The following is a 57,671-nucleotide window of genomic DNA, read 5'->3' as shown; positions in this document are numbered from 1 at the left end:
TCTACAGCCTCGCGCCCGACACGTTGCTGCTGCAACTGGCCCGGCTGATCGAGGGGACGGCGATCGTCCATATCTACACCGCTGGCCCCGCGCTGCTGATGGCGACGACGGACGGCAAGAAGCGCACCACGGCGATGACCCTCTGGGCGACCTATATGCCGGTCGGCACCGCCGTCGGTCTGACGATCGGCGGATGGTTCGCGGAAAGCGCCGACTGGCGCCTGACCTTCGCCTGCCACGGCGCGCTCTATCTGGGGGCGGGCCTGCTGGGGCTGCTTCAGCCGCGCATCGGCGCGCCGGGAGAAAAGCGCCCCGGCCTGGGCGCGCAGCTGCTCGACCTGCGCGGTGCCTATGCGAAGCCGGGGCTGCTGCTGCTCGGCCTCGCCTTCTTCCTGATGATCAGCATGGGGCTGGGCGCCAACGTCACCTTCCCGCGCTATCTTGCCCGCGCGCATGACATCAGCATCGCCGCCGCGTCGCAGATGGTGGCGGCGATGACGCTGGTGATGGTGCCCGGCGCCCTGTTCGTCGGCATCGTCCTCGCGCAGGGGATCGGGCGGCATCTGCTGTTCACCGGGCTGGCGGCGCTGGGCTTCGTGGTGGGCATGCTGTCCTTCTTCCCGCATCTCGATATCCCGGTCCGCTATGTCGTGCTGGGCGGCTGGTTCTTCGCGTCCGGAGCCGCGATCGCCGCGCTGCTCGCGACCTTGCCGGTGGTGGCGGAACCGCAGCGCCGGGGCGCGGCGACCGCGCTGATCAATCAGGCGGGCGCGCTCGCCACCTTCGTCAACCCGCCGATCTGGCTTACCTTCGCGGAAGGAAGCGACTGGACGCCGTTCGCGCTGCTGCTGGCTTTCGGATGGAGCATCGCGACGCTGTCGATCTGGCTGCTCATCACCATCGCCCGCGGCCGGGAAACCGCTCCGGCCGCCTGAAAGGGGGCAGGACGCCGGGGGGCCGGTTCCCGCTATGGGAGCCGGCCCTTTTTTGCGTCCGATCCCTATCGGCGGTGAAGATCGTTGAACAAAGGGGAGCACGCGGAGACGCGGAGACGCGGAGGGAAAGCCGCAGGTTCCCTGAAGCCGGGCCGCCTCGCCTCGGCCGCCGGAAAATGCTTCGCGCTGCTATCCGTGCCTTCGCGCCTCCGCGCGCCCGATTATCTGCTGAGCCGCTGGGCCTGACCGCCAAAAGCAGGCGCAAAAAAAGAGCGCAGCCACCGGCCGCGCTCCCCTTTTCCGATCGGGCGGAGCGAGGATCAGGCGTCGCGCCCGATGATTCCCGCCTCCTGCATGAAAGCCTTGACCTGACCGCCGAAGCCGTTGCGCTGGGCCACCATATGGTCGGTCTGGAGGCCGCGCGCGGCGCTGCCCAGATAGAACATCTCGTAGAGTTCCAGCCTGCTGCCCAGCGCCGACCCGGCGAAGTCCCACGCCATGCGCATCAGCCGCGCCCTGTCGCGGGCCTCCATGCCGTTCGCGCCGGGGAGGTATTTTTCCAGCATCGGGCCGATCGTGGGATTGTCGAAGGCGGCGAGGGAAGGGGTCGCCAGCAGGTTGTGCGATCCCAGCGCCTTGATGATCTGGTTCACCCGCGTCATCCAGCCCGGCATCACGCAGCGCAGCGAGGCGATGCTGCCGTTGCAGAAGAAGGCGCCGGACGTGCCCCAATGATGGGCCTCCGCCTCCGCCGCGACGATGGCGGAGCGGGTGAGCGACATATAGGTGTGGATCTCGCCCAGCATGGCGGCGACGTCGGGCCGGTTGTCGCTGTTGGTGACCCTGGCGATCTGGGTGCACAGGTCATAGGCGAATTCCAGCTTCACCATCGCGCGGATCGCCGTCTGCTGGATGGTGTTGCCCGGTGACACGCCCTGCGAGATATTGTTGTAGACGTTGAGGTCGCCGTCCACGAACAGGCGTTCATAGGGGACTTCCACATCGTCGAAGATGATGAACGCGTCCTGCTCGTCGAACCGGGAGGAGAAGGGCGCGTCCGCGACGTCGGCGGGGGTGCCGAAATGATCGCGGCAAAGGGTGATGACGCCCTTGGTGTTCATCGGCACGGAAAAGCAGAGCGCATATTGCTCGGCGCCCGACGGCACCGGGGCGGAAGGGTAGACATAAAGCTCGTCGGCGAAGGGCGCCAGCGTGCCCAGAACCTTGCCGCCGCGAACGATGACGCCGTTCTCGGTCCGCTTGACGACGCGCAAGGTAAGGTCGGCGTTCATGCCCGCAAGGTCGCCGGACCCCTTGTCGATATTGGCGTGGATGATCGTATGGGTCATCGACAGGTCGCCCTCCACCACCTCGCGATGGAAGCGGGTGAGGCGTTCATGATAGACGGGGTCGGTGCCCCGGTCCCAGATGTCCTTGCGCGCGACATGGCCCGACAGCACGACGTTCACATAATCCGGCGTGCGCCCCAGCAGGCCGTTGGAATAGCGGGCGAGGCGTTCCAGCCCGACATGGCGCCGCGTCAGATCCTCCTTGCTGCGGGGGACGATGAGGCTCGCGCTCATCTTCTCGCCGGGCTTTTCCGGGTCGTCGACAAGGCATTCGTCGGCAAATTGATGCTGCCAGTCGAAATAGCCCGCCATCCCCCGAAGCGAACCCTGAAAGGCCGGTTCGTCCAGCACCGAAACGGTGCGGTCGCCGAGCCAGACCTGCCGGTCGTCCCGCAGGCCCGATAGATAATCCTTTCCTGTGCGTGCCGCCATGAATAGCCTCTCCTCTTTCTTGTGTTGATCTGGATACTCATGTATCCATTTAAAATTGATAACACAAGACAGTTTTTTGGACGATGGAGAGCGATGCATGGTGAAGGAAGGAAGGGCGGTCCGCGCCGATCTGGAGGCAAGCCGGAACCGGTTTCTCGACGCGGCCGACCGGGTCTTCGTCCAGAACGGCTATGACCGCAGCACGATCCGCGAAATCACCGCCGAGGCGAAGACCAGCCTGGCGCGGCTCAATCGCCACTGGACGGGCAAGAAGCATCTTTTCTCCGAGGTTTTCGCCCGCCATTTCGGGCCGATCCATGCCGCGCAAAATGCCCGCTTCGATGTCATCGAAGCGTCCGGCGCGGACGGCCGCCTAGACCCGCGTGCGATTCTGGACGCATTTTTCATTCCCGCACTGCTGGCGCCCGAAGGACGAAACGGCCAGCATTTGAGCCACAGGGTCTATTGCCGCGCGCTGATCGATCCTTCCGCCGAGGCGATCGAACTGGTGGGGCCGTTGGTCGCGGATACCCGCGCGCGGTTGGTCCGGCTGTTGCGCGACGCGCTGCCCGAACTGGACGAGGAGGATTTCTTCCTGGCGCTTACGGCGGTGCTGGGAACCTATCTCTATTCGCAGGTCTATGGCGAGCGCCTCGCGACCGTCATGGGTCTGAATTACGGCGGGATCGACTGGACCCGCGCCGGGGGCGCCCTTTCCGCACTGCTGTCGGAGGGGCTGCGGCGCAGGGGCGGCGCGCTTGGCTGTTGACCTCGCCTTAAAAATAATGTCATCTGGTATTAAATTTCCGGCTTATGACAGGGGAGAGGAGAGGGGATGAACATATCCTTTGATTTCGGAGGAAAGACCGCGCTGGTGACCGGCGGCGCGTCGGGCATCGGCCATGCCACGGCGCTGGCGTTCGCGCGGGCGGGCGCGCAGGTGGCGGTGGCGGATATCGACGAGGCCGGTGGCCGACGCACCGTGGCGGATATTCGCGCCGCCGGCGGCATCGCGGATTTCTTCCCGGTCGACGTCGCCGACGAGGCCAGCGTCGGCACGATGGTCGCGGATGTCGTCGCGCGGTTCGGCGGGCTGGATTTCGCCCACAACAATGCGGGCATAGAAGGCGACAATGTGCCCGCGGCGGAGTGGTCGTCCGCCAACTGGCGCAGGATCATCGACGTCGATCTTTCCTCGGTCTTCTACTGCCTGAAGGCGGAGATACCCGTCATGCTGGCGCGGGGCGGGGGCGCGATCGTCAACACCGCCTCGGCGGCGGGCCTGATCGGCGGGTTCAATCTTTCGGTCTATCTGGCGGCCAAGCATGGCGTGGTCGGGCTGACCAAGGGCGCCGCGATGGATTATGCCAACAAGGGGATCCGCATCAACGCGCTGTGCCCCGGCCCGATCGACACGCCTTTCATCGGCCAGCTGCCCAAGCCGTTTCGCGATCGCCTGATCTTCGGCACGCCGATGGATCGCCTCGGGGCGGCGGAGGAGATGGCCAGCGCGGTGCTGTGGCTCTGCTCCGATGCCGCCTCCTATGTCACCGGCCATGCGCTGGCGGTGGACGGCGGGACGGTGCTGGGCGGCATCGGCACCCGTTTCGACGATCTGGCGGCCGTGCCGGTCTGATTTTCGGCGGCCGCCCTTTCCCGTGCCGCGCGGGGAAGGGCGGCTCTTCCCGCTTCCGTTTCGGGGAAGCCGCCATCCTGGCAACAAGCGGTTTTCGAGCAGGCTCATAGCCGTTATAGACCATGGCGATAATCAAGGGTGAGGTGTCATTGGGTACCAGAGATAAACCGTCGGCCGAAGCTGCAAGGGAAGGCATGCCCGAAATTTCCCTGAACCTGAAGCTTCATATCCAGTTGCTGAAGCTGACCACGCTGATTACCCAACCGATGCGGGATTGTGTGGCCAAGCCGCATGACCTGACCATCGAGGACATCAAGATCCTGATCTGCCTTATCGATCATGAGACGCTGACGGGCGCGGAAATCAGCGAGCTTGTCGCGATCAGCCCGATATCGGCCAGCCGGTCCATCGCCTCGATGATCGAAAAAGGATGGGTGAAGCTGAGGTTCGATCCGAACGACCGCCGCCGCAGGCCGGTCGTGCTGACGCCCAAGGGCCTTTCCGTCTACCGGTCGCTGATCCCGTCCATGGCGGGCGTCGCCGACCAGCTCTACGCCCCGTTTTCGGATCGCGAGAAGGATTTCCTGCATGCCGCCATCAAGGTGATCCTCGATAGCGGCATCATTCACGATAGCTGATGGGCCGCCGCCGCGCCTGCATGCTCCCGCAAATAATTTAACATAATCTTTGTTATCGGGTTATTGCGCGTATCGGCCGGACGAGGCGGTCGCCGCCCCCTCCTCCATCTCCTTTGTCCGGCGACATTGCTTCACCGATCGGCGGACGCCGGGTGATCTTGGTGAAGTGCCTGGTAGGTTGCGGGCGGCACTTGTCGACGGTGGTGCACTTAGCTATATAGTTGGCTAAGGAGATGCTCTATGGCCCAGTTTTCGGTTCACGATGCCAAAACCAACCTGTCCCGTCTGATAGCGGATGCGCTTGCAGGCGCCGACGTAGTGATCGCGCGCGGTTCTGTGCCGGTGGTGCGGCTTGTACCGGTGAAGCCGCAGGGCCGCCGTGTATTTGGGGCGCTGAAAGGCAAGATTGCTCTGGATGAGACCTTCAACGAGCCGCTGCCGGAGGATGAAGTGGGTGGATGGAATCTCGCTTGAAGTTGCTGCTGGATACACATGCGCTGATCTGGTGGCTTGCCGGCGACGAGGCGCTGAGCCTTCGGGCCCGCGAGGCTATGGCCGATGAAGCCAACAGCATTGCCGTGAGCGCGGCCTCGGCCATGGAGGTCGCCACGAAGTTCCGTATTGGCAAGTTGCCGAGGGCAGCACTGCTGGCGCGGGACTTTGAGACCATCGTTGCCGCGCAGGGGTTCAGTGAACTACCAATCAGCGTGACCCATGCCCGCCTCGCGGGCGAGATGAACATTGCCCATAAAGACCCGTTCGACCGCTTCCTGATTGCGCAGGCACAGGTCGAGGCTATGGTGCTGGTTTCCAACGAGGTCTTGTTTGACGGCTTCGCCGTTCAGCGCCTTTGGTAATTCCTGAAATCAGGCGTATGAACGAAAAGCTGGTCACATCCAGCCGATCTGGAGCCAGGAAGGTCAGCAATGTCGAAGCGTTTCGGGCGCGGGCAGGCGTACTGGGGCTGGGACTCAATTTGCCCACCAGATGACGGCGGCAACGATGAAGAGTGCGGACAGGAAGATATCTGCGCGCTTGTCGTAGCGGGTATGGATGCGTCGAAAGTCCTTGAGGCGTGTGGGTTCTTGCGCATCGGCATAGTCCAATCGCCGACAACGAGCGTATAGCACCGCAACTGCAGAGCCGGGCTTGGTTGCAGGAAGAAGGAGAACATGGGCGCATTGAAGGCGCTTGCACTGACCTGCTGGCTTAGGTCAGAAGCCGTGCGGTGAGGTACATGCCGGCCGCGAACACGCAATGGCCGACGACGCTCTTCAGCCGGGTCATATTGGGATTGGGCGTTCGCGATCCTGCCATTCCCATGCCCATGCCGGGCATCATCACGCAATAGGGCAGCATCAGCAGCGCGAGCGCGAGGATCAATGGCTCGGTGATGCCGGGTTTCTGAAGCCAGCCTGTACCCCATAGGGCAACGAGCAAAAGGCCATAAGCGATGCCGATGCCATAGTGAAAAGCCCAGCCCAATGCGTGTTCGCCGGACACGGGCTTCGCCTGACCGATGGCGGGCTGGATGAATTCGCCTTTCGGCATATGGCCGATCCAGCGACCGACCATCTTCCAGTTCGTCCCAGACACATCAAGGACGCGCTGAAGGAGGAAGGCGTATAGATCGAGAATGATCGTACCGCCAATGCCGACCAACGCGGCGTGCACAAGACTGTCCACCATGTCCATCACAGGCCTTTCTGCCCAAGCGAGAGAGAGTTCCCCATCCGCGTGGCGAGCATCAACCCGACTACGGCAAGGGCAAGCGGCGCGAACGAGACCAAAAGCACCATGTCCCAGCCATAGGCGGTCAACAGGCCGCCGGAGGAGAAGGAGCCGATAGCCATCGTCCCGAAGACGATGAAGTCGTTGAGCGCCTGCACCCGTGTCCTTTCTTCCGGGCGGTGGCATTCGAGCACCAGCGCGGACGCGCCTATGAAGCCGAAATTCCAGCCCACGCCCAGCAGGATCAGCGTCAGCCAGAAATGCACGACATCGATGCCCGCCAGCCCCACGGCCGCCGACAGGCCGGTCAGAACCAGTCCCACAGCCACCACCCGTCCGGCGCCGGAACGCGCGATCAGGCGTCCGGTAAAAAAGCTGGGCGCATACATGGCGATGACATGCCATTGCAGCCCTAGATTGGACGTCTCCTGGCTATGCCCGCACATCCGCATCGCGAGCGGCGCGGCGGTCATCAGGAAATTCATCAGCATATAGGATACCGCGCCGCACAGGACGGCAACTGCGAACAGCGGTTGCCGGACGATCCGGCCGAGCGGGCGCCCGCCCGCGATCTCGGCGGTGGTCGGCATCGGCAGTCTGATACCGGCAAGCACCGCCGCCGACAGGGTCGCCACCAGCGCTTGCACCAGAAAAGTGGCGGCGAACATATGCGGCGGCCATAAATGCATGGTGTAGGTGACAAGCTGAGGTCCGACCACGCCCGCCGCGACGCCGCCGGCCATGACGATGGAGAGCGCGCGGGACCGCCATTCCGGCTCGACGCAATCGGCGGCGGCGAAACGGAAGGACAGGACGACGGCGGCATAGGCGCCACCGAAGAAGGTCGCGAGGCAGAAAAGCCAGAACGATCCCAGCACGATGGCGAGCGCGGCGATCAGCCCGGCGAGAGCGCCGCCCGCCGTTCCGGCGAGGAAGGCCGCCCTGCGCCCATAATGTCGGGCAATAACGCCGGCGGGCAGGATGCAACCCGCCATGCCGACGACGAAGATGGAGATCGGCAGCGTTGCAAGCGCCTTGTCGGGTGCGAGGCTGTTGCCGATAATCGCGCCGGTTGCGTAGATCACCACCGCATTGGCCCCCGCCAGCGCCCGTGCGATGGCGAGGCGGATGATAGCGCCGCGCTGATCCCGCTTCAGGTCGGCCTTGACCGATGCCGCGGTCATGACGCCAGCTCCGCACGCCAGCGCGTATCGCGCGGCGACGGTCGCCGGTGAAGACGGCGATCGAGCAAGACCCGCGCTTTCTTCGTTTCATCGGCGCGCATAAGGGCAATGAGCAGCATATCCTCGACAATCTCGCGCTGCGCATTGCTGCCGCCGATCCGCGCAGCCTCCGCCGCCAGCGGTTCAAGGATTCGCGCGCAGGCGGAATAGTTCTCATTGGCAAAGGCCATTGCCGCCCGACAGATCGCGGGCACCACTGCTCCCGCGCTGAGCGTTCCGCTGGCACACATCTCGTCCAGCGTGGCGATGCGTTGGCCAAGCGCCGCGCTGTCGCCTGTCGCGGCTTCGAGCATCGCCATATGCGGATCGACGAAGGCGTGACCGGCTTTTGGGAACGCCCGTCGCGCATAGCTTGCGGCGTCCTGCCAGAGACAATCGGGAACACCATGGCCATAGGCCTGTATGCGCCACAGCAGCGACGCTGCATCGCTGACGATGTTGATCGGCATCCCCAGCGAAACCGACGGCTGCACCCGATCCGTATAGAGGACGAGCGCGCTGGCGGCGTCGCCACGCTCCAGCGCCGCAAGCGCGGCGTGCCAGGCAAGATGGCCATGGAGCACGCCGCTCCGGTCATAGTCCGGCAGCCAGTCCGCGATCAGCGCCCCGGCGCTCTCCCCCGCGCCGCCCTCGAACAGCGCATGCGCCAATCCGTGAACGCCATTGGCATTTTCGCGGCGCAACTCGATGGCGTGCTCCAGCATGGCGCGACCACGTGAGACCTCGCCATTTTCCGCAAGCGACCAGCCATGGTAGGTAAGGAACCACCAGTCGTCTTCGGGGAACGCCGCTTGATGCCGCGCGCACAGAGCGGCCTTCGCCTGATTATGATCGATCATGCCCGAAAAGGCGAACAGCCCGAAGGCGCCGAGAGGCAGGCCGAGGATGATCCGGTCGCGCGGCCACCGGTCGGCATGGGCCAGTGCTTCGGTGAGGGCTTCGCGTGATTGCCCGGCGATCGCGAGCCGCAGCACGGCGATATGGTTATTCTCGCGCGTGCTGCCATTCGCGGCGGCTTTTGCGGCCGCAACGGCGATCCGCGCTTCCGCTTCGCGCGGTTCGGCCCGCAGTGCATGCAGCCGCGCCCGCGCCGCATGGGCCAGTGCGAAATCGGGGTCGGCGGCAATCGCCGCATCCAATGCCTCTGCCGCGCCCGGCCAGGCGGACAGCATCATGTCCACGCCGTCACGATACAGCGCCGCGGCCTTCGCCGATACCGTCGAAAGCGGAAGGTCGTGACTGTCCAAATGCGCCATGGCGGCTCTTTTCCCAAATTCCCATATTGCGAACGATACGCCGCCGGTGCCTTTGCCGATCATAAGCGCTTCGTCTTTGTCCGTCTTTCGACTATAGGACAATCAATGTACAATATCGGCCATATATCGGACTGGCAGACCGTTGCGCCGCCACCGGACGCGAAACCGCCCGCGCCGATGACCATGCGCGCGCAGTCACTGCCGCCACGCAGCTATTTCCCGGAGCATGCGCATGAGTGGGGGCAACTGGTCTATGCGATTTCGGGCGTGCTCACCGTGGCCATCATGGGTCGTTCGTTCGTCATTTCGCCCGAACAGGCGGTGTGGCTTCCTACAGGGGTGCTCCATCGCGTCGGATCGTTGCTTGGCGCCGAGTTCCGCAGCCTGTGGATTGCGGCGGATGCGAGAGCCGAACTTCCCGGCGAACCTGTCGTCCATGCGGTCGGCCCGCTCCTCAAGGCCCTGATCGCAGAACTCGCCGCCCTGCCCGATGGAGAGGACGACAGCTATGTCGGCCGCATCACGCACCTGATCCTCGACCAGTTGCACCGCGCCACGCGTATTCCCGCCGCCTTGCCATGGCCGCGCGATGGAGCGCTGGTCCGGCTCTGTGCGGCTCTCTACGCCGACCCGGCCGACTCTCGCCCGGCCACGGAATGGGCGCGGGAGCTTGGCATGTCGTCCCGGACATTGACCCGCCGGTTCGAAACCGAGGTTGGCATGAGCCTGCGATCCTGGCGGCGCCGCATGCGCCTGTCCAAGGCGATCGAATTGCTCGGCGGCGGGACGGACGTGACCGGCGTGGCGCTGGAACTGGGCTATAGCTCGCCCTCCGCGTTCATCTATGCTTTCCGGACCGCGATGGATGTTACACCGCAAGCCTTTGCGGGTGGGAAGGTCGGCAGATCCTGATGACGATGGGCTGCCGACTGCGGGCTTGCTCTTCGGATGCCGTCAAACGGGAACAGGCCCGCCCCGATGGAGCGGACCTGTCCGAAGCGACGATGCCGTCTTGATTAGAAGCGCACGGTCACGCTCGTTCTTGCGCCGTAGGAAGAGGCGTTGCCGACATCGCCTTCCACGGTCCAGGCGATGTTCCTGTTCAGGTCGACCCGGCTGCCCAGACCGATCCTTGCCCGCGTGTTGACGAGGCCGGGGTTGCGCACGGTGAAGGCGCTGTCTTCGGCAAGCACGGTGGCCGTCACGTCGCGCTTCTCGTCGTTGAACTCATGATCGACGGAGAGTTTCGCGAAGCCCTGCCAGCCCGGTTGCAGCATATAGGCGGTTTTCAGGCGCGCCCGCAGCACCGTGGAAGTGTCGCGCTGGGCCGAGACGGCCAGAGCATCCAGCAGACCGACGCCGGTTTCGGCGAAACCGTGCACCTTGCTGCGGACGTGCAGCATTTCGGCCGAGGCATTGAGCGTCAGCTTGTCCGACACCGTGGCATATTCGAGGCCGCCGCCCAGGACGGTCGAGCTGCCCTTCACGCTCTTGAACGAGGCCGCACCGGCATTGGTGACGCGGCTGCCCTTGAAGCGGTAGCTGCCATGGGCGGCCCGCGCCATCAGGCGCACCGCGCCGTCGAGGGCAACCGGCACCGATGCACCGGCGGAAACCTGATCGCCATCGGCCTCGCCGCGCAGATAATCGCTGCGCACCGTGCCGTCAGCCCGTCCGTAGGAGATCTGGACCTTGGCGACCGGCAGTTCGGCGGCCAGACCCAGGTTGAAGCGGCGGTCCGTGCTCTTGAAACGGACATAGCCCGCTTCCTTCTGGCTGCGGCCCTGATCGAAGTCGATCGAACCCGTCACATAGATGGCGCGATTTTCCAGCCGCGCATAACCGCCAAGCTCGGTCAGATTGTCCAGCATGGAGAGCTTCTGGTGCTCGACAAGGCCTGCATAGGCTTCGGGCGACGCCTTGGCGAACACCGTGGAAACCGCGTTCGCATCCCCCGTCGCCAGCGCGGCGGCAGCGGCTTCGACGAGGCGGCCGCCCCGATATTGGTCGACACCACCCGCGCTGTTCACCCGCAACTGGTCGAGCATCGCCGTTTCGTTCGCGGTCCTGGCGATGGCCGAGGCGAAGCCGTCCGCGCTGTAAGTGCCAAGCCCGACCACGGAGCCGGTCGACACGTTGAAGGCGACGGCGGTGTCGAACGCGCTGGTGACGGTGCCGAAATGACCCGACACCGCGCCCGGCGCGAAGTCGAAGATCCTGATCGCCTGTCCGAGAGCCGGTTCGAAATCGTTCGAATTGGCGATCTCCAGCGTCGAGCCGGGACGGATCGTCAGGCTGCCCGACACGCGGATTTGATCATATCCGCCCTGAGCCGCCGACAGGCCGGCGCCCGCCGCGCCCTCGATCTCCATCTGCGTAACCGAGAGAGTGTCGAGCGTGAGGTCGGTGAAGGTCACGACACCGGGCGAGTTGCCCGGCGCCAGCCTGCCGCTGCCCGAACCGCCGATGACGGTCCCGCCCGCCACCGTTCCGTTGCCGGTCAGCTGACCGCCATTGGTGACGAACAGGTTCAGGGTGTTGAGGACGCCGCCCGGCGTACCCGCGCCGCCGCCCAGATGCAGCCCGCCGCCATTGACGGTGGTGGTCGTGGCCGTGACCGATCCGGCCACGTTCAGCCCGCCCGCGACATTGACGACCGGAGCGTTGAGCTGCCCGCCGCTGGCCACGTTCATGAGGCTGTTGGCCTGAACCTGGAAATTGCCGTTGTTCGAGTTGATGGTGTTCGCCAGGTTGAAAGAGCCGGTAGTGAGCTGGACATTGCCGTTACCCGTCACCGTGCCGTTGAAATTCCCGCCATTGGCGAGATAGAGGTTGTTGCCGTTGAGCGAGAGGGTGCCCGTGCCGGTCAGGTTGTTGATCGTCTGATCGCCCGTCACCAGCGTCAGCCCGGCCCCCGTCGCGACATCGACGCGCAGCGCCTGATCCAGGATGCCCGCGCCGTCCACGGCCACGATGCCGGTCACGATATCCAGTGTCGCCGGGGCGAAACTGCCCACGCCGCCGTTCAGGGTCAGCGTGCCGAGGCCGCTCTTCACGACCGATGCCGCCGATCCGGTGATGCTGCCCGCATAGCTGCCGTCGGTCGTCTGGTTGATGGTGAAGACCGAGTCCGCGCCCAGCACGATGGCGCCGCCCGTGCCGGACAGGCTGCCGGTCGTCAGGTCCGCCGCCGCGCTCAGCGATCCGCCGTTCTGGACATAGGCGCCCGCGATGGAGAGCGGTCCGTCGGCCACGATGGAACCGGCGTTGGTCAGCGAGCCGAAGCCGGTGTCCGCTCCGGCGGCCAGCGTGATGACGCCGCTTGCCTGATTGGCCACGCCGCCCGAGACGGCCAGCGTCCCCGCATTGCCCAGCGTGCCCGCATTGACCAGATGGCCCAGCGTCGCCGCGCCGGAAGCCTCGATGGCGAAGATCCCGCCCGCGCCGTTCGTCGCCGTGCCGGAGGCGTCCAGCGTCGAGAAGAGGCCGAGCACGCCGTCATTTTCGAGGCTGTTCATGGCCGCCGCCGCATTGACGATCGTGGTGCCGTTATTGGTGAGCGAGGCAATCCTGTCGTCGGTGCCCAGCGTGAAGGTCGCGCCGCTGGCGACGGACACGGACACGGCGTCGTCGAACGTGCCGCCGCCGGTCGTGTCGAGGCCGCCCGCCAGAATGGAAAGCGGACCGGCAAAGCCGTTCTCCCCGGTCAGGGTCAGCGTGCCCGCGCCCGCCTTGGTCAGGGCGCCCGCGCCGTTGATCTTGCCCGCGTAGCTGCTATTGCCCGACTGGTCGATGACGAGGATGTTGGGCACATCGCCGCCGACGCCGCCAAGGTTGACGATGCCCGCCGCGCCGCCGCTGAAGCCGCCGGTGCGGATGGTGCGCGTCGCGGCCTGCTCCACATCGTCGACCGCATTGCCCAGCACGCTCAGATAGCCGTCATGGACGACGGCCGGGGCGGTGAGGTCATTGCCCAGATACCAGAGGCCCTGGTTCGCCACCGCGCCGGAGGCCGTCACTTCGCCCAGCATCATGATCTGGCCGGTGGACAGGTTGGCGATCGCGCCGGTGCCGGCGCCTGCGCCGACCAGCAGCGTTCCCGCATTGCTGACAGCGCCGCCGGTCAGCGCGCCGTAATAGGCGATCTGGCCGCCCGCCTGATTGGTCAGCGCGCCCTGCGTGACCGGCCCGTAATAGACCGCCGTGCCCGCGTTCGAGACAGCGCCGGACTCGATGCCGTTGAACGCGACCAATATGCCGTTGCCGCCGATACCCACCGAGGTCAGCTTTTCCGCGCCGTGAAGCTCCACGCGGCCACCGTTGATGGTCAGCGCGCCGCCGGTCGCGGCGTCCATCAGGCGCCCGGTCAAGGACCCCAGCCTGGTGCTGACGAGGCCGTTGTTCACGGTCAGCGCGGTCAGGTCGTTCTGTGCGGTGAAATAGGCCGCGCCGGAATAACCGGCATCGTTGAGGATCAGGCCGCCATTGCTGAAGCGCCCGGCGAGATGGGCATGGTCGCCCTCGCTCGCCAGATTGTCGTAGACGGCGATCCGGCCGGTCAGCCCGCCGAGATTGACGGCATTGACCAGCTTGACGGCGCCGGTGCCATGATCGGAACCGAAGATCAGCGTCGAGCCGGTGGGCACGAAGCCGCCCCCGTTCCAGTTCAGCGTCTGGCCGTTATTGCCGTTGATCGCGCCGAAGTTGAGGGTGAGGCCGGCGTCTCCCGCCGCAAAGCCGCCGCTGCCGCTCCAGTTGATCTGGTGGGGCAGGCTGCCCACGCGCCGGGTGATGACGCCATTGGTCAGCCATACGCCCGCATTGACGGTGGAAAGGCCGCTGCCGATCGTGCCCGCGCCGTTGAAGGTGATCTGGCTGTTCGCATTGAGGCCGACGCCCTGATCCGCCTCCAGCGTCGCGCCGCCGATATAGGTGGTGCCGGAATAGCTGTTCTGGCCGGCCAGCTGGACCAGACCGCCGCCGGTGATCTGGAGAGCGGCGCCCGCGCCGGATGCGTAGGAGGCGCCGTTATAGCTCGAAACGCTGTCATCGGCGATGGAGCCTTCGAACCGGATCACATTGCCGGTGCCGGGCGTCAGCGTGACGGTGCTGCCGCGCATCATGAACAGGTCGGCGCCCGCCGCGTTGCCCGCGCTGCCCCCGTTGTTCGACGAACCCGCAAGGGTGGTGTTGTTCTGAAAAAGCGCATTGCCCGCTATCGTCAGCGTGCCGCCGGTGCGGACGAACAGCGCGCCGCCGAAGCCGGAGCCGCCGCCGCCATAGAGGCCATCGCCGTTGGAGCCGACGCCGCCGCCGAAACCGGCCACGCCGCCAAGGCCGGCGTTGCCGTCGCTCGAAGCGCCGTTGGGACCGCCCTCGCCGCCGGCGCCGCCCTGACCGCCGCCCGCGCCGAAGCCGCCGCTGCCGCCCTGACCGCCGTCGCCGCCCGCGCCGCCATCGGTGATCGACAGCGCGCCCGCGCCGCCATTGCCGCCCGCGCCGCCCGCGCCGCCGCCGAAGAAGGTGTCGCCGCCGCCGCCATCGCCGCCCGCGCCACCGTCACCGCCCAGCGCGACGATGCCGTTGGCCAGATCGATATTCCACTTGATGAGATCAGCGGTGGCGATGCCGACATCGATCCACGCGTGCACAAGATTCGCGGTCTTGACGACCGCCGAGGCGAAATTGAAATCAGCCCATTCCGCGGCGGTTTCCATCGTATCGCCGATCGCGCCGATGGTCGAGGACGTGACCGCCAATATGGCGTCGGCATTATAGGGCATGCCCGCCGAGCCGTGACCGCCATTGCCGCCATTGCCGCCTGCCGCGCCTTCGCCATCGTCGCCGCCATAGCCGTTGGTGCCCGGCGACCCTTCGCCGTCATGCAGGACGGCGTTGTACATGCTGCCATTATGGCCGTTGCCGCCGTCGGACCCCGGCGTGCCGGTGGCGACGAGGCCATTCATCGAACCGCCGATCAGAAGCTGGGCCGCATCGGGATCGATCGTGTAGGTGACTGTCTTCGTGACCGGGTCGATGCCCGTGATCACCGCATTTTCCGGCACATTGCCGCCGTTCAGCAGCGCGCCGACCTTGAGGCCGTCGACCGACGAGAGCGTCAGGGTGGACCCGCTGGTCGAGATCACCTTGTTGAACGCGGCGACGAAGTTGTTGCCTTCGATCGCCTCGGCCGCATCAGCCGTAACGGCGTTGCTCAGCGTGATCCTGCCGCCGCTGATGGCGGTGATGATCGTGCCGTCAGGAATGCCATCGCCACTCACCGTCATGCCCACGGCGAGATCGCTGCGCGGCGCGCCCAGATTGATGACGTTCGAACCGACCGCAGCGCCCTGCGTGCTCGCGGTGAAGCCGGTCACGGCGCCGATCGGGTTGGAGAAGGTGATCGTGCCGTCGCTGGCAATGGCGGTGATGGTCGTGCCGGAGGGAATGCCGTCACCGCTCACCGTCATGCCGACCTGAAGGCCGGGAAGCGAACCGATGGGCTTGATCGTGTTGGAGCCGGTGACACCGAAACGGGCTGCATCGAACGAGCGCACCGCCACCACCTTGAAAGCGCCGACGGCGGCCGTGGTCGCATGGCTCAGCGTAACGGACTTGGCCTTGTTGTCCTGATCGTAGACGACGGATGTGATCGTGGTGCCCGCGGGGATGCCGTCACCGACGACGATCATGCCCTGCTGGATTTCGCCCATGCCGAAGGAAGGGTTGATCGCGAGGGTGGTGAGGCCGGGAGCCGCAATCGAGCCGCCATGCTGGGTCACGTCGATCGTGGCGGTGCTGATGGCGGAGGACGCAATCTGGATCGGGGCCGCGAAGCTGACCTGCGTTCCGTTCACGCTGGCGATGGTGGTGGAAGGGGCGGCATCGCCGAAACTGATGTCGGCGCCCGCGCCGATCAGGCTGTTGGCGCCCGCCATCTTCGCGCCGGTGAGGAACAGATTGCCCGAACCGTCGGTCGTCACCTCCGGCGTAATGCCCAGCACCGAGATGGGATCGGCGTTCACCGAGAGGCTCGGCAGGTTGATGATGAGGTCGCTGAGCGAGACGGTGCCCACGCTGCCGCCTTCGCCGCCCTTGACCGTGTTGCCGATGAACTGCACGTTGCGCAGCGTCAGGTTCGCGCCGTTGTCCACGAAGAACACGCCACCCAGACCGGCGCCCCCGCCGCTGCCCGCGCCGCCTTCGGTGAAGAAGTTGGTGAAGATCGTAGTGTCGTCGCTATTGCCCACGATGAGGGTTTCACCCGAAGCGACGATCGTACCCGCCGCTTCGGCGCCATCGATGATGACCGGGTCGTTGGAGGGAGAAGCATGAGCAATGCCGGCTGCTAGAAAGAGACTGGTTGCCAATGTCGATGTAGTTACAAGCAGTCGATTGGATATCGTCATTCCTTACCCCCCAATTTTTGGCATGTGTCGCAGACCGGATGGTCGTGCTTCACGGGCTAGGAAAATATCCTTTATTTGAGGTTAATGATGTTTCTTGATGGGCTGCGCCCTGTTTCCTGCCAGGAAGGGAGAACGAAAGGCCGGATGAGTCGAATCCATTTCTTGATGTTGTTTGCGAGTCCAAACCTATGTCGTTCGGCAAAGTCTTCAGGGAATCGAGCAGGTCACCCTGGCTGAGTGCCGCGCTGCGTCAGTGTCGACCAGTAGCTGATCGACAATATCGTTCGGTATCGAAGGTTCTTTGCGTCCTGACATACCGGGTCTCCTTGCTGCCCATTATGCATCAGTGGAATTCCAGCTTTTCGGCAAAGCCGTTGGCGGACATCTGTTCAAGATATTCGAAATAGGCCAGCGGTCCGCCGCCGAACGGGGAATTCAGCTCGAACTCGCGTGGACGCTTGCCTTCGAAATTGAAGTAGCTTGGCGTGCATTTCTCAAAAAAGGCGTGACGGTCCGCCGAAAGGGAAACGCACAGGTCCACCCATTGCTGCTCCGCCTCCTGCGTGGGTTCCACTGTTTCGATCCCGTTGGACATGCAATGGGCGATCAGATCGGCCATATAGATGGACTGGGCATCGGCCGTGTGGAGATAATTGATCGAGGTGCCCGCCTGCACGATGGTGAGGACGAAGAAATTCGGGAAACCGCGGGTCTGCATGCCGAACAGCGTGTGGACTCCGTCCTTCCAGCGCTCGTCCAGCGAAACGCCGCCGCGCCCTTTGACGGTCAGCCCGGATTCGCGCGTATAGCTTGTCATGAAGTCGAACCCGGTGGCGTAGATGATGCAGTCGAGCGCATATTCCCGCCCTCCCACGACCAGTCCGCGCGGCGTGACCTTCTCCACCCCCTGCCCCGCCGTATCGACGAGCGTGACGTTGCTGCGGTTGAAAACCTGCAGATAATTGTCCGAGAAGCCGGGCCGCTTGCAGAAATAATGAAAATAGGGCTTGAGCGCCGCTGCCGTCTCCTTGTTCTCGACGATGCTGTCGATACGCTGGCGCACCCGTTCCATTTTCAGGATTTCGGCGGCCTCGCGCTGTTCCGGAGTCATTTCCATGCCGCTGCTCACGGCTTTTTCCCGGAACAGATCGGTCATGCTGTCCGACACCATGTCCACCGCCTGCGGAAGGCCCGATGTCCATTGGGTAAAGTTCATCATCCGCTCGCGCTGCCAGCCGGGCGGCTGGGCGCGATACCACTCCACATCCGTAGGGCGGTTGCCCCGCACGTCCACCGATGCAGGGGTGCGCTGGAACAGATAGAGATGCGCGGCGGCGCGGGCGACCGGCGGCACGCATTGTATGCCGGTCGATCCTGTTCCGATAATACCGACCGTCTTGCCGTGAAGGCCGACAAGGTCGCCATCCGCGCTGCCTCCGGTAAAGCCGTAATCCCAGCGGCTCGTATGAAAGCTGGGGCCTTCGAACGTCTCGATGCCGGGAATGCCGGGCAGCTTCGGACTGCTGTAAAGACCCGTGGCGGAAACGACGAAACGCGCCTCGATCCTGTCTCCGCGATTGGTGGTAACGGTCCAGCGCCGGTTTTTCTCATCCCAGATCAGGCTCTCGGCCAGCGTCTGGAACAGGGCGTCGCGGTAGAGATCGAATTTTTCCGCGAGCAGACGGCACTGTGTATAGATCTCCTCTCCCCTGGCGTAGCGTTCGGACGGGACAAAGCCGGTTTCTTCAAGCAAGGGCAGATAGATATAGCTTTCGACATCGCACCGAATGCCGGGATAGCGGTTCCAGTACCATGTGCCGCCGAAGTCTGCGCCCTTCTCGATGATGCTGATGGTCCCGACGCCGCGTTTGCGCAACTGTATCGCGGTCAACAGCCCGCCATAGCCACCGCCGATGACGAGGACGTCGACCTCGCGGATGACGGCGTCGCGGACAAGATCGGGCACCGCGTTGGGATCGGCATCGAAGGTTGCGAACTTCCCCTCAAGATGCTGATATTGCGATACGGCGTCACCTCGCAGCCTCTTTTCACGCTCTTCGGCATAGCGGCGGGCCAGAGCCTCGATGTCGATATCGGAATTGGGGTCTCGTTCAGTCGTCACGCGGCGCTGCTCTCTTCGTCAAATGCCGGATTCGCCGGGGCGATGGATCGCCAGAGGCGCACCATCGCCCGGCCCTTCAAAACCGGTAGGTCCCGTTGATCGAAACGGAACGATATTCGTCCATCCAGTTGATCGAGCGCGCCGTGCCGGTGATCGACGCAGGGAAGCGGATCGCCGCGCCCCGCGTATGCACATCGGTCAGATTGCGCCCGACCAGCGCGATCGTCCAGCGGTCATCGGGACTGGACAGCGCGATGCGGGCATCGAACTTGGTCCAGCCTTTCTGGAGGCCCCAGATGGGGCTGTAGCCGTCGGCGATGAAATATTTCGATCGGAATTGCGCATTGCCGCCGGTGGTCAGCTTCATCCCTCCCAGATCGGCCTCGTGCTGAAAGCCGAGATTGCCGCTCCACTTGGGGGCGAACTGCAGGGGCAGCCCGGCCACATTATGCGCGGCAAGGCTTGCCGGGTTCGCCGAATCGCACTGGGCGACCGTCTCATAGGCAAGGCAGGGCGCGCCGGGATAATCGATGAACCTCGCCTTCAGATAAGCGGCATTGGCGTTGAGCGACAGGCCGCCGGTCGGGATGAACTGCACCTCCAGCTCGGCGCCTTCCGACCGCGCCTTGGCGGCGTTGCGGGTGAAGAATGTCCGACGATCGGGATCATAGGCCGATTGTTGCAGATTGTCGAAATCCATCCGGAAGATTGAAAGGTTGATCGTGGCCAGCCCGTCGGCGATCCGGGACTTGACGCCCGCCTCGTAATTGGTGGAGCGTTCCTCGGCAAACTGGAAACCGTCCGCCGCGACATTATAGGTGTTGGAGGTGAATCCGCCCGATTTGGACCCCCTTGCGATCGTGGCATATATCTTGACCGCGGGGGTGAGATCATATTGCAGCGTGCCGGACGGGTCGAGATAATGCTCGTTCAGCTTGCCGGAGCGATCCGGCCCGATGACATTGAGCGCGCTTCCGGACACCGTATATTGGGTGAAGTCCGCCGACTTCTTCGTCCTGGAATAGCGCAGGCCCGCGATCAGGCGGAATGTCGGCGTGAAGTTCAGCGTGCCTTGGCCAAAGGCCGACCAGGAATCCCCTTTCTGATGAAAATCGGTGGACTGATGCCCCGCGAGCGTTCCGATATCGCGATAATAGGTGTCCTGATGCAGCTTGTAGTCCGAATGGTCATAATAGACGCCGGCAACATATTCGAAGAACTGACGTAATGGCGAAGCAATCCGCGCCTCGACCGACCATTGATCGAATTTCTCCGGAAAACCGTTGGCGAACTTGGCATTGGCGGCGGCAGGCGGAACGACGCCTTCCGCCGAATATTCGTCATAGGCGGTGAAACGCATCGTCTTGAAATGGGAATAGCCGCCAACGACCGTCAGAACATGGTCGCCGATGCCGAAATCGCCGTTCAATGCGCTGTTCCACGTCTTGATGCCGCTATGTTCCTCCAGACCGGCGCCGGCATAATTGTCGGAGACATAGCGACGGGAACCGAAATCATTGTCGTAGATGTTTTCGGTCAGGGAACCGGATACGGTCACGCCCCCTTTGAGGAGGTGGCGTCCATATTCATTCTTGAACGTCACGTCGATGTCGTTCGACGGATTGTAGCGCAATGTGACGCGCGCCATTTCATCCCGCAGCAGCGGTTCCTTCCGGCCATTGAAATCATTGCGGATATAGCCGTCCTGGCGCGTCATCTTGCCGGCCACGCGGATGCCGAAACTTTCCGATAGCGGGGCGCTCACCACCCCGGTCAGGTCGAAGCCGTCGCGCTCGAAATCATAGCCTGCCGACAGATAGCCCTCCAGCCTGCTTCCCGGCCTGGCGGAGATGAGGCTGATCGCGCCAGCCGCCGTGTTGCGGCCGAACAACGCGCCTTGCGGACCGCGCAGCACCTCCATGCGCTCCAGATCGAAGAAGGGCGCGCTGAACTGTGCGCCACGGCCGCCATAGATGCCGTCAAGATAGACCGACACTTCCTGGTCGAAGGCCACATTGTTCGGCCCGGACCCGAAGCCCCGGATGAACACCACCGGGTTCACGCCGGAATTGAGCACCGCCATGTTCGGCACATAGCTCTGGATGCTGCGCAGATCGGTGACTTTGAGGTCTTCCATCTTCTCGCCGGTGACGGCGGTGATGGAAACGGGCACATCCTGCAATTTCTGTTCACGCTTCTGCGCCGTGACCACGATCTCGCCGATAGACTGTACCCGCCGACCGTCGCGCTGACCCGCCGCCGCGCGATTGTCAGCGTCTTGCGCGAGCGCCGTGGTGGAGCAGGCCATGCCGACGGCGAGGCCCGCAATCGCGGCGGCGGTTCTGAACCGGATGTGACTTTTCAACATATCCCCTCCATTTTTTTGATGCGGGCCATTTCCGATGGCCCCCTTTATTGCATGCATATTAGGCAGGGATCGATGATATGCAAATCAAATTTTGCATGAAAAATTACCGGAAAATCATATTTCCGGCCATGCCCCTGCGTAAATTTGGATGCAATAATAGAATCAAGGTCTTTCGCCTGCCAGCCGGGTGGCCAAATCCCGTCCCGGACGAAGACCGGTCAGGATCAACAGGATCGCCCCTGTTCCGGTCAGCGCCGTCATCGTCGCCAGGGCTTTGCCTATGCCCATTTCCCCGCCGAACAGGCTCTGCGCCAGCCCCGCGGTCAGCGCCGGTGCGATGCCGAATCCAGCCAGATTGACACAGGCGCCGAACAGGGCGGCCATGATCCCGCGCAGCCGGTTGGGCGCCAGCGACTGCACCATGGCGATCTGGCACCCGCCGACCACGCTCGCCGATGCCATGCCGAGACAGAACAGCAGCGCGGCCAGCAGGACATCCCCGACCAGATAGGCCCCGATGAACAACGGGGCGTCCAGCGCCACCGCCGCCAGCGTCACGAGGATCGGCCCGTCGATGCGCCCGCGCGAAACGATGCGATCGGCGATGATCCCGCCGCCGATCAGCCCGATGGTGCCGCCGACGCCGAATCCGATCCCCAGCACCATGCCGACATCGCCCGCGGAAAGGCCGTGCAGGCGCATGAAATGGACCGGACCCCAGACCATGAACGAATAGCCGATGACCGCCGTGCAGGCATAGCCCGCGAACAAGGGCGCCAGCGCGCGGGCATTGGCCCTGGCGAAACGCAGCGCATCCGCTATTCCGGGGATCGTGTCCGCTTCGGTCGGCGCCAGTCTGCGGCCCGGTTCCCGCACGGTCAGCAGCAGAAGCACGGCGACGAGCAGCCCCGGCAGGCCGATCATCACGAACACTGTCTGCCACCCCCGCGCGCCCGGCAGGAAAGGGAGGGTTGCGCCCGTGGCGTAGACCCAGTCGACGAGCGTGCCGCCCAGCATGATGGCGAGGCCGCCCCCCAATGTCGCGCCGCAGGCGAAGATGGCCGTCGCCAGCCCCCGCCGCCCGGCGGTGAAATAGTCCGCGATCATCGAATATCCGGCGGGGTTCAGGCTGGCTTCTCCCACCCCGATCATCGAGCGCGCGGCGAACAGCGTCCCGAAATTGCGGGCCAGTCCGCAGGCCGCCGTCGCAAGGCTCCAGAGCGCGAGACCGGCGACGATCGCGTTGCGGCGGCCATGGCGGTCCACCCAGCGGCCGAAAAAAAATGCGAACAGCACATAGGTGGCCGCGAACGCCGTGCCCGCCAGCAGGCTGATCTGCGTGTCGCTGAGCGCCAGATCCGCCTTGACCGGCTCGATCAGCATGGAAAGCGCGAGGCGATCCAGATAGGACAGCGCGCTCGCCAGCATCAGGCAGGCGACGACATAATAGGGATAGATCCTCTGCATCGGTCAATCCCGGCCGGGCAGCGGAGTCGGCTCCATATCGACGAAATGATAATCCGGCGGCGACGGCATTTCCCGCACAGGCTCGTCATAATCGTCATGCTCAAGCCGCAGCGCACGGATCATGCCTGCGTTCATCGTGAACATTCCCGCTATATAGGTCAGCTCAACTATCTGTTCCGCGCTGAACAGGGCGGCGAGCCGGGCAAACAGTCTGTCCGGCACGCGGCCATGGTCGAGGGCCATGCAATCGGCATAGGCCAGCACGACGCGTTCCGTATCGTCGAACCTGTCGCTGGCCTGCCACGCCGGGATATCGGCCAGCGCATCCTCGCCATAACCCAGCCCGCGCAAGATCTTGCTATGTTCGGAAAACATCCAGCGGCAGGAACAGGACCAGCCGATCCTCGTGATTGCCAGTTCCATGTAGCGGAGCAGCAATTTCCGTTTTTTCGTCTGCTTGAGATAGAAGCCTCGCACCGAATGTTCGAGAATATCGGGTGAATGGGCAAGCACCGCTTCATAATTTCCCGGCGCGCCGGAGCGCGTCTGCCCCGGCTCTTTCGCCGGATCGCGGCCGGGAAATTTGCGGTCATACAGGAAACGGACGAGCGGATCGGTGACAGCATCGCGGCTGACGAGAGGCAGACGGGGCATCAGTTCGTCCCTTTCCGCAGATTGGCGCCGTGCTTTGGCATGTCCTCTCTCCCTCTACTTTTGCTGTGCATCCGCTTTCAGATCATGGTCAGGCGGGCCTGCCGACCAGCTTGCGGTCGACCAGGGCCGAGAACTGGCCGCTGCCCAGCCCCAATAATTCGGTAAGCACCTCTTCGCTATGCGCGCCCAACACGGGCGCCGGTCGGACGCCGATCCGGGACGCGGCGGGCAAGGTCGCCATGGCGCCGGGCGCGGGATAGGTTTCCCCGCTGGGATGCCGGATCGCCTCGAAAAGCGGGTTGCCGCCGACGAGGGCCGGATCGCGCGCCGCCTCCTCCATGCGGCGATAGGGGCCCCAGCAACATCCCTCGGCATCGAGGGCCGGGGCCAACTCCGCCAATCTGCGCTGTGCCACTCTGGCTTCCACCAGGGGATAGAGCGCATCGCGGTGCAGGAATCTCTCGGCCTCGTCCTGCGCGAAGGATGTGCCGCGCGAAGTCTCGATTCCCGCCACGTCGGCCGCCATGTCCAGCACCCGCACAAGTCCGCGCCACTGTTTCGGCGTGATCGCCATCAGCATGATGCGCTGGCCGTCCGCGGTGACGAAGTCCCGTCCGAATGCGCCAAAGACCTCATTGCCGTAGCGTTTGCGGTCGCCGCTGCGCAGCGCTTCGGCCAGCATGCCCAGGTTGGCGACGGTGGCGATGCCCACATCGGCCAGCGGGATGCGCACTTCCTGCCCTTGCCCGGTTTCCCTGCGATGGTGCAACGCGGCCATGGTCGCGAATGCGGCATAGGCGCCGGTCAACAGATCCCAGGCCGGAAGCACCGCGTTGACCGGTGCATCGCCCAGACTTTCCGGCCCGGTCATGAACGGAATGCCCAGCGCCGATGCAACCGTATAATCCAGTGCGGGGCCGCCGTCGGCCTGCCCCATGACCCGCGTGAGCACGAGGTCGGGACGCCGCGCCGAGAGCCTTTCCCAGGAAAGAAACCCGTTCACGGGGAAATTGGTCAGGAATATGCCCGCCCGCTCGCCCGGCGCCGTCGCCAGTTCGAGCAGCAATTCGCGCCCTTCCGCACGCGACAAATCCAGCGCGACCGATCTTTTCCCCTTGTTCAACCCTTCCCAATAATAGCTCTGCCCGTTCCTCGCCTTGGGCCAGCGATGAAAATCCGGCCCGCCGCCGATCTGGTCGACCCGGATGACATCCGCCCCCATCTGCGCAAGATACATCGCAGCCGTGGGGCAGGCGACGAAGGAGGACGCCTCGACCATATGCATGCCGCGCAACAATTCATACATGGCGCATCCTCCTGCGGCGGGGACTCATCGGCTCACGCTCCCGCCAGTCCGACGATAGTGATCGCCGACACATTCTGGATCGGCGCGCCCCCCAGATTGTGGCTCAGCGCGAGCCGGGGGTTGTCGAGGCGCTGCCGTTCGCCGGCGCGGCCCTGCAACTGGAGATAGTTTTCATAGATCATCCGCAACCCCGACGCGCCGATCGGATGGCCGAAGCATTTCAGCCCTCCGTCTATCTGGCAGGGCGTGTGCCCGTCCGCATCGTAAAAGCCGTCGAGAATGTCCTTCCAGCCTTCCCCTTCGCCGGAGATGAACAGATCCTCCATCGTCACCAGTTCCGTGATGGAGAAGCAGTCATGCACTTCGAGCAGGTCGATCTGCTCGCGCGGATCGGTTATTCCGGCCTCGGCATAGGCGCGCGCGGCGGCCTTGCGCGTGGTATGGAAATAGCTGCCGTCCCAGCCGCCCCCATGTTGCAGTTCCCAGCCATTGGAGGTGCAGAACTGGATGGACTTGACGAGCACGGGATGCGTCTTGCCCAGCGCACGCGCGATATCGGGCGTGGTGACGATGGCGCAGGCCGCCCCGTCCGACACGCCGCAGCAATCGTAAAGGCCCAGCGGTTCGGCGATGATCGGCGCGTTGAGCACAGTTTCGATGTCGATGGCCTTGCGCAAATGCGCCTTGGGATTGCGCGCGCCATTGGCGTGGCTCTTGACCGAGACATGCGCCATCGCCCGCTTAAGATCTTCGCGCGAAACGCCATGCTTGGCGCGATAGGGCGCGGCGATCTGGGCGAAATTGCCGGGGGCCGAGCCGGTGACGCCGTACATGTCGGAATTGAGGCCCCGGCTGCGTACCGGCAGGCCGCCATAGCCGGTGTCCTTCAGCTTCTCCACGCCCATCGCCAGCGCGATGTCCGCCGCCCCGGCCGCCACCGCGTTGACCGCGCCGCGAAAGGAATCCGTGCCGGTCGCGCAATAATTCTCGACCTTGGTCACGCCGATGTCGGGCAGGCGCAGCGCCGTGGCGAGAGGAATGCCGGAAGGCCCGACATTCTGCGCTTCGAAGCCCACGCCAAGCCACGCCGCATCGATCCGCGACACGTCGATTCCGGCGTCCGCGATCGCCTCATCGAACGCTTCGACCATCAATGTTTCGGCATCGTCATCCCAGCGCTCGCCGAATTTCGAGCAGCCCATGCCGACGATCGCCACCCTGTCCTTGATCCCGCGGGGCATCAACCCTCTCCTCGTTGCGCCGGGACGGCTTTCCAGAAATATTTGGTGAAACCGCGCTGTTCGTCGTCGGCCTTGATACGGAACACCATCCGCATGGCCCGCCCCACTTCCACGTCTTCGGGGCCGACTTCCGCGAACTCGGTGACGATCCGCCCGCCCCCTTCAAAGTCGAGCGTTCCATAATAGGTCGGCGGGTCCGGCGAATATCCTAGCGCATCGGCGGTGTAGGAGATGATCCGGGCGATCCGGTCCGCCAGCGGATAGGGGGATTGCGTATCCCGGAACCGGCCATTGGGGTCGACCGCGATCGCGCTGGGCGGAAACTGGACGACGCCGGTTTCCCCGCATTTCGATCCGACGAGGCCGAGCACGGCGGAACGTTTGCGATAAAGCGTCGTTCCCGGTTGCTTCTGGTCGAGTTCGGCGCGGATGCCCCGGTCCATGTCGATCAGCCCGCGATGGAACAGAAAGCGCATATAATTGTCGTCGCTTTTCCCGGCCGACAGCGCCCGCGCGACGCCGCGCTTCGAATTGCGCGTGACGGCCTCGGTCGTTTCGAACAGCAGCGTATCGGCCCCCTGCCCGAATCCGGTGACCAGAATCCGTTCGCCCGGCCCGGCCCTTTCCAGAGCGGAGGCCAGCATCAGCAGGGGGTGCCCACAGCCGATATCGCCGACATTCGCGCCCAGCGTGTCGATCACCGCCTCCGGCCGCAGTCCGATGGCGCGCGCCGCAGCCCTGAAAGCGGCCGGATCGCTGATCGGAAGGACGGCGTGATCGATATCACCCGCCGTCAGGCCCGCCTCCTTGAGCAGCGTCGCCACCGCACCGGCTAGCAGGTCCATATATCCCTTTTCCCGAACCCAGCGGCTTTCCCACTGATAGTCGAACGCCGTGCCGCTGCGGCGAAAATGATCGATGAAATCGATCGTCAGCGAATGGCTGGCGATCAGTCTGGCGATCGGCTCGCCGTGCCCGACCAGAATGGCGGCCGCGCCGTCGCCCTGCAGCATTTCCCCTTCGGAACCGATGCGCGATTTGCGCAGGTCCGATCCGATCACCAGCCGCGTGCGCGATCCTTCCAGCGCGTCGCGCAGCGCCAGGGTGGCCGCCCGCATGCTGCCTCCGGCATCGGTGGCCACGACATCGTCCGGCAGGGTGAGCGCCTCCTTGATCAGCCCCGCATTGGAACGGTCCGCGAACGGATGCGTCACGCTCGCGAGCGTTACTCCGCGAGGGATTGAGCGATCCATTCCGTCAAGGCAGGCGCGCGCGGCCTCGACCGCCATGGTGACGGCGTCCTCGTCCCAGTTCGCGATCGAACGGGTGCCGTGGGCAAGGGTTTTCAGCCCCCCGGCGAACCAACGGTTGGCCGCGTGCACGGCCTGTCGCTCCAGCCGCCGGAAGGGCAAATATACGCCACAGGACATTATTCCGAAGCTGCTCATAAAAATTCCACTCTTCCGCCGCCGAGCACGGACACGCCGCGCTCCTTGACGATTGCGTCGAAGGCTGCCTGCCCGGTCCCGCTGCGCCAGACGCGGGTGACGATCCTGTCCCCAGGGTAAACGATGCCGGTAAAGCGCGCGTCCATCCGGCGGATAGGCGTGGCGTCGCCGTCGCACAGCGCATCGGCGAGCGCGCGGCAGGCCACGCCATATGTGCAAAGCCCATGCAGAATGGGCCTGTCGAAGCCCGATGCCTTCGCCATCGCCGGATCGACATGAAGCGGGTTGTCATCTCCCGACAGCCGATAGATCAGCGCCTGATTGCAATGGGTGGGCAATTCGATTTCGGCATCGGGAGTCCGACCGGTATCGACGCCCTCCGGCCGGGCGATCGGCCCGCCCGCGCTTCCGCAGCCGCCATCCCCGCGCAGAACCACGGTGCGGCGATCCACGGCGACAAGCCCGCCGTCGCTCGTTTCGATGGAGCGGCTATATTGCACGATGGCGCCCTTTCCCGGCCCCTTGTCATCGACCGCTTCAAAGCGCGTCAGCCCGATGAACTCGCCCTCGACAGGCAACGGGCGATGGATTTCAACGCTTTGACCGCCCGCAAGCAGGCGTTTCCAGTCCGCGCCGAAGCGCGGATCGCGCCAGAAAAATCCGGCATGGGCGAGCACCACCGCCATGGTGGGAAAGGCCCGCAGCCTCTCCTCATAAACATAGGGCAAGCCGGTCGCGCCGATGCCCAGCGCATAGAGCATGCAATCCCGCTTCGAAAAGACATGCCTCGTGCGGATCGGCTCCATCGCCAGAAGCTGTCGCGGATCGATCATTTCAGACCGGGTCCCAGTTGAACAGTTCCGGGGATGTCAGCATCGGGGCGAGGTCCGAACGGATGGCGGGGATGAATTCATCCGCAATCGACTGCGCGCTCCAGCCCCCGGAACGGTGGATGGACCGCACCGGCTTCGGCTTGGAAAAGAGGAACAGTTCATTCTTGCGAACCGCGAAAATCTGGTTGGTGATCTCTTTCGACCTGTCCGACGCGAGGAAGGCGACCAAGGGCGCAATCTTGTCCGCGCTCATGGACTGCATGCGCCTGAGCCGCGCCTGCTCCGCGGGATCGTCGCCGTTGATGGTGGCGATCATCCGGCTCCATGCAAAGGGCGCGATGCAGTTCGACCGCACGCCAAAGCGCTGCATATCCAGCGCGATGGATTGCGAAAGGCCGACGATCGCCATCTTCGCCGCCGAATAATTCGCCTGACCGACATTCCCGATCAGCCCCGAAGTGGAGGTGAAGTGGATGAAACTGCCGCTTCCCTGCGCCTTGAAATAGGGCGTCGCCGCCTTGGAGACGTTGAAGGCGCCGTTCAGATGCACGTCGATCACCGCGCGCCAGTTCTCGAAGCTCATCTTGTGCCAGATCCCGTCGCGCAGAAACCCGGCATTGTTGACGACGGCATCGATCCGCCCGAAGCGCTGCACCGCGTCCTCGACGATGCTCGCCGCGCCGTGAGGATCGGTCACGCTGGCCAGATTGGCCCATGCCCTGCCACCGGCGCGCTCGATCTCCGCGACCACGTCATGGGCGGGACCTGCGTCACTCCCCTCGCCCGCGGCGGTCACGCCGAAATCGTTGACGACCACGCAGGCGCCCTCTTTGGCGCACAACAGCGCCAGTTCACGCCCGATCCCCCGGCCCGCGCCGGTAATCGCCACGACCCGATCCGTGAGAATAGCCATATCCTTGAAAATTCCTCATTCTTGTCAATCGCCAGTGAAATCGGGCGCCCGGCGTTCCAGAAAGGCGCTTACCGCTTCTTCATGATCGCGCGTTTCGTGAATGCTCGCCTGCAATGCGGCTGACAGGTTGAGCACGCTGGACAGTGAATTTTCCTGCGCTTCCCGCAAAAGCCGCTTTGTCAGCCGCACCGCATGGGGCGGATTCGCCGCGATTTCCGCCGCCGCTTCATATGCCGCGGCGAGCAGGGCCGCAGGCTCTGTCACGCGCGTGACCAGTTGCCAGTCGAGCGCGGTCGCCGCGTCGATCGTCCGTCCCGTCAGCGCCAGATCGGTGGCGCGGGGGAAGCCGATGATGCGCGGCAACAACCATGCGCCGCCGTCGCCTGGAATCAGCCCGACCCTGACGAAGCTCTCCGCGAACCTGGCGGCGGTCGAGGCAATGCGGATATCGCACATGCAGGCAAGGTCGCAGCCCGCGCCGATCGCCGGTCCGTTGACGGCGGCGATCACCGGCACCTCCAGCTTCTGGAACATCAGCGGCAGGCGCTGGATGCCGTTCCGATAATTGCTGATGGTACGTACCGGATTGGCGTCGCGCAATCCTTCGCCGGGCGCCATCCTTTTAAGGTCGCCCCCCGATGAAAAAGCCGCGCCTTCGCCGGTCAGGATCACCGCGCGCACCGATGTGTCTCTGTCCGCGGCCGTCATCGCATCGATGATGGCGTCCACCATGGCCGGATCGGATATCGGATTGCGCAGGTCCGGCAGATTGAGCCTCAAGGTCATTACCGCCCCTTGGCGATGCGTCTTTACCAGCTCGGCCATCCGCCCCCTCTTCCATTCAGATTTTGATTCCACGATCGGCTATATTGCATGCAATAATTGGAGGCAAGGCGGAAATGACGGAAACGGAATATGCCCCGGATATCACTATAAATATATACTTAAAGCAGATGGATTGCGAATTGGGAGACTCGTCTGGACATATGATTGCATCCACGTCATAAGTTTGCATGCAAAATCCAATGGGAGAACAGGCCATTTCCACCATCGATTTCTCCGTCTCCGGCGGCATTGCGACGATCCGGTTAAACCGGCCCGAACGGCGCAACGCCTATGATACCGCCATGATGCACGATCTGGTGGCGGCCTTCGATCGCAGCGACGCCGACGACGATGTGGGCGCCGTGGTCTTGACGGGGAGCGGCCGCATATTCTGTTCCGGCGCGGACCTTTCGGGGGGAGCGGACGCTTTCGCCGATCTGACCGCTGATCCGGGCCGGGCCGCGCTTCGGCATGGCGCGCTGTGGCGGGACGGCGGCGGCGTTGCATCGCTGCGCATCTTCGAAAGCCGCAAGCCCGTCATCGCCGCGATCAACGGCCCCGCCATCGGCATCGGCGCGACGATGATCCTTGCCGCCGACGTGCGCATCGCGGCCGAGGATGCGCGCTTCGGCTTCGTGTTCACGCGGCGCGGCCTCGTGCCTGAGGCTGCGTCGTCCTGGTTCCTGCCCAAACTGGTCGGCGTTTCGCGCGCGCTCGAATGGACGATGAGCGGCGCGACGGTGTCCGCCGAAGAGGCGCTGGAAGCCGGATTGCTGCGGGAAATCTGCCGGGTCGAAGATCTCGCGGATCGCGCCGCCGCCATTGCCGGGCGCTTTCTGGAAGGATCGCGCGTGGCCGTGGCCCTGACCCGCCAGATGATATGGCGCATGGCCGGCGCCGAGCATCCAATGGTCGCCCACAGGGTCGACAGCCGCGCCATCGCGGCGTTGCGGTCCTCGCCCGACACGCGCGAGGCGGTCGGCGCCTTTCTGGAAAAGCGGGAGCCTCATTTCACGGACAGGGTGTCGGACGGGCTTCCCGATATCTGGCCCGATGGCGCCGCCCCTCCCTTTTACTGATCCTCTTCCCTTTGCACACGGATATAACCTCATGGATTTCAATTATTCGGCAGAACAAAGACTGTGGCTCGACCGGCTCAACGCCTTCATGGCGGAGCATGTACTGCCTGCCCGCGCGCACTTCGCGCAGGCCGACCCTTCCGCCGGCTTTCCCTGGAACGCGCCCGAATGCCTGCGGCCGTTGCAGGAAAAGGCCAGGGCAGCCGGTCTGTGGAACCTGTTCCTGCCCCCCGCCGCGCAGGCGCATGCGGCCAATGGTTTCCGGTTCGACAGTCCGGGCCTGTCCAATCTGGTCTATGCGCCGCTGGCCGAGGTGATGGGGCGCCACGAATTTTCCTCGCGGATCTTCAATTGCTCTCCTCCCGACACCGGCAACATGGAACTGTTGCTGCGCTATGGATCGCCCGACCAGCAGCGCCGCTGGCTGGTGCCGCTGATGAACGGGGAGATGCGCTCGGCCTTTCTGATGACGGAACCGGCCGTCGCCAGTTCGGACGCCACCAATGTCGAAACCCGCATAGAACGGGATGGCGACCATTATGTCATCAACGGGCGCAAATGGTGGTCGACGGGAACCGGCGATGCGGACTGCCGCATCCTGATCATAATGGGCAAGACCGACCCCGCCGCGCCGGTTCATGCGCAGCAGAGCCAGATCCTCGTGCCGATCGAAACGCCCGGCGTCAGGGTGGTGCGCATGCTCGACGTGTTCGGATATGAGGACAGGCCCGCCGGTCATGGGGAAGTCATTCTCGAAAATGTGCGGGTGCCTGCGGAAAACCTGATTCTGGGCGAAGGGCGCGGGTTCGAGATTGCGCAGGGGCGGCTCGGCCCCGGCCGCATTCATCATTGCATGCGCACCATCGGGGTTGCCGAGGAGGCGCTCGAACTGATGTGCGCAAGACTGAGCGAGCGCTCGACTTTCGGCAAGCCCCTCGCCGGGCGGTCCATCTGGCAGGAGCGCATTGCATGGGCCCGCACGGAAATAGACATGGCGCGGCTCCTTACGCTGCGCACGGCCCAGTTGCTGGACGACAATGAGGCGAAAAGCGTCCGCGCGGACATTTCGAAGATCAAGCTGGCCGTGCCGCGCGCCGCCCTGAAGGTGATCGACGATGCGATCCAGGCTTTTGGCGGCGGTGGCGTGTGTCAGGACCATGGGCTGGCCCGTCTTTATGCCAAGACGCGGACCATGCGGCTGGTCGATGGACCGGATGAGGTGCATATGCGTGTCATCGCGAAAGCCGAACTCCGATGATGCGGCGACCGCGCGCGCCCCGCTTGGCGCTGCGGGCTGCCCGCCGCCCGCCAATGGCCGGAGTGCGGCAAATTTGCATATCATTTGATCGAATTTGTCTTTTTTGCATCCGGCGTCCAAACATGGTGTCGCCGCTATAATTGTACGAATATCATATAATATTGGCCGCAATGCCGAATTTTTTCCGAGACGCAGGGAAACTGCATGCAATTTTAGTTGCATGCAATTGTTCCTACCGCTAAAGAATGATCATTCGCCGCACGAGAGCGATTTCGACAAGAAGGGAAGGATCGTCATGCCCTCCATTCCGATAAAGTCCGGACTTCACGGCGACTCCCCTCATGGCGGTGTCACATCCGTCATTCCGGCGATGCGCGCTTGATGGGACGCTATGAAAACAGGGTGGCGGTCGTCACCGGCGCGGGGCGGATCGGCGGCATCGGCGAAGCGATCGCCCGGCGCGTGACGGAGGAAGGCGGGCGTGTGGCGGTGCTCGACCTGTGCCGCGAAAATCCCGATGTGCCGCGGGAGAGCTTCGGCAGCTTCGCATCGCTGGAAGAGGTGGCGGCCTCCCTTGGCCGATATGGCGAAGCAGGCATCGCCATCCGATGCGACGTGACCGACGAGCAGGAGGTCGAGACCGCTCTGGCCGAGGCCGCCGAACGGCTGGGGGGCATCGACGTGCTGTTTGCGAACGCAGGCGGAGGCACCGGCGCCGGCCCTGTCGATCAGACGCCGGTCAGCGATCTCGATCGCGCGGCCTGGGACTATACTGTCGAGCTGAGCCTGACATCGGTATTTCTGTGCGCCAAACATGCGATCGGCCATTTGCGCGGCCGTCGTGGAAGCGCGATCGTCAGCACGACCTCGATCAGCGCTTATCATGGCGTCGCCGGGCTCAGCGCCTATTCCGCGGCGAAATATGGCGTCACCTCGTTGACGCGCGACCTTGCGCTGGAACTTGCCGCAGACGGCATTCGCGTCAACGCCTTCGCCCCCGGCATCACGCTGACCCCCTATGTGCGGCAGCGTTACGAAGCCGTGGCCCGCCAGAATCCCGGCACCACGCCGGAGCAGATGATGACCCGGTTCGTCACCGACCGCATTCCGCTGGGCCGGGTCGCCCAGCCTTCCGAAATGGCTTCGGTGGCCGCTTTTCTCGGTAGTGACGACGCCAGCTTCATGACGGGGCAGACGCTGTTCGTCGATGGCGGCATGCGGGTTTGATCCGAAGAGATTTCAAAACACGGGCATCAGGCCCGGATTGGGAGGATGAAGATGAAATTGAGGTGTCAGATCGCACTTCTCGCCTCGGCCGGCATTGCGGGCTTGGCAAGCCCGCTATTTGCCCAGCAGGCGGCGCAGCAAAGCGTGCAGCCTCCGGCGGCCGCGGGACCGGCCGATATCATCGTGACGGCCCAGCGCCGTGCGGAAAATCTCCAGGATGTGCCGCTGGCGATTTCGGTCGTCGACGACAGGCAACTCGCGGCATCCAACATCACGACTATCGCCGACATCCAGTTCCTGACGCCGGGCGTCAACTTCAATTCGAACTTCGGCGGCGGCTTCAACGTGCGCGGTGTCGGCACCCAGTCCCTGCTGGTCACGGCGGAGCAGTCGGTCGGTCTGGTGATCGACGGCGTGATACAGGGCCTTCCTGAAGTCTCGTTCGCCGGTCCCAGCTATCAGTCGTTGACCGACATCGAGCGGATCGAGGTGCTCAAGGGGCCGCAGGGCACGCTGTTCGGCAAGAACAGTTCGGCGGGCGTGATCCAGATCATCACCAAAAACCCGCGCCTTAGAGAGCGGACGATGGACGCGACCCTTTCCTACGGCACCGACAATGAGGTGAAGGCGTCGGCGACGCTCAATATCCCGCTGGGCGCCAATGCCGCATTGCGCGTCAACGGCATCATGCAAAGGCGGGACGGTTTCGTCGAGAACCGCTATAATGGCCGGGATCTATGGGGATATCAGCGCTATGGCGTTCGTGCCAAATTATTGTTCGAACCGAATGATACTTTATCCTTCCTGCTGACCGGCGAATATCGCCGCCTGAAGGATGACGCCAACGGCCTCTGGACCCTGCGCAATTGCGGCAGCGGCTTCAGTACCTTCAATCCGTGCGCATTGGTGGCCCCCTATGGCATCGTCGCGGGACCGAACAATCTCGCGACCGCAGTCGAAGGGGAAAATTACACGAGGCAGACCAACAAGTCGGTGTCGCTGGAAGCGACATTGGAAACGGGGATCGGCACGCTCACCTCCATCACCGCCTTTCGCGACCTGTTGCAGCCAATAGCTGTGGACACCGACGCCACCCCGACGCGGACATACAGCTACAACCAGAATATTTCGGGCGGCAAGCAATTCTCCCAGGAAGTCCGCCTCAACGGAGACTCCGGCATCCTGACCTACACGCTGGGCGCCTTCTATTATCGCGCGACCCCGTTTCAGAAGGGCATAAACGGCGGGACGCTCTCCTATCTCCCCGATTCATCGGACAAGATCCTGTCCACGACGGCCATCGGTCCGGGGGCGGGCGCGGGCTATCCGGTGGATGTGCGGGCCAAGGTAAAGAGCTGGGCGCTGTTCGGCCAGCTCGAAGCGGAAGTCGTTCCGGGGCTGACCCTGATCGCCGGGGGCCGCTACACCAACGACAGGGTGAAGCAGACGATCGGCTATTTTGACGTGGGGTTCATCTGCCAGACCAGCTATGCCTTCGGCGAGCCATGCCACCCCGCGACCGGCATACCCGACCCGACCACGGCCCGCACCAAGGCCGACAAGTTCACCTACAAGCTGACCGCGCGATATGACCTGACGAGCCGCATCAACGTCTATGTCAGCTATGCGCGCGGGTATAAGGGGCCGATGATCTCCTATCCGAAGGGCCAGCCGCAAGAGGCGGTGCGGCCCGAAACGTCGGAAAGCTGGGAGGCAGGCATCAAGTCCACGCTGCTGGACGGGTTGATGACGTTCAACGCGGACATCTTCAAGGTGAAGTATAACGATTTTCAGGGACAGCAGCGCATCGGAACGCCGCCGGTATATTATTACACGACGACCAATGCGGGCGGCCTCGAAACCAAGGGCGTGGAGGCCGATCTCTCGATCCGCCCGACGCCGCGCATGCAGATCGCCGGAAGCCTGGCCTATATTCCGACCAAGTTCACCGAATTCGCGGTCCAGTGCTATGATCAATATACCAATCCGGCGACCCCGATCGGCCAATGCACCTATATCCAGCCCGGCCTTCCTGCCGGTGCGCCCGCACAGTTCAACGCCGCGGGCTATCCGCTGATCTATTCGCCGAAATGGACCTACACCCTGCGCGGCGACTATTCGATACCGGTCGGCAACGCCATGTCGCTCGCTCTGCACGCGGACTGGAATTACCGGTCGAGCACCTATGGGGTGGTGGCCGACAAAAATTCCATCAACAAGGGCTATGGGCTGCTCAACGGCCAGATAAGCTTCGGCCGCGAGGACGGCGGCTGGACCGTTGCGCTTTTCTCGCGCAACCTGCTCGACAAATATTATATCGCGGGCATTTTCCGTACTCCGTTCGACGCCGGGGCCTATGGCACCACTCCGCTCTCGACGCTGGGCTATTCCAACATTCCCACGATAGATTCCGGCCGTACCATCGGCATCAAGCTTGATGTCTCGTTCGGGGGCTGACACGCTTTCGCGCGCCGCCGATCCTGACGGGTCGGCGGCCCTGCGCCGGTCGTCCCGCCTCCCGGCCCCCGCCAGCGGCGCGGGGTACAGGGGGTGGATGCTTGGGCTGCTTGCGGCGTCCTATGCGCTCAACCTGCTGGACCGGCAGATCATCAATATCGTCGCCGAGCCGATAAAACAGGATCTGTCGCTGACCGACACCCAGTTGGGCATGGTCACCGGGCTTTCCTTCGCCCTGCTCTATTCCGTCATGGCGCTTCCCATCGCCCGCGCGGCCGATCGCGGCAACCGGGTTCGCATCGTCGGTTGGGCCATTCTGGTCTGGAGCATTTTCACTGCCGCCTGCGGGGCCGCGGGCAGCTTCATCCAGTTGCTGCTGCTGCGCATCGGCGTCGGCGTCGGTGAAGCGGGGTGCGCGCCCCCCGCGCAATCGCTCATCGCCGATGAATTTCCGCTGGAAAAGCGATCGGGCGCGCTGGCGATCTTCGCGCTCGGTTCGCCCGTCGGCGCGGCGCTCGGCCTTGCGGCGGGCGGCCTGCTGGTTTCCTCCATCGGCTGGCGCTGGACGATCGTCATGGCCGGTTTGCCGGGGGTGGTGGTGGGCGTTCTGGTCCTCAAGACCCTGCGCGACCCGGCGCGTCAGGCTTTCGCCGCTGCCCCGCCGCGGCTGGGGCTGGTCCTGAAGCGGCTGCTGCTGCGTCGGCAACTGGTTTTCGCGATGTTGGGCTGCGGGCTTTTGAGCTTCATGAATTATGGCGCCATGGCCTTCGCCACCTCCTTCTACCTGCGCAATCACGGCCTGCAACTACACGATATGGGCGCTGCGCTGAGCCTGCCCCCTATCGCGGTCATCGGCTTCGGTCTCGGCATATTGGGGGGCACCGGAGGCGCGCTGGGCGCCCTTGCAGGCGGTTATCTGGGCAACCGGCTGGCGATGCGGGATATGCGCTGGCTCGTTTTCATCCCCGCCATCGGCTCCCTGCTGTGCTCGCTGGGCTATTGGGCGATGTTTGCGGTGGCCGACGCGCGTGTCTCGCTGGGTCTCTTCTTTTTCGCCGGGTTCTGCTCGGTCCTCTGGGCCGGTCCCGGAACCCTTGCCATGCAGCGCCTCGCCGAAGCACCGGCGCGGGCGTCGGCGCTTGCGATCAACCTGTTCTTCAACAGCGTGATCGGGCTGGGTCTTGGGCCGCTTTTCGTCGGCATCGCGAGCGACTGGATGGCCCCCGGCCTGGGGGAAGGTCCGGGCCTGCGGGCCGCCCTGCTTCTGGCGCCCGTTGCCGGAATCCTTTCCACACTGGCCTTTGCGGCCTCCGCCATCGGCATGAGGGACGCGGTGGCCGCCGCCGAAACCGGAGAAATGACATGAAACTTGCAGGGCAGGCCGCCATCGTCGCGGGCGGCGCGTCCGGGCTTGGCGCGGCCGCGGCCCGCCATCTTGAAAGTCTGGGCATGAACGTGGGGGTGATCGACCTCGACCCGGTTGAAGGTCTTTCCTTCGCCCGCGCCGACATCAGCGATTTCGGGCAGGTCAATGCAGCCGTGATCGCGTTGAGCGAGCGGCACGGAGCGCCCCGCCTCGTCCTCAACACCACCGGAACCGGGGGTTCGGGCCTCTGCACCGGCCCCGATGCGATGGTGGACAGCGAAGTGTTCCGGCGCGTGCTGCTCGTCAACACGCTGGGCAGCTTCAATCTCGTCAAGGCCGCCGGCGAGGTCATGGCGCAAGCCGAACCGGATGAGGATGGCGGGCGCGGCGTCATCGTCAACACATCGTCGATCGTCGCCATGGAAGGCCAGATCGGCACCGCGCCTTATGCCGCGGCCAAGGGCGGCGTGAACGCCATGACCTTGCCGCTGGCCCGCGAATTCGCCCGCCACGGCATTCGCATCGTGACGATTGCGCCCGGCATCTTCGAGACGCCTATGTTCTCCAATGCCCGTGGACCCATGGTGGATTGGTTGCGCGAGCAGGTCGTTTATCCCGACCGCCCCGGCAAGGCGGTTGAATTCGCGGAAATGGTGGCGCATATCGGCTGCAATGCAATGCTGAACGGCACGGTCATCCGGCTGGACGGCGCCTTCCGGGTTCCACCCGGACGCTATGACTGGTGGGAAAGGTGATGCCTGGATCTTGGGTACGCCGGTCGCGCACCAGTCATGGCGGTTTGCGCGGCACGATCGGGGTTAAGGACGCACTATCATTGGTTAAAGCAGTCGATATCGTGTACGAAACCATCCGGGATGGCATTCGCAACGGCACCTATCCCCCCGGATCGCACCTGACGGCGCAGGCCCTGGCCGAGACCTCCGGTTTCAGCCGCACCCCCGTGCGGGAGGCGATGCGGCGGCTGCATGCCGAAGCCCTGATCCATTTCATACCGAATCGCGGCGCTTTCGTCGCGACGTGGAGCGTTCGGGAAATCGAGCAGATCTACGATCTGCGCGTTCTGCTCGAAAGTTTCGCCGCGCGCGAAGCGGCCGTGCATATTTCCGACGATCAACTGGCGGAACTTCGCCAACTGGCTGAGCGCATGCGCACCGCAACCGCGTCCGACCAGCCCGATGTGGAGCACATAACCGCGCTCAACGATGAATTCCACAAGCTTGTCCTCAGCGCGAGCGGCAATGTCCGGTTGCGCAACCTGCTGGGCAGCATCGTGGAAATACCGCTGGTCCTCAATACCTTCCGGTCCTATTCGCTGGAGCAGATCCGAAGGTCCGCCGCCCAGCATATAGAGTTGACCGATGCGTTCGCCGCGCACAATCCCGAATGGGCCGGCGCCATCATGACCGCGCACATCCTGTCCGCGCGCCAGACGCTTATGTCGAACACGGGGGCCACAATCCCGGTCCTGCCGGGGGAGCCGGGCGAAATCGACGACGACGCGCTGTAAGGCGCGCCGTTTTCGCCGGGCGTCAGGCGCGCTTGTGGGCCATCGCTCCCGTGGCCGCGGAATCGTGATAGGCGTCCATCCGCTCTATGCGTCCGTCCTTCACGATGCAGATGCAGCAGCAACGATCCATGATCGCGCGCCCGTCCGGCATCTCGACGACCAGCATATGCTGTTGCACGAAGCCATCCGGCGTCGGGCGGCGGCGGATGTCGACATATTCAAACCGGCGGGCGCTGCCGCGAATTTTTTCCAGATTGGCGATCGTCGTCGGAATGTCGGTCAATCTGTCGTCGGTATTGTGCCAGACCTGCGCGCCGGGCGCGAAGATATCATGCAGATCCGTCAGATCGCCGTTCTGCTCCGTGTCGAAAAGGCGCTGACCGGCGGCCAGCGCTTCCCTGTTTTCCATCATCGTCCTGTCCTTTCAGTGGCTATCGGCGGGAAAAGAGCGGTCCTGCCCCGCAGTGATGCTTGCTTGCGCCATCATCGCCCGGCGCAATTCGCCTTTCAGGACTTTCCCCGTCGCGGTCCGGGGGAGCGGCGCCGTTCCCGCCATAACCCGTTCCGGAAGCTTGAAACCGGGCAGCTTGTCCTTCAAGGCCGAGCGGACCGACCGCGTATCCGGGACGACGCCTTCATGAGCGACGATCGTCGCGGCGACGATTTCGCCCATTATCCGGTCGGGCAGCCCGAACACGGCGCATTCGATCACGCCGGGCAGCGCGGCGATCGCGGCTTCGACTTCCGCGCAATAGATATTTTCCCCGCCCCGGATGATCATGTCCTTCTTGCGGTCCAGCACGAAGAGGAAACCCTCTTCATCCACCCGGACAATGTCTCCTGTACGATACCAGCCGTCCGCGTCCAGCACGGCGGCGGTCGCTTCCGCTTCCCCCCAATAGCCGGAAAACACCTGGACTCCGCGTATCAGAAGCTCTCCGGCTTCGCCCTGCCCGACCGCCGCGCCGTCCTCTCCGACGACCCGTATCTCGCAGCATGGAACCGGCGTTCCGACGCTGCCGGGGCGCATCAGCAGGTCTTCATGACTGTTGGAAGCGACCAGAGAGCAGGTCTCGGTCGCGCCATAGCCCTGCGCCGGGGCGCCGCCGGGAAAGCGGGAGCGGACGCCCGCCGCGAGATCGGCAGTGGCCGGCGCCCCTCCATAAGTCACCAGACGGACCGTTTCCAGACCGGGCAGGCCCCCCTCCGGGATGCGTTCGATCAGTTGCACGACCAGTGTGGGGACGAGGATCAGCGTCTGCACCCGTTCCCGCGCGACGATCTCCAGGGCCTTTTCGATATCCCAGCGATACATCAGCACCAGCCGGTGGCCTCGCGCCAGCGCGGGCACGAGCGCGGAATGCAGGCCCGTCACGTGGAAGAGCGGGACCGGCAGCAGCACCGCCGGTTGCTCTACCGTCGGCGGCGGGGGCCATTGCTCTCCCCGGCGCAGGGCGGCGCGCGCCGCCCGATATTGGGTGTGGACGAGATTCGTCAGCGCGGCGCGGTGCGTCGCCGGAACCGCCTTCGCCTTTCCCGTCGTGCCGGAGGTAAACACTATGAGGGCCGTATCGTCCGGCGCTATGGGCCGGAAAGGCGCCGGTTCGGTCGCCAGATCGGCCCATGTTCCGGCCGGGCCGACCAGTTCCTCAAAGGTCGCCCCTTCGCCCGCCGCGCGGACGACGATGACCGCCGCCGAATGATCCCTGCCACGCAGCCGGTCCCGCCGCTCTCCATCGGCGATGACGACGCGCGCGCCGACCTTGGCGAGCATGGCCGCCAGCGTTTCGCCCGGCTCCCAGGCGTTCAGGGGCACGCAGACCGCGCCGATGGCCATGATCGCAAAGGCGCTGGCCGACCATTCCGGATAGTTGCGCATCGCGAGAGCCACCCGGTCGCCCGGCCGTATGCCGTAGCGTTCGATCAGGACATGCGCGAAGCGATTGGCCGCGCGCCAATGCGCCTCGAAGCTGATGCGTTCCTCTTCATAGACCAGAAAGATATCGTCACCGAACCTTCGGCTTTCATCCAGCACGTGGCGCATATTTTCAGGTGCTTCGACATAGGCGCGCACCATATGGCCGTTCACCCGCACATCATGCATGGCGAAGGGCGCGCCCTTGGCCGTCAGCATGTCATCGGCCTCTGCGATCGTGCAGGCGGGCCAGCCCGGTCCCGCCGTCATGCCGGCGCCCCCGCCTTGCGTGCATTGTCCCATGCGGCCCTTGCCAGCGGCCCGACCCGGCCCTGAGCAGTCAGGGCGCGATCATTGTTCGCCTGCCCTCGCGCCGCGCGTCCGGCGACCCCCTGCAGGATCGCGGCCAGCCGGAACAGGTTGAACGCAATATACCATTCGAGAGGACGAGCGAGCACGCGCCCCGTCGCCGCCAGATAGCGATCGAGCGCCTCCTCCATGGCCGGAATGCCCGACGTCTCGAAATCCACCCCGTCCATCGCGATCCGTTCGGCCGGAGGAACGCGCCACATCATCAGGAAATAGGTAAGGTCCGCCAACGGATCGCCCAATGTGCTCAGTTCCCAGTCCAGCACGGCCAGAATTTCGGGCCTGACGGGATGCAGAACCATATTGTCGATGCGGTAATCGCCATGGACGATCCGGGCGGGCACCTCCGCCGGAACGTAAAGCGGCAACCATGCCAAGAGCTTGTCCATATGCGGATCGGGCGCGGCTTCGGACGTGCGATATTGCCTGGTCCAGCGCGCAAGCTGGCGTTCGAAATAATTGCCCGGCCTGCCGAAATCGGCCAATCCGGCCGCTGCCGGGTCTATCGCATGCAGTGCGGCAAGACCATCGATCTGGGCATTGTAGATCAGCCGCCGGTCCTGGGGCGAGGCATCCGGCAGCTTCGGGTCCCATTCGATCCGGCCCTCGACCATCTCCATCAGGAAAAAGTCCGATCCGATAACGGTTGCATCGGTGCAAAGGCCAAAGACATGCGGCACCGGAAAGCCCTGTGGCCCCAATGCGGCCATCACGCGCTGTTCCCGGTCGATGGCATGCGCGGAATGCAGCAAGGCGCCGGGCGGCTTGCGGCGCAGCACATAATCCCGGCGAGGGCTGATGATTCGGAAGGTGGGATTGGACTGTCCGCCCGCAAAGCGAACGACGCTGATCGGCCCTGTGTGATCGGGAATGGCGTTCGCCATCCATTTTTCCAGTCGATCCGCACCATCCGCGTCGATATCGCCCGGACGCGGGATTGGCGGCTGTCCGGCCCCGGTGGCTTCTACCACCGGCGGCGATTGCGGCGGGGCAACAGGTGGCAAGGACATAGGCTATTCTCTCCTTCCGGCCCGGCTGGAAGGCTTTGCCCCTCCAGCATCGATGTTGGCAAGAAACCTCTTGCCATTTGCATGCAATTTAGTCAAAGATTCGCTTAAGCCAATCGGAACGATCCGGTTCGTCAGGACATTTCGCCATAACCGTACGGGAGGAGGAAGCTTTGCTAAATAGTGCAGAACTTGTGACTTTACCGTATGCTCCGGGCACTGGACGCCGCTTCCGGGCGCTGGTCGCCGATCCTTTCACGGGGGAAGAGATTGCATGCGTTCCTTGTGCAACTGCATCCGATCCGGATCATGTCCCGCTCCCCGGCCTCGCCTTCCGCCGCTTCATGCGCGCGATAGCCTGGCAGGGAATGTCCGGGGCGGTACCGGCGCGGGCGGGCCTGCATGAACGATATCGGCACATCCTTGCCGCACCTGCCTTTTGGCGGGGTCCGGCATTGCGGTTGCGGCCCGGAACATGGACCGGAAGGCATCGAAGCTCTCATGATAAAAAGGCGGTACACGCAAATTGACTGAACAGGAAAACAAGGGAGGCCCCCTCGCCGGAGTGCGGGTGCTGGAACTCGGCCAGTTGATCGCAGGCCCTTTTTGCGGCCAGCTCCTGGGGGACATGGGCGCCGAGGTCGTCAAGATCGAAACGCCCAGGGGTGGCGATCCCATGCGGGCATGGGGGCAAGGCGGCCAGCCGACATGGTGGCGCGTGATAGCCCGCAACAAATATTCGGTCGCGGCCGATCTCAAGACCTCCGAAGGGCAGGATCTCGTTCGCAGCCTCGCGGCGGAGGCCGACATATTGATCGAGAATTTTCGGCCCGGAACGCTGGAACGCTGGGCGCTTGCCCCCGACGATCTGCTCAGGATCAACGAGCGCCTGATCATCGTTCGCGTCTCAGGCTATGGCCAGACCGGCCCCTATGCGACGCGCGCCGGTTTCGGCGGCATTGCCGAAGCGATGGGGGGATGGCGCAAGATCGTGGGCGAACCCGATCGTCCGCCCTCCCGCATGGGGGTGTCGATCGGCGACACTCTTGCGGCGACCTATGGCTGCATGGGGGCGCTGGCCGCGATGCACGAGCGGGAAAAGAGCGGCAAGGGCCAGATTATCGACGTCGCGCTCTACGAATCCGTGTTGCAGGTCATGGAAGGGCTGATCCCGGAATGGACCGTCGCCGGCCACAAGCGGCATCGCACCGGTTCGCACCTTCCCGGCATTGCGCCGTCCAATGTCTATCGCTGCAAGGATGGCGAATATCTGATCGGCGCCAATCAGGACAGCGTGTTTACCCGCCTTGCCGACGCGATGGGAATGCCTGAATTGGCGCAGGATCCGCGCTATGCGGATCATGTTTCCAGAGGGCGCCATCAGGCGGAACTGGACGAGTTGATCAACGCCTGGACCGAACGGTTCACCGTCGATGAACTGGAAGCGCTGATGATCGATCACAGCGTGCCCGCGGGACGCATTCTCGATGCGGAGGACATGCTGAAAGACCCGCACTTCATCGCTCGTGAAGCTATCGTCACGGTCGATGATCCGGTGCTGGGGCCGATCCAGATGCAGGGCACCTTCCCCAAGCTTTCGCGCACGCCCGGAGGCATACGCCGCGCGGCGCCGCGGGAAATCGGGCAGGATACGGAGGAGATCCGCAAGCGCTGGCTCGACCGGTAAGGATTGCGGAGCGCGCCGCGCCGAACATCGGCGCGCAAGCGTCAGCAGGCCGAGGTGGAAGCTCTCACCATCGCGCTCATCCGGTCGCGGGACAGCGCGTGGTTCAGCCATTTCGCGGTGTCGATCACGCTGTCGATATCCAGGTCGAGACCGCCGTTCATGGCATAGGCAAAATCTTCCGTCGCCAGATTGCCCGCGGCGCCCGGCGCAAACGGACAGCCGCCCGTGCCGCCGATCGCGGCATCGATCACCGTGGCTCCGCCCCGGACAGCAGCCAGGGCATTGGCCACGCCCATGCCGCGGGTATCGTGCAGATGCACCCGCACCGGCAACCCGCCCACCGCCTCGACCACCCGGCGCGTCAGGCTTTCGACCTCGCCCGGACGGGCAATGCCGATCGTGTCGGCCAGCCCGATTTCGAGGCTTCCGGCGTCGGCCAGGGCGCGCGCCATGTCGACGACCCGGTCGGGCGGGGTCGGGCCTTCGAAGGGACAGCCCCACGCAACCGCGACCATCGCATGGGCATCCCGCCCTTCCCTGCGCGCAAGGTCGAGCACGTCGCAGGCATTGGCCAGCGATTGATCCCCGGTCTGGCGCTGGTTACGCATGCCGAAGCTGTCGCTTGCAACACAGACGAAGCCGATTTCATCGACCTGCGTTTCAAGCGCGCGCAAGGCGCCCCGCTTGTTCAGCACCAATCCGATATAGCGCGCCGCGCCGGGACGCAGCGCCGCGATAACGGTTTCGGCGCCGGCCATCTGCGGAACCGCATCGGCCCGCACGAAGCTTGCGACTTCAAGCCTGCGCGCGCCAGCGCGGATCGCACGCTCGATCAGTTCCACCCTTGTCTCGACATCCAGCACCTTCGGCTCGTTCTGCAACCCGTCACGCGGGGAGACTTCCACCAGTTCGATCATCCTTGTCACCTCAGCCCCAATTGGCGCGCGATAATGCCGCGCAGGATTTCCCGTGTGCCGCCGCGAAGCGAGAAGGCGGGCGACGCCATGATCGTATAGGCCAGCACCGCGCAGAAATCGTTGGTGCTGGCCAGATCGGGCCGGGCATCCACGAGGCTGCGCGCGATGTCCGGCAGATCCTGTTCGAATGTCGCGCCCAGATCCTTGACGATGGCGGCATGGACAGAGGGATTTTCCCCTTTCTCCAGCAGGGAGGCCACGCCCCGCGACATGTGGCGCAACGTCACCAGATGAGAGAAGAGCCGCCCGATGGCGGACCGCGCCGCCTCGTTTTCGCTGCCTTGCAGCGCGCCGATCAGTTCGATCAGCAACTGGATGGAGGACAGGAACCGTTCGGGACCGGACCGTTCATAGGCCAGCTCTCCCATGACCTGTGTCCAGCCTGAGCCTTCCGTGCCCAGCAGCGCGTCGGCGGGCAGCCGGGCGTCCTCGAAATGCACCTCGTTGAAATGATGCTGCCCCATCAGGTCGTGCACCGGAAATACCGTGAGGCCGGGGGTATGCTTCATATCGACCAGAAGCTGGCTGGTCCCCTCATGCCGATCCGCCGGCGTGCCGGACGTGCGGCAGAACAGGATCATATAGTCCGCTTCATGCGCATAGGTGGTCCACAATTTCGTGCCGTTCACGCGCCAGCTTCCGTCCCCTTGCCTGTCGGCCCTTGTACGGACGGCGGCAAGATCCGAACCGGCATCGGGTTCGCTCATGCCGATGCAGAAGGTGCACTCTCCGGCCGCGATCCGGGGGAGGATGGCCTGCTTCTGCGCCTCGGTTCCGTAGCGGAGCAATGTCGGCCCGCTTTGGCGGTCCGCGATCCAGTGGGCGGCGACGGGCGCCCCTGCCGCCAGCGTTTCCTCGATCACGACATAGCGTTCGAACGCCGTGCGTTCCTGTCCGCCATAGCGCCGGGGCCATGTCATGCCCAGCCATCCGCGCTGCCCCATCGCGCGGCTGAAGCCGCGGTCGAAGCCGTTCCAGCTTTCGGCGCGCTCAAGCGGCGCGCGCGACGCGAGCGCTTCGGCAAGGAAGCCGCGCACTTCCGCGCGCAGGGCTTCGGTGCGCGCATTTTCGACAGGCGCGGGAAAGGTCAGCGGGGTCATGCCGCCGTCACCATCAGCCAGAATCGGTCCCTTCCGGCGGCAAGCACCCGTTGCCCGACTTCGCGCGACCAGAAGAGCTGCGTTCCAAATTCGTCCCGCCATCGCCAAAGGGCAGTGGTGTAGAGATGGAGGCGATGTTCGCGCGCATATCCCATCGCGCCATGCAATTGATGGCCGAGAGAGGTGGCTTTCGAACAGGCTTCTCCGATGCGGGTACGGGCGATGCCCACCGCCAGCGTGAAGGCGTCCCCCTCCCCCTGCTGCGCGAGCACGCCTGTCGCATGATCCGCCGCCGCATGTGCTGCCGCCACCTCGCTGGCGAGAACGGCGAGCGAATGCTGCACCGCCTGAAATGCCGACAGCGGACGCCCGAATTGCCTGCGCTCGGATACATGAGCGATGGTCAGGGCCAGGATCGCATCCAGCGCGCCGGTCATTTGCGCGCTTCGGGCCAGCGCCGCATAATCGCGCTGCGCCGTTTGCAGTTCGCCCGGCGCCTCCACCGGGCCGTCAGGGGCGGGTTTGCCGCTGGCCGCCGCAAATCGGTGGGCGAGCATCGTCTCCACCAGGGGAAAGCCGGTGATGTGCCGACCGCAGATCTTCACCAGTTCGAACGCATCGGCGAGAGGCAGCCCGAAGCCGCCCTTGTCCTCGTCCATCAGCGCGAGGGGCAGGCCCATCTCCTCGATCCGGTTCCAGCCATCCGCCCTTTGCCGGTCGGACAGCGGCGCGCCCGGCGTCATCCCGTCCGCCAGTTCGCCCAGCAAACGCCGGGCGGAGTCGAACACGACCTGCGAAATATCCTCCATCTGCGCTCTCTCGCCCTCCGCGTTCAGGCTTGCAGGGCGGCGAGGCCCGCTTCGGCCACCACCATGTCCTGATGATAATGGCCGCCGCTTACGCCGACACCGCCGATCATGACCTCGCCTTCCCTGATCGGATAGCCGCCGCCGAACACCACGAGACGGGGCGTGTGGACAATGCCATGGAGCAGCGGGGCGTCATCCTTGATGAAATCATGCCAGGCATGGCTGGGCATGCCGAAGGAAACGGCGGTATATCCCTTGTTGATCGCGATATCGACGGACAGGAGCGGCGCCCCGTCCATGCGGCGGAAAGTCTTGAGCGTGCCCGCGTCGTCCACGATCGCGATGCACATGGGCACCCCGATTTCAGCCGCCTTGGCCGATGCCGCCGCGATCACGCGATCGGCTGCTTCCTGGGTGATGGTGTGACGGGCGATACTGTTTGCCATGGCTGCATTCCTTGAAAGATGGGAATAGGGGATGAGGTCAGACCAGCATGCGCACCGCCTCGACGATGCGGTCCTTGCTCACGAAAAGCTGTTTTTCCAGCGTGCCGTTATACGGTATATGCACCTGCGGAGCCGTAACGCGGAGGATCGGCCTGCGCAGGCTTTCAAAGCCCTCTTCCACCACCACCGCGGCGATTTCGGAAGCGACGCTGCCCACATTGTGCGAATTATCGGCGATCACCAGCCTGCCTGTCTTGGCGACGGACGTCAAAATGGCGTCGCGGTCCATCGGGGCGATCGTGCGCAGGTCGATCACCTCCGCCTCGATGCCGTCAACGGCCAGCGCCTCGGCCGCGGCCAGCGCATGGGACACGGTGCCGCCGAAGGCGACGATGGTGACATCCTTTCCGCTGCGCCGGATCGCCGCTTCGCCGATGGGGATGAGGAAGTCCGGATCGGTCGGCACCTCCTCCTTCTTGCCCCACAGGTTGATATCCTCGAACACGACCACGGGATCGTCATCCCGGATCGCCGACTTGAGCAGGCCCTTCATGTCGCTGGCGCAGGAGGGCGCGATGACCTTGACCCCCGGCGTGTTGATGAACAGCGGATAGGGCCGGTCGGCATGCTGCGCGGCCGTGCGGTTATTGTAAAAGGTGCTGGTGCGCATGACGAACGGCACCCTTAGCTGCCCGCCCGTCATGAACCGGAGCTTTGCCGCCTGGTTCAGCAACTGATCCGACGCGAGATAGCAAAAGCTGGCAATGGTCAGGTCCACGATCGGACGCAGGCCGGTCAACGCCGCGCCGATCCCGACGCCCACGAAGCTGTTTTCGGAAATCGGGGTGTTGCGCAATCGGCTTGCGTCAAATTCTTCGAAAAGGGACTGCGCGCCATAGACGGCGATATCCTCGCCCATCAGGATCACATTGGGGTCCCGGCGCATCTCCTCTCGCTGCGCCTCGATGATGGCCTGGAGATAGGACAGGCGCTGCGTGTCGTTGCGGATTTCGTTCACGGACGGGGCTTTCCGGGCAGATGGATGGGGTTGCTGTACATATTGTCCCAGAGATCGCTCATCTCCGGTTCGGGACTGTCCTTGGCGAAGGCCACGCAGTCTTTTATCGCCTCTCTCACTTCCGCATCGACGGACGCCAGATCATCGCCGAGGCCCGCCTCCGCGAGCACGACGCGATAGAGGGTGATCGGATCGCGCGTTTCGCGATAAAACCGGATTTCCTCTTCCTCGCGATATTTGATCGGGATGGCGAGGCGGTTGGAATGCTCGTCGAAACGATAGGTTCTGGCTTCGATCAGCGTCGGTCCCTCACCGGCACGGGCGCGGGAGACGGCTTCCCGCGTGACCGCCAGAACGGCCTCCACATCCTGTCCGTCCACCGTCACGCCGGGAATGCCGAACCCGTCCGCCCGGCGGGCGATATCCGGTTGCCCGTGCGATCGGGACACGGGGGTGGTCACGGCATATCCGTTGTTTTCGCAGAAATAGATCACCGGCAGCTTCCAGATCGCGGCCATGTTGACGCTTTCGGAAAAGGTGCCCTGATTGGTCGCGCCGTCGCCGAAAAAACACATCGAGACCTGGCCGCTCCCCCGGACCTGCGCACTGAGGCCCGCGCCGGTCGCCAGCGGAAACCCGCCTCCGACAATGGCGGATTCACAGATCAGGCCCTTGCTCGTGTCGGTCAGGTGCATGGACCCGCCCAACCCCTTACAAATTCCCGTGCGCTTGCCGAAGATTTCGGCCATCAGCGGGCGCAGATCGGCGCCCTTGCCGATCGGGTGGCCGTGGGAGCGATGCGTGCCCGTCACATAATCGTCCTCGTTCAGCGCCATGCAGGCGCCCACGATCGCGCCTTCCTGCCCGATCGAGAGATGACCCACCGGATGATGGGCGATGATCGCCTCCTCGAACAGGCGAATCCGCACCATGCGCCGGTATATTTCCAGCCGAAAGCCGGGGTCGAGCAGCATGTCTCAGCCTTCCTCTATGGTTGCGATCTCGGTTCCGACATCCACCGTCTCGTCCGGTTCCACCTTGATGGCGAAAAGCGTGCCCGAAACCGGGGCCTCGACCTCCACGGTCGATTTGGCCGTTTCGATTTCGAGCAGCGGTTCGCCCCGCGCGATCGTGTCGCCGACGGCCTTCAGCCATCGGACCACGGTCGCCTCGGTCACTCCCATGCTGATGCTGGGCATTTCCACGCTAAAAGCCATGTGCGCTGAATCTCCGTCTCAATAAATGGCGCCGTTCCGGGCGCGCCGGGAAAGGTCGTCTCTCACCCCTTGCGGTAGAAAAAGTCTTCGGGATTGAAGTTCATCCAGTACCGGCGGATCAGGCCGTCCTCCCCGAATTCGAACTGCGACGATCCGGGCGCCTCGACGGGCTGCCCCTCAAACGAGCCGCGGATAGTCCAGCCGGTCGCCGCGAAGGGCGGATCGATGATCACGCGCTCGATCGTGCGGAAATAATCGGGCAGCGCCCCGAAGGCGCGGGTTTCCACCGCCCGTTCGGTCGCACGGTCCGGAACATGAACGCCGTTGCGCCACCCTTCGACATCGGGCGACATCAGCTTGTCGATGCCGGCGCTGACCTCTTCGGCGCTGGTCTGCGCGCGGGCATTTTCCGCGGCGTTCAGCGCGCTCAATGCCCTTTCTATCGTTTCACGGCTGACCATCTGCATCTGCCCTCCTTTCCGGTTTTTCGCCTTGTCCTTCGTCTGATTTACCGCGTTTCATAATCCTGCATCCTGGGATGCGCGGCCTCCTGTACGAAGCGGTCATAGGAAAATGTCCACGAGGCCGGCACACCCTTCTTGTCGAGATACCAGCTATCGCATCCGGTAACCCACACGGTCTTTTTCGCCGCTTCGCAGCGCTCTTCCTCGAAACGGCGCATCGCTTCGGGCGTGGCGGCGATTTCCCTGTAGTGGCCCGTGCGAATGCCATCGACAAGCTGGAGGATATATTCGATCTGATGCTGCGCCACTTCCACCAGAGAGAAATTCCCGACCGGGCTGTTGGGGCCGTTGAGCAGGAAGAAATTGGGGAACCCGGCCACGCTCATCGAAAGATAGGCCAGCGGCCCCTCCGCCCACACATCGTCAAGATCGAGACCCCCAGGCCCGATGACGCGGGTCGGGCGGATGAAACGGTCCACCTGAAACCCCGTCGCCAGCACCAGAACATCCAGTTCGTGCAGATTGCCGTCCGCCGTGCGCACGCCTTCAGGCTCGATCCGTTCGATCGGGCTGGTGACCAATCTGGCGTTGGGATGCTGGATGGCGTCGTAGAAGGTGCTGGAAATGACCAGCCGCTTGCAGGCCACCTTGTAATCGGGGGTGAGCCGTTCCCGCAGCGCGGCGTCCTTTACCGTCGCGAGATTGTCCTGCGCCACCTGTTCCAGCGCCCGATATTCCGGCGAACTCACGTCGATGACCGCGGCCGCATACCCATTGAGCGTCTTGGACCGCAGTTCCCGGATCAGCGCTTCGAGCGCGGCGGGATCTTTCCGGAACAGCGCCTTCTCTTCCTCCGAATAGGGGATGTTGTCTCGCGGCATCACCCATTGCGCCGTACGCTGATACAGGTCCAGCCGCTTCGCGCCTTCGACCAACGCGCTGACCAGTTGTGCCGCTGTGGAACCATTGCCGATGATGCCGATATTCTTCCCATCCAGCGGCACGCCATGGTCCCAGCGCGCGGAGTGAAAAACGGCCCCCCTGAACGTGTCGATGCCCGCAAAATCGGGAATATTGGGGTGATGGAGAACACCGGTCGCCGCGATTACGATATCGTAATCGGCCCTGTGGCCCGATGCCGTCTCCAGATGCCAGCGCCCCGCGTCATAGCGAAGCAGAACCACTTCATCGTTGAAGCGTATTTTTTCCAGCACGCCGAAATCGCTCGCCACATGTTCGAAATAGGCGCGGATATCCTCGCCCTTCGCCATGAGCGAATCCCATTCCGGATTGCGCGCGAAATTATAGGTGTACCAATGCGCGGCGACATCGCAGGCGATGCCGGGATAGGTGTTCTCGCGCCATGTGCCGCCGACACTGTCGCCTTTTTCGTAAACGTCGCAGGCAATGCCGCTTTGATCGAGACGGATCGCGGCCAGAATGCCCGCCATGCCCGCGCCGATCACGGCGGCGGTCAGCATGCGCCCATCCTTGGGGGAACTCTCGATCGATGGCAAAGTCGGCGCTCCTGTCACGGCGCGGCCCGTTGACCGGGCCTGCGCTCTGTTTTCTGCATATTGCATCCAATGTCCTGCGCTTCAAGGGTGAAAATGCACCTTGCGCCCTTTCGCCTTCAACACCCCGGATCCCCTGAACAAAATATCATATATCGCCGGATTGCAGCAGAGGCGAAGGGGGCGGTCACGGGCCTGAGCCGCTCGACAGAGTTCCGTTTATTGCATGCAAATTTCCTTGTCATCATCGGAATTGCCGTTTACATCACAGGCTCATAATCAGAAATGGGAGCAGTCGATGACGAAGAAACGCGCCGCCGGTGAACTGGTCGCGGCGACACTGGCAGGGCTTGGCGTCAGGGAAATCTTTGCCCTCCACGGAAGCCACCTCGACCCGCTATACATGGCCTGCGAAGAATTCGGCATCCGGCTGACCGATACCCGGCATGAGGCGGCGGCAGGGCATGCGGCCGATGCCTATGCCCGTTCCTCCAACGGCAGGCTCGGCGTGTGCGCGATCACCGCCGGGCCGGGCTTTACCAATGCGCTGACCGCCATGGCCAATGCCTATCTCGACCGCATCCCGACCCTGTTCATCGCCGGCGCCGCCCCCGCGCGGGAAGAAGAGACGAATACGTTGCAGGGCGGTTTCGATGCCGTCGCCATGGCCCGTCCCGTCACCAAATGGGCGCAGCGCATCAACGAGCCGGATCGCATCGTCCCCTTCGTTCGCCGCGCCGCCGAACTGGCGCTCTCCGGCGCCCCCGGCCCCGTCTTTCTGGAAATTCCGATCGACGTGATGTTCTGGCCCACCGACGAACAGCCGCCGCGGACGGAGCATTGGGCAAGGCCGGTCGCGCCCGCCCCGCAGGCCGATGCGGTGGCGTCGGCCATCGAGACGCTGCGACAGGCGGAACGTCCGGTGATGATCGCGGGCGGCGGTGTCATGCTCACCGATTCGGGGTGGCGGCTGCGCGAATTTGCCGAACTTACCGGCATTCCGGTGATCGCGAGCCAGAAGGCGCTCGGCGTTCTTCCGGACGGCCACCCCCTATATGCCGGGGCCGCCGCCGGACTGGCCATGGCCGCGGGATCCGGCGCGCCCGCCGATGTGGTGCTGCTGCTGGGTGCGCGCATGGGAATGTTTCTGGGCGGTGCGATGGGGGCCATCATCCCCGCCGAAGCCAAGGTCATCCAGATAGAGATCAATCCGGAGGAAATCGGCCGCGTGCGTATGGCCGATCTGCCCATCATCGCCGATGTGGGCGCTGCGATCGACGCCTTGACGGTGCGGGCGAGCGAAGGCGACTGGCCCGACCGCTCGGCCTGGGCGGAAAAGCTTCGCGGTTTCCGGCAGGCGGCGCGCAACAGCTTTGCCGATGCGCCGAAGGAAACGGCGCCGGGCAAGCTGCATCCCGGACATGCCGTTGCCGCGATCATGGATGCGATGCCCGAAGGCACCGCCGTCATTGCCGATGGCGGCGAGGCGGGCAACTGGGTGGGCGATCTGGTCCGCTCACCGGGGGCGGGGCAGCATCTGCGCTGCGGCTATCTCGGCTGCCTCGGCATTTCTCCCGGCTTCGCCATCGGCGCCGCGCGCGCGCGCCCGGATCGACCGGTCATATGCTTCGCGGGCGACGGCGGCGTCGGGTTCAACATTCAGGAATTCGACACGATGGTGCGGCACGGCCTGCCGATCGTGACCGTGGTGTTGAACAATTCCGAATGGGGGATGTCGCGAAATGCGCAAAATCTCCTGTACGGGCGCAATCGGGAGGTCATCGTGACGCTGGGCGACACCCGTTATGACGAGATCGCGGCGGGCTTCGGGGTCCGGGCGCGGCGAATCGACCGTTATGACGATCTGGCCGATGCCGTCCGTGAGGCATTCGCGTCCGGCAAGCCTGCCTGCCTCAACGTCATCACCGACGGCGCGATCATGCATCCGCGCACGAAGATGATGGTCGGCGACGGCGCGGGCGAGGATGATGTGCCGATCCCCTATTACGCCAATATCAAGCGATAAGGGGGGAGCGCCCGATGACGACAGGCCGCCTGTATGGCAAACGCGTCCTCATCACCGGCGCGGCCAGCGGCATCGGGCTGGCTTGCGCGCGGCAGATGGCGCGCGAGGGCGCACAGATCCTGCTGACGGACATTACTATCGAGGCGGGAGAGGCGGCTGCGCGCGCCATCGGGCCATCCGCCCGGTTCCGGCATCTTGACGTGTCCGAGGAACAGGACTGGGAGCGCGCCGCCGATACCGTCCCGCGCCTTCTCGGCGGGCTGGATATCCTCGTCAACAATGCGGGCATGGGCATTGGCGGGGATATCACCCGACTGGCCCTCAAGGACTGGCGCCGTCAGCAGGCGGTCATACTGGATGGCGCCTTTCTGGCGTGAAACATATGCTGCCCCTCATCAGGCGGGGCGATGGCCGGGGCGCGATCATCAACATCGCCTCGGTAACGGGGATTCGCGGATCGGGCGTGTTCGTCTCCTATTCCGCCAGCAAGAGCGGCCTGATCGGTTTCACCCGTGCGCTGGCTCGCCAATGCGCGGCGGCGAATGACGGCGTGCGGGTCAACGCCATTGCGCCGGGCATTATCGACACCCCCATATTCGCCCGTCTGGAAGGCGTGGCGGGAACATCGTCGCAGGATGCTTCGGCGAGCGCGGCCGGGCTGGTCCCGCTTGGCCGTCCGGGCCGTCCCGAAGACATTGCCCATGCCGCCGTCTGTCTCGCCAGCGACGAGGCCGCCTATGTCACGGGCATCGTGCTGCCCGTCGATGGCGGCCTCCTGACGGGCTAAGAACCCGATATCAGATATGGGGGCTTCGGGACGTTGGGTCACAACCTCCGCAACTCATGGACAGAGTGGCATGACGGCGCCCCCCGCGCGATGCGCAACGGGGGAACCGTTCCCGCTTGGACTCTGTCCTGTTCAGATTGAACCGGACAGAGTCTGGCTATTCCTTGTTTGGCGCGTTTTCCGAGCCGTCAGATGTACCATCTGACTTGAAAACGCTCTAGCGCCGCCCTTCCAGATAATCGTTCAGCACCTCATGGAAGCGCCGCACGCGGGTTTCCTGCCCGGCGAGGTAGCAATCCTCGAACGCCATCGAGCGCAGGCCCCGCTGCTGCGTTTCGGCAAGGGAAAGATCCTGCGCGAGGAAATCGCCCTGCGCGATGGTCGTCTCATAATCGGTGAAGGTGCCGGTTTCATGCTCGGCCTCCTCATAGGGGCGCATGCCGTACAGCGTCGCCACCTGCGTCGCGCCCCTCACCCGCGGCACCAGATACCAATAGTCGAAGGTCGACCAGTTGGGATCTTCGGCGTCCGGCTCGGTGCGGAACACATGCAGCCCCTCGGCGGTGCCGGTCAGCGTCAGATTGGGGAAGCAGGTGTGGTGCATCTGGTCGGTCAGCTCATCGTCGGTGAACTTCGCGAAATAGTCGTATCCCCGCTCCGGCCCCAGCCGCCGCCGCGCCTGCTGGAGCGCGATGCGCGCCTCCTGCGCCCGGCCCTGATATTCGTCCGGATCGATATCCCATTCGCGCAGCACATCGGCCCAGAGCGGCTGCACCTCGTCCTTCAGCGGATAGCGGGAGGAAGGTTGCAGCTTCTCGATCATCCGGTTGTGGCCGGTCGGGTACATTTCGAACAGCGTGTTGCCGTAATGATCGTCGATCATCGGCATGAACTGCGGATGCACCGCCGGGATATGATAGGCCTCGTTGAAATTGTCGGAGGCGAATTTCCAGTTGGTCCTGACCCGCAGCGTCCGCCACACGACGCGCACATGGTTGTCGAGGTCGCGATTGGCGAGCAGCGTCGGGATGGGGTCGAGATACTCCATCAGCGGCTTCGCATTGCGGTCGAAGCTCCAGAAGATGAAGCCGCCCCATGTCTCGCACGGCAATTCCTTCAGGTGCAGCTTGCCGCACGGGTTGCCCTGCGGGAAATCCTCGGCGTCCTGCACCCATTTGAGCGAGCCGTCTATGCCCCACTTCCAGCCATGATAGGGGCAGGCGAAGCTGTCCGCGACGCCGCCCTCGCTCACGGTGACGAGCTGGTTGCCGCGATGCATGCAGACGTTGAAGAAGGCGCGGATGGAGCCGTCCTCCTGCTTCACCATCATCACCGATTCATGCAGGAAATTATGGACGATGAAGTCGCCCGGCTCCTCCAGCTGGGATGTGCGCCCGCCGACATGCCAGACGCGCTTCCACATATGCTGCCATTCGCGCTCGGCGAAATCCTTCGACCAGTAGCGCTCGCCGCTGATCCGGTCGCCGCGCGCCGCCGGAAGCCGGGCATCGGGGTGCGTGGGGTAAGTCGTGGCCATGATGCTGTCCTTCTTGAAACAGGATGACAGGCGGCGCGCGTCAGCGGTCGCCGTGAATTTCCTCCAGCGATCCGGGCATCGGCATGCCCGCGAATATATAATATCTGGCGCATTTCCACACGCCCCCGCGCTTCACGCAATCCATGCGGTAGCGGACATGGACCAGCACCTCGTTGCCCGCCTTCGACCGGCCCAGCCCCTGCACATAGGCGCGCATGACGGCGGTGTCGCCCGCATAGGATTCGACGCGGAAATTGCTGATATAATGGGTGTGGTGCGACATGTCGGCAAAGACGGAATCGTAGAATTTCCGGTATTCCGCCCGGCCCGACATCAGCGGCAGGCCAATATCGCTCAGATCCAGCACCGCGTCCTCGGTGAAGAGGTCGAGCAATTCCTCCACATCCGTCAGCTTGTCGACCGCATAGCAATAATCGGTCATCAGATCCTGTAGCGCGAGGCGCTCTTCCACAGGGATAGGGGTCATCGTCCGTCTCTCCAGTTCAAATCGGGTTTACGCAAAGCCGGGACGCACCGGATCGGTGACGCCGTCCCAGCCTTCCGCGGCGGCGGCGACGCGGGCGAAGATGTCGTCCTGCACCGGGTTCGCCTCGATGATCTCGACCATGCAGCCCAGCTTTTCGGCGGTATCGACATAGGCGAAGCGCATGTCGCCGAAGGTGCCGTCGATCGCCGCGACCAGGCCCTGATCGGTGAAATGGGCGAGCGCGGCGTCATAGTCGCTCACATAGATGGCGATATGGTGGAGGCCGTTGCGCCCCTTCGCTACCAGATCGCGATAGGCGGACGGGTTGTCGCAATGCTGCTGCGCCAGCTCGATCTGCACGCCGCCCGCCTGCGCCATCGCGATCGAGAAATGGGTCGAGGTCGGCGTGCCGCGATAGCGGACGGTGTCGATCTTGAGGTCGCGGAAGATCAGGAACGGGCCGATGCCCATCACCTGCGTCCAGTTCGCCATCGCGGCGTCGATATCGTCCACCACCCAGCAGACCTGCACGACGCGGCGCTGCTCGGACGGGATCGTGCGAAGATCGGGGGCGTTCATGCTGTCCTTCTCCCTCGCTCAGCCGATGGTTTCGCCATTGTCGATGACGATGTTGGTGCCGGTGATGTGCCGCCCGTCGTCGCTGGCGAGATAGAGCACCATATTGGCGATGTCCGCGGGCTGGCCCATGCCGTGATCGGCGTTCTGCTTCAGGCCCGGATCGTCGGCGTCCAGCTCCGCCACCGCCTGCGCGGTCATCGGCGTGACGATGCCGCCCGGCGCGATCGAGTTGACCCGGATGCGATAGCCCTGCTCGCGGCAGTGGATCGCGATCGATCGGGTCATCGCGATGATGCCGCCCTTGGCCGCCGCATAGGCGGGAATGGCGCTGATCCCCTTGATGCCGCCGATCGACGCCATGTTGACGATGGAGCCGGTGCCGTCATGCGGCATGTGCGGGATCGCATATTTGCACCCCAGGAAGGTGCTGTCGAGCATCACGTCGACCTGCAATTTATAGTCGGCATAGCTCATATCCTCGATGCTGCCGAAGCGGACCAGCCCCGCATTGTTGACGAGGATGTTGATCCGTCCGTGCAGCTCGACGGTGCAGGCGATGACCGCCTGCCAGTCCGCCTCGCTCGCGACATTATGGCGCAGGAAGGTGGCGCCGGGGATTTCGGCGGCGATCTTCCGCCCCAATTCCTCCTGAATGTCGGTCAGCACGACCTTCGCGCCCTCGCGCGCCAGCACGCGCGCATCCTCGGCGCCGAGGCCCGACGCCCCGCCGGTGATCAGCGCCACCCTGCCCTCAACCCGTCCCGTCATCCGCTCCTGCCTTCCTGTTTCATGAGGCGCGGCCCCGCCCCCGGCGTTGCAGACCGGGGGCGGGACCGCATGCATCAGAATTTGACCTTGCCCGAAATGCCATATTCGCGCGGCGGCGCATAAGCGGCGAGCCCCATATAGCCGGGCGAGTCATAGACCGACGCGATATAGCGCTTGTCGAGGATGTTCTTGCCCCAGAGCGTGATCTCGAACCGCTCGCCCGCCGGCAGGAAGGTCAGCGA

Annotated in this window: 48 protein-coding genes and 2 pseudogenes (2 of these 50 only partly in view); 17 read left to right on the top strand and 33 right to left on the bottom strand. The window is 64.2% G+C overall.

Going from position 1 to position 57,671, the window contains the following annotated elements; all coding sequences use genetic code 11:
- Positions 1-935, top strand: partial view of an MFS transporter gene (locus GGR43_RS12970; RefSeq protein WP_188072389.1) — the 3' portion only. Its footprint begins 262 nt before the window's first position; the window shows 935 of its 1,197 coding nt (coding positions 263-1,197); its start codon lies beyond the left edge, outside the window; it ends in the stop codon at positions 933-935.
- A 320-nt stretch (positions 936-1,255) separates the two neighbouring features.
- Here the strand turns inward: GGR43_RS12970 and GGR43_RS12965 are convergent, their stop codons facing one another.
- Positions 1,256-2,716, bottom strand: a complete 1,461-nt coding sequence (locus tag GGR43_RS12965; protein WP_188072388.1) for a 4-hydroxyphenylacetate 3-hydroxylase N-terminal domain-containing protein — start codon at positions 2,714-2,716, stop codon at positions 1,256-1,258.
- Positions 2,717-2,813: 97 nt separating this feature from the next.
- On the opposite strand from GGR43_RS12965, the gene GGR43_RS12960 reads away from it, so the two are divergent.
- From GGR43_RS12960 to GGR43_RS12940, 5 genes are all read left to right on the top strand, one after another.
- Entirely contained in the window at positions 2,814-3,485 is a 672-nt protein-coding gene (locus GGR43_RS12960; RefSeq protein WP_188072387.1) for a TetR/AcrR family transcriptional regulator, read from the top strand.
- A gap of 66 nt (positions 3,486-3,551) precedes the next feature.
- Entirely contained in the window at positions 3,552-4,352 is an 801-nt protein-coding gene (locus GGR43_RS12955) for an SDR family oxidoreductase (protein WP_188072386.1), read from the top strand.
- Between the two features lie 194 nt (positions 4,353-4,546).
- Complete coding sequence (locus GGR43_RS12950) at positions 4,547-4,990, top strand: MarR family winged helix-turn-helix transcriptional regulator (RefSeq protein WP_188072385.1); 444 nt, start codon at positions 4,547-4,549, stop codon at positions 4,988-4,990.
- Between the two features lie 240 nt (positions 4,991-5,230).
- Complete coding sequence (locus tag GGR43_RS12945; RefSeq protein WP_188072384.1) at positions 5,231-5,464, top strand: type II toxin-antitoxin system Phd/YefM family antitoxin; 234 nt, start codon at positions 5,231-5,233, stop codon at positions 5,462-5,464.
- Positions 5,461-5,847: a type II toxin-antitoxin system VapC family toxin gene (locus tag GGR43_RS12940; protein WP_188072383.1), complete on the top strand. Its 387-nt coding sequence runs from the start codon at positions 5,461-5,463 to the stop codon at positions 5,845-5,847. Before GGR43_RS12945 ends, GGR43_RS12940 begins: the two co-directional genes overlap by 4 nt.
- Positions 5,848-5,961: 114 nt before the next feature.
- Here GGR43_RS12940 and GGR43_RS23555 read toward each other — a convergent pair.
- The 4 genes and pseudogenes from GGR43_RS23555 to GGR43_RS12925 all read right to left on the bottom strand — a co-directional run.
- Positions 5,962-6,066 (bottom strand): annotated as a pseudogene (locus GGR43_RS23555) (IS5/IS1182 family transposase); the annotation flags it as partial.
- 133 nt (positions 6,067-6,199) lie between these two features.
- Complete coding sequence (locus GGR43_RS12935; protein ID WP_223177438.1) at positions 6,200-6,685, bottom strand: DUF2938 family protein; 486 nt, start codon at positions 6,683-6,685, stop codon at positions 6,200-6,202.
- Positions 6,685-7,905: an MFS transporter gene (locus GGR43_RS12930; RefSeq protein WP_188072381.1), complete on the bottom strand. Its 1,221-nt coding sequence runs from the start codon at positions 7,903-7,905 to the stop codon at positions 6,685-6,687. The genes GGR43_RS12935 and GGR43_RS12930 overlap by 1 nt, the downstream gene beginning before the upstream one ends.
- Positions 7,902-9,221, bottom strand: a complete 1,320-nt coding sequence (locus tag GGR43_RS12925) for a tetratricopeptide repeat protein (RefSeq protein ID WP_188072380.1) — start codon at positions 9,219-9,221, stop codon at positions 7,902-7,904. Before GGR43_RS12925 ends, GGR43_RS12930 begins: the two co-directional genes overlap by 4 nt.
- Before the next feature lie 105 nt (positions 9,222-9,326).
- On the opposite strand from GGR43_RS12925, the gene GGR43_RS12920 reads away from it, so the two are divergent.
- Positions 9,327-10,133, top strand: coding sequence for an AraC family transcriptional regulator (locus GGR43_RS12920; protein WP_188072379.1), 807 nt, complete (start codon positions 9,327-9,329; stop codon positions 10,131-10,133).
- A 104-nt stretch (positions 10,134-10,237) separates the two neighbouring features.
- Here the strand turns inward: GGR43_RS12920 and GGR43_RS23790 are convergent, their stop codons facing one another.
- The 11 genes from GGR43_RS23790 to GGR43_RS12865 form a co-directional block, all read right to left on the bottom strand.
- Positions 10,238-16,591 (bottom strand): autotransporter-associated beta strand repeat-containing protein, encoded by a 6,354-nt coding sequence (locus GGR43_RS23790; protein ID WP_188072378.1) that lies wholly within the window; start codon positions 16,589-16,591, stop codon positions 10,238-10,240.
- A gap of 382 nt (positions 16,592-16,973) precedes the next feature.
- Positions 16,974-18,752: a flavin-containing monooxygenase gene (locus GGR43_RS12910; protein ID WP_188072377.1), complete on the bottom strand. Its 1,779-nt coding sequence runs from the start codon at positions 18,750-18,752 to the stop codon at positions 16,974-16,976.
- Between the two features lie 76 nt (positions 18,753-18,828).
- Positions 18,829-21,120: a TonB-dependent receptor gene (locus GGR43_RS12905; protein WP_188072376.1), complete on the bottom strand. Its 2,292-nt coding sequence runs from the start codon at positions 21,118-21,120 to the stop codon at positions 18,829-18,831.
- Positions 21,121-21,282: 162 nt separating this feature from the next.
- Positions 21,283-22,587 (bottom strand): MFS transporter, encoded by a 1,305-nt coding sequence (locus GGR43_RS12900; protein ID WP_188072375.1) that lies wholly within the window; start codon positions 22,585-22,587, stop codon positions 21,283-21,285.
- 3 nt (positions 22,588-22,590) lie between these two features.
- Complete coding sequence (locus tag GGR43_RS12895; protein ID WP_188072374.1) at positions 22,591-23,241, bottom strand: carboxymuconolactone decarboxylase family protein; 651 nt, start codon at positions 23,239-23,241, stop codon at positions 22,591-22,593.
- 88 nt (positions 23,242-23,329) lie between these two features.
- Positions 23,330-24,547, bottom strand: a complete 1,218-nt coding sequence (locus tag GGR43_RS12890) for a CoA transferase (protein ID WP_188072373.1) — start codon at positions 24,545-24,547, stop codon at positions 23,330-23,332.
- A 32-nt stretch (positions 24,548-24,579) separates the two neighbouring features.
- Entirely contained in the window at positions 24,580-25,788 is a 1,209-nt protein-coding gene (locus GGR43_RS12885) for an acetyl-CoA acetyltransferase (RefSeq protein ID WP_188072372.1), read from the bottom strand.
- The gene (locus tag GGR43_RS12880) at positions 25,788-27,218 is read right to left on the bottom strand and encodes a 3-oxoacyl-[acyl-carrier-protein] synthase III C-terminal domain-containing protein (RefSeq protein ID WP_246343719.1); all 1,431 of its coding nucleotides are present in this window, start codon (positions 27,216-27,218) and stop codon (positions 25,788-25,790) included. Before GGR43_RS12880 ends, GGR43_RS12885 begins: the two co-directional genes overlap by 1 nt.
- 14 nt (positions 27,219-27,232) lie before the next feature.
- A complete protein-coding gene (locus GGR43_RS12875) occupies positions 27,233-28,069 on the bottom strand; it encodes a MaoC/PaaZ C-terminal domain-containing protein (protein WP_188072370.1) in 837 nt (278 codons plus the stop codon).
- A 1-nt stretch (position 28,070) separates the two neighbouring features.
- Positions 28,071-28,982: an SDR family NAD(P)-dependent oxidoreductase gene (locus GGR43_RS12870; protein WP_188072369.1), complete on the bottom strand. Its 912-nt coding sequence runs from the start codon at positions 28,980-28,982 to the stop codon at positions 28,071-28,073.
- 24 nt (positions 28,983-29,006) lie between these two features.
- Positions 29,007-29,807, bottom strand: coding sequence for a crotonase/enoyl-CoA hydratase family protein (locus GGR43_RS12865; RefSeq protein ID WP_188072368.1), 801 nt, complete (start codon positions 29,805-29,807; stop codon positions 29,007-29,009).
- Between the two features lie 200 nt (positions 29,808-30,007).
- Here GGR43_RS12865 and GGR43_RS12860 point away from each other — a divergent pair, with 200 nt between their 5' ends.
- The 7 genes from GGR43_RS12860 to GGR43_RS12830 all read left to right on the top strand — a co-directional run bounded on the left by GGR43_RS12860 (position 30,008) and on the right by GGR43_RS12830 (position 38,722).
- Positions 30,008-30,886, top strand: coding sequence for an enoyl-CoA hydratase-related protein (locus GGR43_RS12860; protein WP_188072367.1), 879 nt, complete (start codon positions 30,008-30,010; stop codon positions 30,884-30,886).
- Between the two features lie 31 nt (positions 30,887-30,917).
- The gene (locus GGR43_RS12855; RefSeq protein WP_188072366.1) at positions 30,918-32,144 is read left to right on the top strand and encodes an acyl-CoA dehydrogenase family protein; all 1,227 of its coding nucleotides are present in this window, start codon (positions 30,918-30,920) and stop codon (positions 32,142-32,144) included.
- A 381-nt stretch (positions 32,145-32,525) separates the two neighbouring features.
- On the top strand, positions 32,526-33,371 hold the full coding sequence (locus GGR43_RS12850) for an SDR family NAD(P)-dependent oxidoreductase (RefSeq protein WP_188072365.1): 846 nt from the start codon (positions 32,526-32,528) through the stop codon (positions 33,369-33,371).
- 51 nt (positions 33,372-33,422) lie between these two features.
- Positions 33,423-35,828, top strand: coding sequence for a TonB-dependent receptor (locus GGR43_RS12845; RefSeq protein ID WP_188072364.1), 2,406 nt, complete (start codon positions 33,423-33,425; stop codon positions 35,826-35,828).
- A 97-nt stretch (positions 35,829-35,925) separates the two neighbouring features.
- The gene (locus tag GGR43_RS12840; RefSeq protein ID WP_223177437.1) at positions 35,926-37,194 is read left to right on the top strand and encodes an MFS transporter; all 1,269 of its coding nucleotides are present in this window, start codon (positions 35,926-35,928) and stop codon (positions 37,192-37,194) included.
- Positions 37,191-37,949: an SDR family NAD(P)-dependent oxidoreductase gene (locus GGR43_RS12835; RefSeq protein ID WP_188072363.1), complete on the top strand. Its 759-nt coding sequence runs from the start codon at positions 37,191-37,193 to the stop codon at positions 37,947-37,949. The genes GGR43_RS12840 and GGR43_RS12835 overlap by 4 nt, the downstream gene beginning before the upstream one ends.
- A 44-nt stretch (positions 37,950-37,993) precedes the next feature.
- On the top strand, positions 37,994-38,722 hold the full coding sequence (locus GGR43_RS12830; RefSeq protein WP_223177436.1) for a GntR family transcriptional regulator: 729 nt from the start codon (positions 37,994-37,996) through the stop codon (positions 38,720-38,722).
- Between the two features lie 22 nt (positions 38,723-38,744).
- Here GGR43_RS12830 and GGR43_RS12825 read toward each other — a convergent pair whose 3' ends face one another.
- The 3 genes from GGR43_RS12825 to GGR43_RS12815 are packed head-to-tail and all read right to left on the bottom strand — an operon-like array spanning position 38,745 to position 42,016.
- The gene (locus tag GGR43_RS12825; RefSeq protein ID WP_188072362.1) at positions 38,745-39,134 is read right to left on the bottom strand and encodes a nuclear transport factor 2-like protein; all 390 of its coding nucleotides are present in this window, start codon (positions 39,132-39,134) and stop codon (positions 38,745-38,747) included.
- A 12-nt stretch (positions 39,135-39,146) separates the two neighbouring features.
- The gene (locus tag GGR43_RS12820) at positions 39,147-40,907 is read right to left on the bottom strand and encodes a class I adenylate-forming enzyme family protein (RefSeq protein ID WP_188072361.1); all 1,761 of its coding nucleotides are present in this window, start codon (positions 40,905-40,907) and stop codon (positions 39,147-39,149) included.
- Positions 40,904-42,016: a phosphotransferase family protein gene (locus GGR43_RS12815; RefSeq protein ID WP_223177435.1), complete on the bottom strand. Its 1,113-nt coding sequence runs from the start codon at positions 42,014-42,016 to the stop codon at positions 40,904-40,906. Before GGR43_RS12815 ends, GGR43_RS12820 begins: the two co-directional genes overlap by 4 nt.
- Positions 42,017-42,539: 523 nt before the next feature.
- On the opposite strand from GGR43_RS12815, the gene GGR43_RS12810 reads away from it, so the two are divergent.
- Positions 42,540-43,700 (top strand): CaiB/BaiF CoA transferase family protein, encoded by a 1,161-nt coding sequence (locus tag GGR43_RS12810; protein ID WP_223177434.1) that lies wholly within the window; start codon positions 42,540-42,542, stop codon positions 43,698-43,700.
- Between the two features lie 41 nt (positions 43,701-43,741).
- Here the strand turns inward: GGR43_RS12810 and GGR43_RS12805 are convergent, their stop codons facing one another.
- From GGR43_RS12805 to GGR43_RS12765, 9 genes are all read right to left on the bottom strand, one after another.
- Positions 43,742-44,617, bottom strand: coding sequence for a hydroxymethylglutaryl-CoA lyase (locus GGR43_RS12805; RefSeq protein WP_188072359.1), 876 nt, complete (start codon positions 44,615-44,617; stop codon positions 43,742-43,744).
- Between the two features lie 5 nt (positions 44,618-44,622).
- Positions 44,623-45,777 (bottom strand): acyl-CoA dehydrogenase family protein, encoded by a 1,155-nt coding sequence (locus GGR43_RS12800; protein WP_188072358.1) that lies wholly within the window; start codon positions 45,775-45,777, stop codon positions 44,623-44,625.
- A complete protein-coding gene (locus GGR43_RS12795; RefSeq protein ID WP_188072357.1) occupies positions 45,774-46,586 on the bottom strand; it encodes an acyl-CoA dehydrogenase family protein in 813 nt (270 codons plus the stop codon). Before GGR43_RS12795 ends, GGR43_RS12800 begins: the two co-directional genes overlap by 4 nt.
- Positions 46,587-46,609: 23 nt before the next feature.
- On the bottom strand, positions 46,610-47,032 hold the full coding sequence (locus tag GGR43_RS12790; RefSeq protein ID WP_188072356.1) for a GlcG/HbpS family heme-binding protein: 423 nt from the start codon (positions 47,030-47,032) through the stop codon (positions 46,610-46,612).
- 37 nt (positions 47,033-47,069) lie between these two features.
- Positions 47,070-48,050: an alpha-ketoacid dehydrogenase subunit beta gene (locus GGR43_RS12785; protein ID WP_284276737.1), complete on the bottom strand. Its 981-nt coding sequence runs from the start codon at positions 48,048-48,050 to the stop codon at positions 47,070-47,072.
- Entirely contained in the window at positions 48,047-49,024 is a 978-nt protein-coding gene (locus GGR43_RS12780; protein WP_188072355.1) for a thiamine pyrophosphate-dependent dehydrogenase E1 component subunit alpha, read from the bottom strand. Before GGR43_RS12780 ends, GGR43_RS12785 begins: the two co-directional genes overlap by 4 nt.
- Positions 49,025-49,027: 3 nt before the next feature.
- Positions 49,028-49,267, bottom strand: coding sequence for a biotin/lipoyl-containing protein (locus tag GGR43_RS12775; RefSeq protein WP_188072354.1), 240 nt, complete (start codon positions 49,265-49,267; stop codon positions 49,028-49,030).
- 62 nt (positions 49,268-49,329) lie between these two features.
- Complete coding sequence (locus GGR43_RS12770) at positions 49,330-49,734, bottom strand: nuclear transport factor 2 family protein (RefSeq protein WP_188072353.1); 405 nt, start codon at positions 49,732-49,734, stop codon at positions 49,330-49,332.
- A 41-nt stretch (positions 49,735-49,775) separates the two neighbouring features.
- Positions 49,776-51,212 (bottom strand): flavin-containing monooxygenase, encoded by a 1,437-nt coding sequence (locus GGR43_RS12765; RefSeq protein ID WP_188072352.1) that lies wholly within the window; start codon positions 51,210-51,212, stop codon positions 49,776-49,778.
- A 331-nt stretch (positions 51,213-51,543) separates the two neighbouring features.
- Between GGR43_RS12765 and GGR43_RS12760 the strand changes: the two genes are divergently transcribed.
- Positions 51,544-53,271, top strand: a complete 1,728-nt coding sequence (locus tag GGR43_RS12760; protein WP_188072351.1) for a thiamine pyrophosphate-binding protein — start codon at positions 51,544-51,546, stop codon at positions 53,269-53,271.
- A 14-nt stretch (positions 53,272-53,285) separates the two neighbouring features.
- Positions 53,286-54,058, top strand: a pseudogene (locus GGR43_RS23550) (SDR family NAD(P)-dependent oxidoreductase).
- Between the two features lie 217 nt (positions 54,059-54,275).
- Here the strand turns inward: GGR43_RS23550 and GGR43_RS12745 are convergent.
- From GGR43_RS12745 to GGR43_RS12725, 5 genes are all read right to left on the bottom strand, one after another.
- Entirely contained in the window at positions 54,276-55,595 is a 1,320-nt protein-coding gene (locus GGR43_RS12745; protein WP_188072348.1) for an aromatic ring-hydroxylating oxygenase subunit alpha, read from the bottom strand.
- 40 nt (positions 55,596-55,635) lie between these two features.
- Positions 55,636-56,082, bottom strand: coding sequence for a nuclear transport factor 2 family protein (locus GGR43_RS12740; RefSeq protein WP_188072347.1), 447 nt, complete (start codon positions 56,080-56,082; stop codon positions 55,636-55,638).
- Between the two features lie 27 nt (positions 56,083-56,109).
- The gene (locus GGR43_RS12735) at positions 56,110-56,661 is read right to left on the bottom strand and encodes a VOC family protein (RefSeq protein ID WP_188072346.1); all 552 of its coding nucleotides are present in this window, start codon (positions 56,659-56,661) and stop codon (positions 56,110-56,112) included.
- A gap of 18 nt (positions 56,662-56,679) precedes the next feature.
- Positions 56,680-57,429, bottom strand: a complete 750-nt coding sequence (locus tag GGR43_RS12730; protein WP_188072345.1) for an SDR family oxidoreductase — start codon at positions 57,427-57,429, stop codon at positions 56,680-56,682.
- Positions 57,430-57,503: 74 nt separating this feature from the next.
- On the bottom strand, positions 57,504-57,671 hold the 3' portion of the coding sequence (locus GGR43_RS12725; RefSeq protein ID WP_188072344.1) for a TonB-dependent receptor. 2,124 nt of this gene lie beyond the right edge of the window; the window shows 168 of its 2,292 coding nt (coding positions 2,125-2,292); its start codon lies beyond the right edge, outside the window; the stop codon is at positions 57,504-57,506.

Source organism: Sphingobium jiangsuense, assembly GCF_014196495.1.
Taxonomy (GTDB): Bacteria; Pseudomonadota; Alphaproteobacteria; order Sphingomonadales; family Sphingomonadaceae; genus Sphingobium; species Sphingobium jiangsuense.
The sequence above is the reverse complement of the archived record's forward strand: the minus strand, read 5'-3'. Positions and strand labels throughout refer to the sequence as shown.

Bases quoted from the DNA above. Each gene is read 5' to 3' on its own strand.
- GGR43_RS12775 (WP_188072354.1), bottom strand. From the start codon at position 49,267: ATGGCTTTTAGCGTGGAAATGCCCAGCATCAGCATGGGAGTGACCGAG.
- GGR43_RS12865 (WP_188072368.1), bottom strand. From the start codon at position 29,807: ATGGCCGAGCTGGTAAAGACGCATCGCCAAGGGGCGGTAATGACCTTG.
- GGR43_RS12850 (WP_188072365.1), top strand. From the start codon at position 32,526: ATGGGACGCTATGAAAACAGGGTGGCGGTCGTCACCGGCGCGGGGCGG.
- GGR43_RS12960 (WP_188072387.1), top strand. From the start codon at position 2,814: ATGGTGAAGGAAGGAAGGGCGGTCCGCGCCGATCTGGAGGCAAGCCGG.
- GGR43_RS12735 (WP_188072346.1), bottom strand. From the start codon at position 56,661: ATGAACGCCCCCGATCTTCGCACGATCCCGTCCGAGCAGCGCCGCGTC.
- GGR43_RS12935 (WP_223177438.1), bottom strand. From the start codon at position 6,685: ATGGACATGGTGGACAGTCTTGTGCACGCCGCGTTGGTCGGCATTGGC.
- GGR43_RS12745 (WP_188072348.1), bottom strand. From the start codon at position 55,595: ATGGCCACGACTTACCCCACGCACCCCGATGCCCGGCTTCCGGCGGCG.
- GGR43_RS12825 (WP_188072362.1), bottom strand. From the start codon at position 39,134: ATGATGGAAAACAGGGAAGCGCTGGCCGCCGGTCAGCGCCTTTTCGAC.
- GGR43_RS12805 (WP_188072359.1), bottom strand. From the start codon at position 44,617: ATGATCGAACTGGTGGAAGTCTCCCCGCGTGACGGGTTGCAGAACGAG.
- GGR43_RS12795 (WP_188072357.1), bottom strand. From the start codon at position 46,586: ATGGAGGATATTTCGCAGGTCGTGTTCGACTCCGCCCGGCGTTTGCTG.
- GGR43_RS12950 (WP_188072385.1), top strand. From the start codon at position 4,547: ATGCCCGAAATTTCCCTGAACCTGAAGCTTCATATCCAGTTGCTGAAG.
- GGR43_RS12895 (WP_188072374.1), bottom strand. From the start codon at position 23,241: ATGCCCCGTCTGCCTCTCGTCAGCCGCGATGCTGTCACCGATCCGCTC.
- GGR43_RS12780 (WP_188072355.1), bottom strand. From the start codon at position 49,024: ATGCTGCTCGACCCCGGCTTTCGGCTGGAAATATACCGGCGCATGGTG.
- GGR43_RS12875 (WP_188072370.1), bottom strand. From the start codon at position 28,069: ATGATCGATCCGCGACAGCTTCTGGCGATGGAGCCGATCCGCACGAGG.
- GGR43_RS12790 (WP_188072356.1), bottom strand. From the start codon at position 47,032: ATGGCAAACAGTATCGCCCGTCACACCATCACCCAGGAAGCAGCCGAT.
- GGR43_RS12920 (WP_188072379.1), top strand. From the start codon at position 9,327: ATGTACAATATCGGCCATATATCGGACTGGCAGACCGTTGCGCCGCCA.
- GGR43_RS12845 (WP_188072364.1), top strand. From the start codon at position 33,423: ATGAAATTGAGGTGTCAGATCGCACTTCTCGCCTCGGCCGGCATTGCG.
- GGR43_RS12840 (WP_223177437.1), top strand. From the start codon at position 35,926: ATGCTTGGGCTGCTTGCGGCGTCCTATGCGCTCAACCTGCTGGACCGG.
- GGR43_RS12925 (WP_188072380.1), bottom strand. From the start codon at position 9,221: ATGGCGCATTTGGACAGTCACGACCTTCCGCTTTCGACGGTATCGGCG.
- GGR43_RS12870 (WP_188072369.1), bottom strand. From the start codon at position 28,982: ATGGCTATTCTCACGGATCGGGTCGTGGCGATTACCGGCGCGGGCCGG.
- GGR43_RS12860 (WP_188072367.1), top strand. From the start codon at position 30,008: ATGGGAGAACAGGCCATTTCCACCATCGATTTCTCCGTCTCCGGCGGC.
- GGR43_RS12760 (WP_188072351.1), top strand. From the start codon at position 51,544: ATGACGAAGAAACGCGCCGCCGGTGAACTGGTCGCGGCGACACTGGCA.
- GGR43_RS12770 (WP_188072353.1), bottom strand. From the start codon at position 49,734: ATGCAGATGGTCAGCCGTGAAACGATAGAAAGGGCATTGAGCGCGCTG.
- GGR43_RS12740 (WP_188072347.1), bottom strand. From the start codon at position 56,082: ATGACCCCTATCCCTGTGGAAGAGCGCCTCGCGCTACAGGATCTGATG.
- GGR43_RS12930 (WP_188072381.1), bottom strand. From the start codon at position 7,905: ATGACCGCGGCATCGGTCAAGGCCGACCTGAAGCGGGATCAGCGCGGC.
- GGR43_RS12835 (WP_188072363.1), top strand. From the start codon at position 37,191: ATGAAACTTGCAGGGCAGGCCGCCATCGTCGCGGGCGGCGCGTCCGGG.
- GGR43_RS12765 (WP_188072352.1), bottom strand. From the start codon at position 51,212: ATGCTGACCGCCGCCGTGATCGGCGCGGGCATGGCGGGCATTCTGGCC.
- GGR43_RS12815 (WP_223177435.1), bottom strand. From the start codon at position 42,016: ATGTCCTTGCCACCTGTTGCCCCGCCGCAATCGCCGCCGGTGGTAGAA.
- GGR43_RS12880 (WP_246343719.1), bottom strand. From the start codon at position 27,218: ATGTCCTGTGGCGTATATTTGCCCTTCCGGCGGCTGGAGCGACAGGCC.
- GGR43_RS12800 (WP_188072358.1), bottom strand. From the start codon at position 45,777: ATGACCCCGCTGACCTTTCCCGCGCCTGTCGAAAATGCGCGCACCGAA.
- GGR43_RS12855 (WP_188072366.1), top strand. From the start codon at position 30,918: ATGGATTTCAATTATTCGGCAGAACAAAGACTGTGGCTCGACCGGCTC.
- GGR43_RS12885 (WP_188072372.1), bottom strand. From the start codon at position 25,788: ATGCCCCGCGGGATCAAGGACAGGGTGGCGATCGTCGGCATGGGCTGC.
- GGR43_RS12945 (WP_188072384.1), top strand. From the start codon at position 5,231: ATGGCCCAGTTTTCGGTTCACGATGCCAAAACCAACCTGTCCCGTCTG.
- GGR43_RS12890 (WP_188072373.1), bottom strand. From the start codon at position 24,547: ATGTATGAATTGTTGCGCGGCATGCATATGGTCGAGGCGTCCTCCTTC.
- GGR43_RS12730 (WP_188072345.1), bottom strand. From the start codon at position 57,429: ATGACGGGACGGGTTGAGGGCAGGGTGGCGCTGATCACCGGCGGGGCG.
- GGR43_RS12820 (WP_188072361.1), bottom strand. From the start codon at position 40,907: ATGACGGCGGGACCGGGCTGGCCCGCCTGCACGATCGCAGAGGCCGAT.
- GGR43_RS12905 (WP_188072376.1), bottom strand. From the start codon at position 21,120: ATGTTGAAAAGTCACATCCGGTTCAGAACCGCCGCCGCGATTGCGGGC.
- GGR43_RS12965 (WP_188072388.1), bottom strand. From the start codon at position 2,716: ATGGCGGCACGCACAGGAAAGGATTATCTATCGGGCCTGCGGGACGAC.
- GGR43_RS12900 (WP_188072375.1), bottom strand. From the start codon at position 22,587: ATGCAGAGGATCTATCCCTATTATGTCGTCGCCTGCCTGATGCTGGCG.
- GGR43_RS12955 (WP_188072386.1), top strand. From the start codon at position 3,552: ATGAACATATCCTTTGATTTCGGAGGAAAGACCGCGCTGGTGACCGGC.